This window comes from Tepidibacillus infernus, from assembly GCF_048898065.1.
GTDB classification, from domain to species: Bacteria; Bacillota; Bacilli; order Tepidibacillales; family Tepidibacillaceae; genus Tepidibacillus_B; species Tepidibacillus_B infernus.
Window position 1 is genome coordinate 978,973 of record NZ_JBLWFI010000001.1, and the last position, 57,671, is coordinate 1,036,643.

Sequence of the window (57,671 nt, forward strand, 5' to 3'; positions counted from 1 at the left end):
TCAATAACAAAAATTGGTAATTAGGTGAGGGCTATTTGGTATACCCTTTTTTAAGGGATTTTTACTTCTATCCCAAAATAATTTCCAATTCTTTATTTTTTTGTGCTTGACATATTACCGCTGGGCTCAACTAAGTAGAAAAAATATCCACTCTATTTTAACACAAAACCCATAATATTGAAGCAAACAGAAAAAACCTGAGTATAAAGGATACCCAGGTTTAGAAAATTTATTTTTCTTCTTCATTTAATAATTGTTTAAGTTGATTGGTTAGTTCTATAAAGGTTTCTTTATCACCTTTGATTAAAGCCACATCGATTGCCGCGTATAATTGCTCCTTATTAAACTGACGAACCGCCTTATCCAAGACCATCTCCGCCATAAGATCCAGCAAAGAATCCTTCACAAGGTTTTGTCTTTCCATCGGATTTCCCTCCAATACCGCGGCATATTCCGGGGAGTTTTCCCGGTCTTTAAAAAATAAACCGATATATATTTCTTCCTCTGGATTAGAACGAATATCTAAGAATGCTGCCTCTACATCAGGAGTGACACGATTTTTTTTGTAAAACTTAAAAGGTGTTAATGTAACACACTCAGATGAAATAAATAAAGATTTGGGTAGGTCATGAATGTCTTCAACGAAATGTACTTTTTCTAATATTTTATCATTTGAAGCGATATAAGTAAGTAGCCAAGCTGCTTCTTTTTTTGCTAATGTGTACGAACTTAAAAACCATTTAATAAAATCTTTTTTGTCATTCACTGTGATCATCATAGTGCCTACCTCCTATCATATAAATATGTTTGTGTTTTTATATTATATTCGAAAAATAGCAAGATTTCCTTTCCTTTTTTTAAAAAAGTGTCAGAAAAGTTTTGGAACTTAATATACGATCTCCTTTGCCTCAAAACTCTCAAAGTCATTAATCCAGTGATGTCCTTCTTCCGTAACACGTAAAAATGGAATCCCATCATCATTTCCTAATTGAATGAGACCAAGATGTAGCATCATTTTGATGATTCGTTCTTGAAAAATCTGTTCTTTTTTTTCATAATAATGGTCTTTCAACCAAAAGAGAGTTAACTCTTGTAAATGATCTAAACGTACCCATTGTTGATATGACATCAGATCGATAAAACGAACGATCAAAGGCAAAAAGGGAATGGGATGTTTATATAAACGAACCCAAAATTGATATAGTTTCTTGCTTTCCTTCATTCGTTGATGTGATCGTTCAACCCATTGGATTCCTAATGTGGTTAAGCCTAAAAAACCTTTTTCTCCTTCATCAATCCATTTTTGATAATATGCATAATCATACAGCAACGAGAAACGGTCTGGATATTCATCATACCTTCTACCATATCCAAAACGAAATGCTTGTCGTTTTAAAGGCTCCTCAGGTATGATAAAGGACTGAAAAATGGCATATTGCTGTCTTTTGTAGATGTTCCCTTCATTTGTTAGATAGATATCCTCTTTGCGTATTGTATTTAGAAAGGTGAGTAAATCAGAAAATAAAAGATCTATCTCATCACGGTAAAAGGGGATTTCCTCTTTCACAAGCACTTGTTTTTGTAATTTTCGAATAAGTGATTGTAATATTTTCTTTTTTAGGTCTTCGGGTACTAAATAGATCAGTAAATGTTTCTTCCCTACTCCTTGAAAGATCCAACCTTTTTTCAATGCTGTTAATACAATTTCTCTTGGTTTTTCATTTGATTGTTGAAGTTCAATTGCTTGTTTTCCTTTTGCTAATAAATCTTCAATTGTGTACTTGGTTCGTGAGTCTAAATATAATAATTGAACAAAAGTGCGTTCTATATCAGTTAGTTGATCGATCATTTCCTCCAATGTGTTATTTTGAAAAAGAGTATAAATAATGGATTGAATCATCTCTGTTTTCGAATGGCGGTCACATTGACATTGATAATGGTCAACAATTTTATTGATATGCTGTATATCTGCATAGATTAACATTTCATTAAGATTCAATGTGATCATCTCCATGGCCTGTATTTTTACTATTATTGCCATGATTTAACAATAAATATTCCATTTAATAGCAAAAAAAAAAGACCAAAATCTACTCTTGGTCTTTTAATAATTGTAAGAGTTGTTCCTTAATCATGTTCAGTTGTACCTGTGTAGGATCTATTGCTAAAGATTGTTCCATCATTGATAATGCCTTATTATACTGCTTTGTTTCTGCATAACAAGCAGCTAATTGTGTCAATATTTTTGGGTCAGGCTCTATTTCGATCTGTTTTTCATAACACTCAATCGCTTTTTCTATCTCACCATTTTTAAAATACAAATCACCTAAATCATGACAAATTTCTTCATCTGAAAATTCATGATATATCATTTCATATTGCTGGATTGCCTCTTTAAAATCTCCATATGCTTTAATTATTTTGGCATACATCAAATGTAAATTTAGATCATCCGGATCAATTTCCAACGCTTTATATAGAATTTCTTTTGCTTTTTCCCATTCTTCCTGGTGTAAATAAATTTTCCCTATTCTTTTTAAAGCAGGTAAAAAGTATTCATCGATACTTAATATCTTCTCTAATTTCTGAAGTGCCTGTTCATGTTCATGTTCCCTTTCATAAGCATCAGCCAAAGAGGTCAAAACCTCTAAATTTTCTGGTTGTAATTCTGCGACCCTTTTTAAAGCTTTAATCCCTTCAGAAATTTGACCGATCTGAACAAGTAACATTCCTTTTAGGTATAAAGCCTCCTCTTGATCAGGATACCTTTTAAGAACCTCTTCGTAGTGGTGTAATGCTTCATCAAAATGTCCAATACTATATTCAGCTTCACCTAATGCTAAAAAATATAAAGGTTCTTCTCCATCTAGTTCAGTTGCCTGTCTAAAGCCTTCAATTGCAGACTCAAAATCACCTAATTCAAAAGCGTATAACCCTTTCTGATAATAATAAAAGGGAATCTCCTTATTTTCTTCAATTGCTTTGTTAATATATCGATAAGCCACTTCTGGTAACCCTTCATCAAAATAAAGTTGGGATAAAAAAACATAATCATCATCTGTGGGATCAAGACTAATAATTTGATGCATTAATTCTAGTGCCTGGTCATAATCCCCTTCTTTATAAAAGATTTCAGCTTGTAATCTATTTAATTCAATTGGCTGAATCTGATCTTTAATCTGTTGAAGCATATCCTTGGCATCCTCAACATGCCCTAAAAATAAATGAATCTTTATGATATCTATTTTTTCTTCTGAATTTAGCTTATGTACATCAATACTTTTTAAAAGAGTTAATCCTTCTTCAATATTTCCACTTTTAAATTGCTGAACCATATCTGCAATGCGCTCGGAAAAAGACTGCGGCATAAAATTGCACTCCTTAATATTGCTTAATATTGGATTGTTACACTCATCATATATAAAAAACCACACTTCTTCAAGTGTGGTTAGAGTTCTTTTCTTCATTTGAGATCCAATTCATCAATAAAGTGATCATCGATAAACCCAAAATAATGATTACAAGAAAAAGTTGCAATTTTGTTTGATCATTTTCATGTGGATGATAAAGCTTTGGTTCACCTATACTTGCTACCATTCCTTCTTGGATTTCAGAAAAACCTAGGTTAGTAAAGGATTTAGCGAAGTCGGTTGATTTTATAATCGATATAAATGAATCATTCGGTGCAGATGGGGTATACGTATTAGGGCTAGGTTTTAAAAATAGAAAACTAAGAACAACCCCAATAAGGAAAACAATAGCAATCAAAGAACCAATGTTTATCGTGCTCTTATGATTGGTAATAGGCTGCTCATGAACCGGGACAGCCCATCTATTTTCATTGATAATCCTTTCCATCACTTTCCTTGATAGATCACTTTTTTCAATTGGTTGGATCCTATCCATGTTATCTTTTCATCCCTTCATATCAGACCATTGATGTTCATTATGTACGTAAGTCTCTAATTGGGATTTAATACTTCCCCTTGCTCTAAATAATAATGATTTTACCGAGCTTACAGTCGAATTTAAAATATGAGCAATTTCTTTATAATCCATTTGCTCATATTCTCTTAGAATGAGAGCTGATCTTTGCTTTTCAGGTAAACAGTTGATCGCTTCTCTTACTTTTTGTACGCTTTCATTCCTTAATAACTCTTGTTCTGGTAATAAATTAAGTGAAACTTGAAAAGTTTGTACTGTTTCATCCAAAAACAACTCTGAATGTTTAGATTTTCTAATTTCACTTAATGTGGTATTTCTAGCAATCGTATATAACCAAGTAGAAAAAGTTGCCTCTTCATCTCTAAATGTATCTAAACTCTTAAATGCTTTGTAGAAGGTTTCTTGGCATATATCCTCTGCATAGGCCTCCATTCGATACGTTCGAAGTAATTGCAGGATAAAAGCTTGTATTTTCTTTTCATATCTTTGAATCAAGATGGAATACAGCTCAATTTGACCATCTTTTATCTCCCGGATTACCTGAGAATCTGTCATCCCAAGAATCCCCCCTTTAAAGTTTCCACTCTCATACTATATGTTTATCTCTTATTTTTAGAATAGCTTTAAATAAATTGATTCGTCAATAGATTTCTTCATATATTCACTTAATTGTTGATATTTGGCGCAAATGTTCAAAAAACTGGGGATAAGAAATATTAACGGCTTCTGCCTGCTGAATAATAATAGGCTCCTTTGCAATCAACCCAGCTATAGCCATTGCCATTCCGATCCGATGATCACCATGGGTAGATACCTGACCCCCTTGTATCCTTTGCTTACCCTCGATAACAAACCCATCTGTTAACTCTTCTACTTTGACACCTACTTGGCGCAATTCATTGACAATGGTGGAAATTCGATCACTTTCTTTAACCCTTAACTCTTCTGCATTCGTTACTTTTGTTATCCCTTCTGCTTGTGTTGCAACAACCGCAAATAAAGGTAATTCATCAATAATTTTTGGAATCCAATCCCCCGAGATGGTTATTCCCTGTAGATTACTAGATTTAACAAGAATATCACCTACAGATTCATTTCCTTCATAGTGTAAATTTAATATTTCTATTTGGCCATTCATTTGTTGCATTGCTTGTAGAAAACCAATTCTTGTCGGGTTTAATCCGATATTCTTTATTCTTAATAAACTATTTGGAACTAAAAGAGCGGCAGCTATAAAAAAAGCTGCAGAAGAAAAATCACCGGGTATATTTACTTCTTGGCCTTCTAATCTTGGACTTGGCCAAATGGTCACTTCTTGGTTTGTTTTTTCTAATTTTGCTCCAAACTGAAGCAACATATTTTCACTGTGATCTCTAGATTGAAATGGCTCGATCACTGTTGTTTTCTGATCTGCAAATAATCCAGCAAATAGAATTGCTGATTTTACTTGAGCGCTGGCTACTGGTGAATGGTAGGCGATTCCTTTTAATTTACCGCCTCTAATAGATAGGGGTGCATATTTCCCCTCTTCCCGACCATCTATTTTGGCTCCCATTAAAGAAAGGGGTTCCTTGATCCGTTTCATCGGACGTTTTAAGATAGAGTCATCTCCAATAAGTACACTATGAAAGGGTTGCCCAGCTAAGATACCAGCAGTTAAGCGTATTGTTGTCCCAGAATTTCCTACATCAAGAACATATTTTGGTTCTTGTAATTGATTAAGACCCTTTCCCTTAATAATATATGAAGTCTCAGCAACTCTATCAATTTCCACACCTAATTGTCGAAATACCCTTATTGTGCTTAAACAATCTTCTCCATTTAAAAAACCATGAATATGGGTATTCCCAAGGGAAAGGGCACCAAGCATCACAGCTCGATGAGAAATCGACTTATCTCCAGGTACCTCAATAGACCCTTTAATCGATGTAATGGGATGAATAATCTGATTCATAAACTCCCCTGCCTATACAAATATTTTATTAAGCAAATTGTTTTAAAGTATCCACTACTTTTTCCATTTGTTCTTTTGTGCCAATGGTCACACGTATCCAACCTGGAAAGCCAAGTTTGGACCCAGCCCTAATGATAATTCCTTCTTCTAAAAGTTTCTGAAAAACTAGCTGATCATCTGTGTTCACATTTACAAGAACAAAATTGGTTTCTGATGGAAAATAAGAAAAACCAAGTTGTTGAAGTTCATCTAAAAAATATTGTTTATTTTTCTCGTTCTGTTCTTTGCAATATTGAATAAATTCCTGATCCAAAATGGCCTCTTCAGCACTTACTTGAGCAAAACGATTGGCATTAAAAGGTTCCTTAATTCTTAATAGATCTTGAATCACTTTTAGATTTGAAATACCATAACCAATCCGAAGTGAAGCCAAACCATATATTTTGGAAAAGGTACGTAATATCATCAAATTTGGGTATTTAGATAGAAGTTGTAAAGAATCAGGGTATGTTTGATCAGTTACATATTCAGCATATGCTTCATCTAGGATGACTAATTTATCTTTTGGTACAAAGTCGAGAAAAGAAATAAGTTCTTGCTCTGATATGATCGTTCCCGTAGGATTATTTGGGTTACAGATCCAAATTAAAGCTGTCTTTTCGGAGATTACCTCAGCCATTTTCTCTAAATCATGTTTTCCTTCTACTAAAGGGATTTCGATCACTTTTGCCCCTTCCATTAAAGCATTCGTTTTGTACATAGGAAATGTAGGGGTAGCCATGATCACCTCAGTATTTGAATTAAGATAAGCCCTTGAAAGATATTGTATGATTTCATCAGAGCCATTTCCTAAAATAATCTGTTCTGGAGCAATATGATATAAATCAGCAATTCGTTCTTTTAAATTTCTACCTGCACCATCAGGATAAATCGTGATCATCTCTAGTTCTTTCAAGATCCGTTCTCGAATCCGTTTTGAGGCACCAAAAGGATTTTCATTTGATGCTAATTTCATAACATTTGTAAGACCTAATTCTTCTTGTACGTCTTCGATCGGTTTACCAGGTTGGTAGATCGGGATCTCCTTTAATTCAGGATTTAAAATCATTTCTTTCACCTCATTTCAATGTTTAATTTTATCACTTTACTATATTAAAATCTATAAATAATTGATCTTCCTTTTCTTCTATCTTTTTAATTCATTTAATGTCTCAAATATAAACTTTGGATCAATATTTTGTTCAATTTTTACCTGGCCGATGGCAATAGGCAATACCATTCGAATTTGGCCATTTTTAAATTTTTTGTCTCTCAACATAATATTCATCATTTGGTTTGTATCATATTCTTTTGGAATAGAAGTTTTACATTTAAATTTTTGAAGAAGATGTTGATAAAATGCCTCTTCTTCTTTACTTAACCATCCAAGTTTTGCAGCTAATTTGGCCGCAAAAAACATCCCAATTGCTACTGCTTCCCCATGCAGATATTGATAATTTGAAAGTGTTTCTATCACATGTCCTAATGTATGGCCAAAATTTAAGATTGCTCTAATCCCTTGTTCTTTTTCATCTTCCATTACAATATCAGCTTTAATTTTAATTCCTTGTTTAAGAGCATAGCTTACTGCCTCTTGATCAAGATGTAGGAGAGAATCTGCGTTTTTCTCCAACCAATCCACAAATTGCCGATCTGCAATCAATCCATGCTTCAATACTTCCACTAAACCAGAGCGGACTTCTCTCGTTGGTAAGGTAGTCAAAAAAGAAGTATCATATAAAACGAATTGTGGTTGATAGAAAGAACCGATTAAATTTTTTCCTAAAGCATGATTTATACCTACTTTGCCACCAACACTACTGTCGTGTGCCAGTATGGTAGTTGGACATTGAACATAACGAATTCCTCGCATGTAAATAGAGGCAACAAATCCAGCTAAATCACCAATGACTCCTCCGCCTAAAGCCAAAATGACAGAAGAACGATCTAACCCATGTTGTATAGCATAAGTGATGATCTTTTCAACTTCTCCGATGGCCTTTGAAACATCCCCTGCAGGAACCACATAAGAGATGGCATCAAATTTGTTTAATTGGTCAACCACAACTTGCAAATAAAGAGGGGCAACATTTTCATCAGAAATAATTAATATTTTCGTTTTTTGACTGATTCCAGTTTGTATTAGTAATTTAGGCAACTGGTTTATGATTTTCGAACCAATGAGGACTGGATAAGCATGGTTAGTTGTTTCGATTCTAATCGTCTTCATATCAATACTTCCTTATCTGTTCTTTGTAAATTTGGTATTGATGCGTAATTTCTTCATAAGAATCTCCTGAAAATTTTTCAAAAAAGGCATTTGCCAATTCCCAAGCGATCACATGCTCGGCAACAATACTAGCTGCAGGAACGGCACAAGCATCTGAGCGCTCTATGCTTGCTGCGAAGGCTTCTTTTGTGTCGATATCAACACTTTGTAATGGCTTATATAACGTAGGAATTGGCTTCATAACGCCTCTTACAATTAAAGGTTCACCCGTAGTCATACCACCTTCAATCCCTCCAGCCCGATTCGTTGAACGATAAAAACCCTTCTCTTCTGACCATAAAATTTCATCATGAACCATAGAACCAGGTAGATTTGCTACTTTAAAACCCATTCCTATTTCTACACCTTTAAACGCTTGAATACTTAAAATGGATTGAGCTATCTTACCATCAAGCTTCAGATCCCAATGAACATGACTTCCTAATCCAATCGGTAGTCCTAAAGCAACGACTTCTACAATACCCCCGATTGAGTCCCCTATCTCTTTTGCTTCATCTATTTTCTTTATCATTAAATTACTTTCTATTTCTTCTGCGCATCTTACTTCCGATTGTTCGATCTGTTTCTGAAGTTGTTCTAACGAACGATCTACTGATAGTTGAATAAATGTTTTAGATTGAATACCACCAATATTAACAACATGACTCATAAGAATAATACCATACGGTTTAAGTAATTGTTTCACTAATGCTCCTACTGCCACTCTAATCGCTGTTTCCCTTGCGCTTGATCTTTCTAATATATTTCTTAAATCTCTATGGTTATATTTTAAACCACCGTTTAAATCGGCATGTCCAGGTCTAGGCTTAGAAACTCTTCTCGCTGATTCATCATCCACTTGATCAACACTCATGATTTTCTTCCAATGAGAATAATCTTTATTTTCTATGACTAAAGTGATTGGGGCACCAGTTGTTTTCCCAAATCGAATCCCACTTTTGATTTGGACTTGATCATTTTCTATTTCCATTCTTCTGCCCCGACCATATCCTCCTTGTCTTTTCTTTAGAATATCATTGATTTCCTCTATCGAAATAGAGAAACCACTAGGTACTCCTTCGATAATTGCAGTTAACTGAGGTCCATGAGACTCACCAGCAGTTAAAAATCTCATTACATCTTCCCCCTGTTCAAGAAAATAATCTACCTTCTTTTTTCAATCCAGCTTAAGTTTTCTTTAAAATATATCATATCTCATTGATATTTTAAAACAGTAAAACAAAAAAAATCTGGATTAGGTGCACTAATCCAGATTCGTCAGCTTTAATGAATATATCTCATAGCGTCGTATTCTAGTTGATTTGTACTTTTTTCTAAAATAGTTGGATCGATCCCTAAAATTTTTGTACATTCGTCCTTTGATAATAAACCTCGATAATAAGCTTCTATAATTGTATCCTTATCCATCTTCTGATACCCTCCAACAAAATTCTACTTAGTATCAGTATAGGATAATCAACCATTTTCTATACACATTACTTTTTTTCATTCATGACTACTCTTTGCACTAACTTATTATTTCGATAATACACATATTCGCCAGAAGAAATAGAAACAAAAGTGGTGATGACTATCATTTCCCAAGTTGTTAAGTAGTTAAAGAAGCTTTCAATCACAGTCAATGACAAATACTCACCTAAAGCAACACCACTAAGCATCAGAAAAATATAAGCGAAATGCTCTGATCTATTGTCAGATAACAATCTACTCTTAAATAGATAACGAATTCCTTGTCTATAGAATAGATAACTTAATCCAATCGTTATAATAAAATACAGCATCTTTGATTCTCCCTAATTCAGTTTCAATCTTCTATTAGTGTAACAAAGTTTACCTTATCTTTCTATAGAAAAATGTATCTATCGTTTCTAATTGGTATTGTGCTGGATTGAAGATTTGTTCAGTACTTCCAACAAAGAGAACTCCTCCTGGTTTTAAAGCTTGACTAAACTTTTGGTACAGGTGATTTTTCGCTTCTTCAGTAAAATAGATCATCACATTTCTACAGATAATCAGATCAAAGTTCTTGTCAAAAGGATCTGATAATAGGTTATGCTTGCGAAATTTTATTTTATTTTTTATTTCTGGTATCACGTGCAATACTTGATTTTGTTTTACAAAATATTTGTTTAGCATCTCTTTAGGCACTTCCTGTATAGACCTTTCCGTATAAATCGCTTCTGCTGCTTTTTTTAAAGCACCTTCATCCAAATCAGTCGCCAATAGTTCTACTTGAAGATGAGGAAAATGATTCGCGAGAATCATCATCAGTGTATACGGTTCTTCCCCGGTAGAACAGGCTGCACTCCAGCATTTTATTTTTCTTTGATCTGGCAATTGGTGGATCACTTTGTCTGTAAGTACCTTCCATCTGCTATAGTTACGAAAAAATTCGGTTACATTGATCGTCATTCGATCTAACATTTCAGCAAAAAGTTGTTGATCTTTCTCAAGTGCATGAAAATAGTCTACAAAATTAGCGTATCCTCGCTTCATTCTTAATGAATTAAGCCTTCTTTTCATTTGTGCTTCTTTATATAAAGATAAATCAATACCCGTTTTTTTCTTTATTTTTTGTATAAATTGATAATAATCTTGATCTAACGCTGTCATTCTACTTCTCCTCGAATGTTCAATAATCTAATCTCTGTTTAATGATATTCTCCATTAAATAGATAAAATCCTCCATCAAGTATAAAAACATAAAAGACTACTGACTTTACAACAGTAGTCTTTCAAGTAAAAAAATTGTCCAAATGCTGGGTTTTTAACTCTATATCCAGCGATTGATATCCTTATTATATGTAAGTAGTTCTTCCTCATTGAAAAATAATTGAATTTCACGTTGAGCGCTTTCTAGAGAGTCAGAACCATGAATGACATTCATACTAACATTAACTCCATAATCGCCTCTAATCGTTCCAGAAGCAGCTTCTGCAGGGTTTGTCTTCCCCATCATATTTCTCGCTACTTGTACGACATTTTTCCCTTCCCAAACCATCGCAAAAACTGGACCAGATGTTATAAAATCAACTAATTCGGGAAAGAAAGGCTTTTCTTTATGCTCTTGATAGTGTTTTTCTGCTAGTTCTGAATCGATCATCATCAATTTAGCACCTATAAGCTGAAATCCTTTCTCCTCAAATTTTGCTACGATTTTACCAATTAAAGATCTTTGCACACCATCTGGTTTAACCATTAGAAAAGTTCTTTCCATATTGATACCCCCATAAAATGTAGTAAGATGCCAACGAAATTTTAACAAATTTTTCATACTATTTCAACTATGAGAAAAATTCATTCATCAAATGATAAAAAAAACCAAAGTCGATATAACTTTGGTTTGAAAGACTAATAAGTGCGATCTCCGATAAAATCACTAATTTCTAATAAAGTTTTTCTTTCTTTAATATTAGGTAGTTCCATTAAAGCTTTTTTGGCTTTTTGAATATATGTTTGTGCTAACTCTTTTGAATAGTCAATTCCTTCAGACTTGCGAACAATGTCTACCATTTCATCCATCTGTTCTTGAAGGTGATCACTCTTTACCATCCGTTGTAGTTTTTCCTTATCCTTGGAGTAATGCAATGCATACAATGCAGGTATTGTAATATTACCTTGACGAAGGTCACTTCCAGCAGGTTTTCCAAGTTGTTCTGTTGTTCCTGTAAAATCTAAAATATCATCTACAATTTGAAAAGCCATCCCTACATTATAACCATATTGATATAGCCTTCTTACCGTTTTGAGATCTGCATTACTGGCTAGACCCCCTAATTTACAGGAAATCGCAATAAGAAGCGCAGTTTTACGTTTTATCCTTCTTAAATATTGTTTTAATGATTGGTTCCAGTTATTAAAATCTTTAATTTGTTCAATTTCTCCTTCACACATACGAACAATTGCATTTGAAAGAGTTTGGTGAATCTCAGGGTTTTCAAATTCAGTAATTAACATTAAAGCTTCGGCAAAAATATAATCACCAGTATACATCGCAATTTTATTATCCCATTGCGCTTTTACGGTTAATTTACCACGCCTTTTATCTGCATCGTCAATCACATCATCGTGGACAAGGGTGGCCATATGTATTAATTCAAGAGCAGCAGCCACTTTTTTCAGCTTATCAAAATCATATTGCCCAAAATGGCCAGATAACAACACAAAAACAGGACGAATTCTCTTTCCCCCAGCTTTTAATAAATGATTAGCAGATTGATTTAATATTCCTTGATCTGTTGTAATCGCACGAGATAATTCTTTTTCTATTTCATTTATATCTTTTTTCATTCTGTAGTAAATATCTACAAGCTTCATTCATTTCACCTTGTTTTTTAATGATAAAGAAAGGTAACTTTCTTTTCTGTTTTTTTCTATCTATTCTTATCTATCTATTTTCTTTTTTATGCCCAATATGAAGAGCAGCAATTCCGCCTGTAAGTGGATAGACTTCGACCTTTTCCATCCCTACTTTTTCAAAAATAGCAGCAAGCTCTTGTTGATCAGGAAAATTGGTTAATGATTCAGGTAACCATGCATATTGTTCATATCGATTTGCAAATAATTTACCTAACCATGGGAGTATTTTATAAAAGTAAAAAAAGTAAATTTTACGAAATATTGGCCAGTTTGGTTTAGATAATTCAAGAGAAACTACTTTACCTCCTGGCTTAATTACTCTAAGCATTTCAGATAAAACGGTTTCAATGTCTGGAACATTTCTTAAGGCAAAACCAATGGTTGCATGGTCAAATGTATCATCAGGAAAAGGTAATTTCATTGCATTCCCATTAATTAATTCAATCTGCTTGTCCAAACCTTGTTCCTGGACTTTCTTTTTTCCAATTTTTAACATATTTTTACTGAAATCAAGACCAACGATTCTCCCAGTTTTTGAAGCCTTTGCTAATGCAATCGTCCAATCAGCTGTACCGCAAGCTACGTCTAGCGCTTTATCACCTTGTTGGACTTTCATCTTCTTCATGGTGAAATTCCGCCATGCTTTATGCCGACGGAAACTAAGCAAAGTATTCATTAAGTCATATTTACTTGCAATATTTTCAAAGACGGAATGAACAAATTCCTCTTTCTTTTTTCCTCGTATAAGAACCTGTTTTTCCACTTAAAGTCCCCCTCCATTTTCTTAGAAGTTTCTAACTTCTTTCAACCATATTTATCGGCTGTTGAAGTAGATGAGAGAATTGGTCTAGAAGCAATAGTAACTCTCCTTTTACCATTCCATTCTCTATACTTTGAATCCTTTCTTCAATGTTTCTATATAGTCCTTGTAACATTTCTTCTATTTTTTCTGGGATTAAATGCTTTTGAAAAAATGGTTTATTTGCAAAATGATTCACAAATAGGTGGGGAAAATCGATTAGGGAAAAGAGTAACACAAAATCTTCAATGATTCGTTTCCATAAAATCTTATGCTCTGAAGAATTTAGTTCGTCTACAAATTGAATGTATAGATCACTCTCTTTTACTTTTATCAATTCTACTAGTTGGGTCATTGATTGGAAACCTTCCCCATTATTTTGCGTATATAATTTCATTTTTGCAATATTGATATTTCGAATTCCTTTTGCTAATTTTTTTACCCCGTCTATTAAATTATTTTTAGAAAGTAAGGAATAATATTGGCTACTGTAGTAATCGCCTGCCAAGATAGAAAGTTGTCTTCTTCTGACTTCTTTGTCATTATATTCCTTTTGATTCGTGATTGTTTCATGTATATCAAGTCCCAATTGGACTAGCCCTGTTGTTACACAATAAGATCTCCGTTTATATTGAGGAACAGAGGCAAAATAGAAAAATAAATTTAGTAATTCAAGACGAAAAATAGAGATTTTAGGTAATGTTACATATTTTTCAATAAACAAATTTTGAGAAAGTTGATTGATCTCAGCCACAATTTCTTCTATTTCTCTACGGAAAGTACTATGCGTCATTGTCATTTGATATCCCCCAGATTTTAAACTACATAAATTCACTTCCGAACACAAGTATAACATAATTATCTGATAGGTAACAGGAATTATCAATACCACTTTTTCTCTATCGGATCGCATTTCCATAATTCAAACCAAAATATTGGTCTAAGAAATCTTTATTCGACATTGATGATCCTAATTTCATTGTTCGATTATTCATAATATCTTCTTTTTTTGCTGAAGTTGCAACAAATATTTTTTCTGAGTCCTTTAGAAACACTCGTAAGAATATTTCATTAACATTATTTTTTTCAACAAATCCTTTTTGAATCAATGTAAATAAATCTAGATAAACAACTTCCGGATCAAGTACTTCATCAGAAGTTAATGTAAGATCGACGGACAATGTATTATGGTCCCAGATTACTTTTTTGATCGGTAAGTGAAGGGGAATTGAGCTAATAAAATCAACAAGATTATCATTTGAAAGCACCATGTTTTTTTGTATTTTAAAGACTGGTAAATCATAATTGATTTGAGCTATTTTGGCATTGGGGATTAAAGAAATCATAAATGCAATGATCACAGATAATGTTAAAGCTGCCACCATTCCTTTGGAAACATGTTTATATGCATGCATTGAAATACACCTCCAATACATTGTACAAAAAAAACAAGCCGGCTATTCCAGCTTGTTCGAAAAAATCATTTTTTTAATCCTCAGTTGAAATGATGCCATAAGGGGTAAAGATTTCTGCTTTCCCTCGCACTTTGACCGCAGAAGTATGTTCAGTAAATTGTGCGATCATGACTTCTCCTCGATCTAATTTCTCAAGATGGTGAAATTTGGTATCTTGCCCGCGAGTAAGCCCGATCACATTCACTCCATTTTCCTTCGCTTTAATCACAAAAAAGGAATTGTCTTGATTATTCATTTTGATCCCCACTTTTATCCAGACTATGTATATTTAATGTAAAACCACTCCATTCAATGTTCCCATTGAAGAAGTGGTTATGTATATGGAAAGAATGGTCGGAACGACAGGATTTGAACCTGCGACCTCACCCACCCCAAGGGTGCGCGCTACCGAGCTGCGCCACGTCCCGACTAAAATAGCAACATATTTTATTATATCTAATTAATTATATTTTTCAAGCCCAATTTTTATTCATCAGTTCCTTCAAGTCATTATGAACGAATTAATTGTAGAATTTCATTTCGTAATTGCGGATCTTCTTTATAAATTCCTCTAGCAGTAATTGTGACGGTTTTAGAGCCAGGCTTTTTTACTCCTCGCATCGTCATACACATATGTTCTGCTTCTATCATGACTAAAACTCCAAAAGGTTCTAATTTTTCCATGATCGCATCCGCAATCGTATCAGTCATTCTTTCTTGTAACTGAGGTCTTTTAGCAACAGCTTCAACAGCTCTAGCCAATTTACTTAAGCCAGTCACTCTTCCATCTCTTGGTATATATGCTACATGCGCAATACCAAAAAAAGGAACTAAATGATGTTCACAAGTAGAATAAAAAGGGATATCTTTGACTAATACAACTTCCTCGTGTTTTTCACTAAAAATCACATCAAAATAATCTTTTGGATCCTGTTCTAAACCAACGAAAATCTCCTCGTACATACGTGCCACTCTTGCTGGTGTTTCTAATAACCCTTCTCTTTCAGGGTCTTCACCAATGGACTTTAAAATAACTTTAACCGCTTCTTCTATTTGTTTATGATTAACGCCCATTTATCTTGCCTCCTTCTAACTCCAAAAGCAAAATTAATGTTAGCATAATTAAATATTAAAAGCAAAAAAGAAGAGTTACACAAGTGTAACTCTTCTTTACTGTATGTAACACATTATTACTTAAGTGCATCCTTCAATGCTTTACCTGGTTTGAAAGCAGGTACCTTGCTAGCGGCAATTTCAATTTCTTCCCCAGTTTGTGGGTTGCGCCCTTTACGAGCAGCACGCTCACGAACTTCAAAATTACCAAAACCAATGATTTGAACTTTGTCGTTTGTAGCAAGAGCATCAGAAATAGAAGCAAATACAGCGTCTACAGCTTTGGTAGCATCCTTTTTCGTTAACTCTGTCATTTCAGCAACTTTTGCGATTAATTCCGTTTTATTCAATGTATTCACCTCCTCCCAAGGTAAAAATCTTGTTATATCCTTGTGTTACCGTTTCTTAGAAATTTATACATGTTTCAACAAGGATTTTCCAAAATTTTTATAGACAAGCATATAGTAATATACAAACGCTGTAATTTCAAGGATTTTCTTTAGAAAGACATAAAAAAAGCACTACTATGAGTGCTTTTTGGTATTATATTCCATTTATTTGCTATAAAATAATAGCTATGAGTCCTCCTGACCCTTCATTTATAATTCTCTCTAATGTTTCTTTTAATTTATACCTCGCATTATCTGGCATCATGGAGAGTTTCGCTTGGATCCCGTCACGAACAATACTTGCTAATGATCTACCAAAGATATCGGACTCCCACATTTTTAATGGGTCATCTTCAAAATCCTGCATTAAATACCGTAATAATTCTTCACTTTGTTTTTCTGTTCCGATAATCGGTGCAAACTCGGACTCAACATCTACTTTAATCATATGAATAGATGGTGCAGTTGCTTTTAAGCGCACACCAAACCTTGAACCCTGTCTGATCAATTCTGGTTCGTCCAAAGTCATATCTTCTATAACAGGATTAGCGATACCATAACCTGTTTGTTGCACCATGGTTAAAGCTTCTGCCACTTTGTCATATTCTTTTTTCGCATGGGTAAATTCAACCATAAGTTGGAGTAAATGATCTTTTCCTTTGATTTCTACTCCAACGATCTCCATTAAAATTTGATCATAAAGCTCATCTGGAGCAAATAAATCAATTTCTGCTACCCCTTGGCCCATATTCATGTCAGCTAATATAGCATCAGCAATAAATTCATAGTTTTTAAATTGGTCTACGACAACGCGCACATCACGTAATCTACGAATATCTTTGACCGTTTCTTGAACAGACTCTTCAAAGTTCTTTCTGAGCCAATGTTCTTTATTTAAAACCATGACCCAGCTAGGTAGATTTACATTGACCTCATGCACTGGGAATTCGAATAAGACTTCACGTAATACACCAACAATATCTTCCTCTTGCATATTGGCTACACTCATTGCAAGAACAGGAATATCATATTTTTCTGCTAATTCACTTCTTAGGGAATCTACCCGTTCCGAATATGGTTCAGTGGTATTGATCACCATGACAAAGGGTTTGCCTACCTCTTTTAATTCTTCAACTACTCTTTCCTCAGCGGATACATAGGATTCCCTTGGAATTTCTGTAATCGAACCATCGGTCGTCATCACTACACCTAATGTGGAGTGATCTTGGATTACTTTTCTTGTTCCAATTTCAGCTGCTTCTTGGAAAGGAACTGGGTCTTCGAACCATGGTGTATTTACCATTCTTGGACCATTTTCGTCCTCATATCCCTTAGCGCCTTCAACAGTATAACCAACACAATCGACTAGGCGAATGTTGATGTCTAATCCTTCATCCACATGGACTTCAACCGCTTGGTTTGGTACAAATTTTGGTTCAGTTGTCATGATTGTACGTCCTGCAGCACTTTGTGGTAATTCATCCGTTGCTCTTAGTTTGTCGTTTTCATTTTGAATATTAGGAATAACTAATGATTCCATGAATTTCTTAATAAATGTTGACTTTCCTGTTCGGACGGCCCCAACAACACCTATGTATATGTCTCCACCTGTCCGTTCTGCAATATCTTTAAAGATATCAAACTTTTCCACAGTATCCCTCCTCGATTAAAATCAACACTTGTATCTCCATATCCCTTATGATATTAACCATCCCTCCCCATACAGTCATAAATCGACTCGTACCATAAAATTGGACAGTATAAATATATGAGACTTTATTGCCAATATGACGTAAAATAAAAACTTTCATCAGTTTGCTAATAAAAAATTTTCCTTAGCAAATTCTTAATCAAATACTAAAATCTATGATGTTAAACATAAAAAAAGAACGATTTTTTATCGTTCTTTTAATCATCCCAGAAACTCTCATTCTTTTGTTTGGCCAATTGCTTTCGAATGGCTGCCTTTAAAGGTTCTTCAGGAACTTCGACTTTTAATCTCTTTAGTACTTTTGTTTGACAACCTAATCTTGTTCCGGCTTTTATTAAATTTTTCCCTAATTTTTGTAACTCGCTTTTGGTGGGCTGAGATACTGCAGAGTTGTCATCTATTTTTACTTTACAGGTCAAACAAGCTCCTCTTCCACCACACTTATGCCCTAGATGAACCCCCGACTTTAAAGCTGCTTGTAATATCGTTGTACCTGGTTTCACTTCAAATTTTTTTTGATCTGGGAGAAATAGTATAGTTTCCGACAATGTTGATGTTCACCCTCTCATGATCTTTTAAAAACTTCTGATAATGCAACTTCTTCCATCTCATGTGTTCTTACACGCCCCATAAGATCTTCGACAGCTATTTTGGGGCTTTTGTTTTCAAAAAGTACCTTAAATAATTCATTTGTAATCGGCATTTGAATTTGATATTTTTGTGATAAGTAAAAGGCAGCTTTCGTTGTTTTGACACCTTCTACCACCATTCCCATTTGCTCAAGTATAGCATCTAAGTTTTGACCCTTTCCAAGCATATATCCAGCTCGCCAATTGCGGCTATGTTGACTTGTACAGGTGACTACCAAATCACCTACGCCTGCTAAACCTGAAAATGTTAATGGATTTGCTCCTAATTCTATACCTAATCGTGCAATTTCCGCAAGTCCTCTGGTTAGTAAAGCAGCTTTTGCGTTGTCCCCAAATTCTAGACCATCGGATAGGCCAGCGCCTAAGGCAATAATATTTTTTAGTGCTCCAGCAATTTCAACGCCAATAATATCTGGATTAGTGTATACACGAAAATTTGAATTGATGAATAAATCCTGTACCTCTTCAGCAACAGAAATGTTACGACCAGCTACTACAACTGTCGTCGGCAAAAGACGACTTACCTCTTCAGCATGGCTTGGACCTGATAAAACAAGGATCTGATCTGATGGTAAACCAGGAAGTTCTTCATGTATCACTTCACTCATTCGTTGATATGTCCCTTGATCTAACCCTTTTGTTGCATGAATGAGAATTGTTTGATCGGAAATATATGGTTTAACCATTTTTGCAGTATCACGCATAGCATGAGAAGGTACGACGAGAACAATATATTTTTTGCCTTTAAGTGCTTCTTTAACATCTGCATGGGCTAGGATCGTATCTGGAAGTTTGATTTCTGGTAAGTATTTATGATTCGTATGATTGTAGTTGATCTCGTCTTTATGTTTATCGGTTCTAGCTAATAAATCAACGGCAAAACCATTGTTTGCAAGTACGATGGAAAGTGCCGTTCCCCAACTACCGGCCCCGATCACAGCGATCGACATATTCGCCATTTTTGTTATTCCTCCTCTTTTTTAATCCTCTTCATTCTTTTTCCTAACCAGGATTCGAATCGGTGTACCTTCAAAGTGAAAAGAATCTCTGATTTTGTTTTCCAAATACCTTTCATAAGAGAAGTGCATAAGTTCAGGATCGTTAACGAAAAGGACAAAAGTTGGTGGTTTTACCGCAACTTGTGTAGCGTATTTGATTTTCAATCTTTTACCTTTGTCTGATGGAGGTGGATTGATAGCTACTGCATCAGAAATAATATCGTTTAAGACAGGTGTTTGGACTCTCATTGCATGTGATTCAGCCACTTCATTAACCATAGGCAAAATTTGATTCACCCTTTGTTTTGTTTTAGCTGAAACAAAAACAATTGGAGCATAAGACATAAATAGGAAGTGATCTCGAATCTTTTGTGCAAATTGATGCATCGTCTTATCATCTTTCTCTACAATATCCCATTTGTTTACTACAAATATGGAGGCTTTACCAGCTTCATGTGCATAGCCAGCTATTCTTTTGTCTTGTTCAATAATACCAGTATGACCGTCAATCACTACTAATACAACATCCGCATTTTCAATTGCTTTTAGAGCACGTAATACACTGTATTTTTCGGTTGTTTCATAGACCTTTCCTTTTTTTCTCATTCCCGCTGTATCCACTAAAACATAATCTTGTTCATCTGTTGAGAACAATGTATCGACTGCATCCCGAGTCGTTCCAGCTACATTACTTACGATAACTCGTTCTTCTCCTAATATGGCGTTCACTAATGAGGATTTACCTACATTAGGACGCCCGATTAGAGCTACACGAATCACATCATCATCATAGTTTTCCTCTTCTTCATCTGGAAAATGGGACACAACCTCATCTAATAGATCACCAAGACCTGTTCCATGTGCTCCCGAAATAGGATATGGATCGCCAAACCCTAAAGCATAAAAATCATAGATTTCTTGCTGCATTTTAATGTTATCGATTTTGTTTACTGCGACAACAACTGGTTTTTTGGATCGATGTAAAATATTTGCAATCTCCTTATCTTGTTCTGTTAAACCTACCTTTCCATCAACCATAAAGATGATCACATCTGCCTCATCGATCGCAAGCTCTGCTTGTTGTCGAATCTGCATGAGAATTTCATCCTCAACATCAATTTCGATACCACCTGTATCAATGAGATGAAAAGAGTGGGTCAACCATTCACCGGTGCTATAAATTCGATCACGAGTAACACCTGGTTTATCTTCAACAATAGCAATTCGTTCTCCAGCTAAACGGTTAAATATCGTTGACTTTCCAACATTTGGTCTACCTACGATTGCAATGACAGGTTTAGACATTAAACTTCAACCTTTCCATACAAATTACCCAATTAGATTTTAAATGCGTCTATACTATTATAAACAAATTATTCCTTCAATCAATAGGATAAACTAATGTCTTACAATGATTAGAGAGCCATTTTCTAAATCATGAGCTATTCCATCAAGGATTTTCTCTAGCAAAAAGGCGGTTCTCTGTAATTCCTTTTCATTATTAGCAATAAAGATAGGAACACCACCACTTAACACTTTATCTTTATGTAGAGTGACAACAGCTAGGATATATTGTTCAATTGTTGTTCCCATTTTTCTCCTCCTATTCGTTTACTTCTGATTCAGAAGGTAATCTTACAGCATTTTCTAATACGGGTGTCTGTTTAACCACCTCAATTGCCTTTTGAATATCCTTGATCTGAGGTAAGAAAAATACGCCCAATCTTCCATCATTTAAATCACGTTTAGCCAATGGAACCAAGGCTGGTTCGCCTGAATCACGATATACACCCATTATTGTGGCTAAATTATGGAGTATCGCTTGTCTTTGCCCTAAATTTGCAATCGTAACGATACTGTTTTGATCTTTAGGCTTTAAGATAATGCCAACCCCATGTTCAAGAATTCGGTCTTGATTGTCTTTTAAGCCAATATTCATAATATAAATATCATCTACATATAGATGAGGCCCATTGACAATTACTTTTCCTTCTACAACCTCAGCAAGTTCTTTTATGCTACTACCTGACATGTATTTTTTGCTAACAAATAAAGTTATGATTCCCGCGAGAATGCCCCATTTCCAATCCATTAATACTGAAATTAAGGAAACAAAAAAGGAGGTAAATATAACTAAGTAATTTCTTCCTTCAAACACCATTGCAATGCCTTCAATATATGTGACTCCACGTGGAACCAATTCCAAACTATCTAATGTTGTTAACGTTTGTCTTTCCATATTCCGAACATCACGGAATTGTTGGGCTGCCAATCCTAAAAAGGTTATTGCCGTATAATTTTCTTTTAATAATGAAGGTACCGCTACTGCTCCTAAGCCTGCTGCTATAAAACCTAGTGAAAGATGAATGATTCTGCCATGGGTATGTGTTGGATATTGACGATAATCGGTCTTAAGCATTAACAATCGATTTAGAAAACCTATAATCACACCTAATATGACAGCAATCATATTATTATTTAGCATATTTAAATCACCTGATTCGTAAGTATTTAATCAGTTATTTATCCTTGACCCAATTTTTGACCAAGATCATTAAATGTTGAAAGAAATAGAGCTGTATCAAAGAGAGCCATAAAATATCCCGTTGTAAAGCATTCCCAAGTATAATCTGAGGAAAATGAGTTCTATGGTGAAAGGAATAAAATATTTCTCCTGAAAGTACCCCACCTATTAGTAATGCAAGACGTACTATTAATTTATTAGATACAAAGAGTACAATCATAACTAAAAAAAATGTGATTTCTATTTTCTCATTCCAAAGAATGAGAATCGGATCTAGGCGAATTAATTCTTTGAACAAGAAATAGATTGCACCTAATAATGTGGTAGCAGCAAATAAATAAGTTTTATCTGCTTTATCCCCTTTTATCCAAAAATAAAAATAAAAAACCATTGGTACGATAAAACCTCCCATATTCACTTTCCACTGATAATTAAAAGGAAGTTCAATCATTGAGAGAATATAAATCGCCAAGAAGATGAAGATAACTTTTCTTTTTCCTATCTCTGATACAATGGATAGGAACCATCCTGTTGAAACTAAGATGATCATAATTAATAGAATAAGATTTGTTAATACACCATCATTCATCCTCTTTACCTCCTTTTGTCACTATTATGTAGTATTTCTTTTTTTGGCATAAAAAAACCCATTACTAACATAATGGGTTAAAGAAACTCTCTTCTTGCAAGTTCATTTATTGGAATACCTCTTAGTTCACACCAATTTTTTGTTTCCCCTAAAATAACCATTGGTTTTTTTTGCAAATCTAACAATTCTACTGCGCCTAAGCTTGTCATGATCAATTTTATTTCGTGGTGAAGTTGATTTACATATCCTAATGTTTGTTTAAATCCTTCATTTACTAACTTTCTTAAAATCATTCCAGACATTCCTACAGCATTAGCACCTAAACCTATTGCCTTTGCAATATGTAAACTATTCTGGATACCTCCTGTAGCTATGATTTCTGTCTTGTTTACCGTTGTAGCTTCAAGAATACTTGTAGCTGTGTGTATTCCCCAATCATTGAAGAAGGGATATGGGTCTAACCGCCTCTTATTTTCAATCAAGGCAAAGTTTGTTCCTCCCCTTCCACCCACATCAATAATCTTTATCCCTCGTTTCACTAGTTGAAAAACTACCTCTTTGGACATTCCAAATCCTACCTCTTTAACAATGAAAGGGATTTTTACAGACTCTTTAATTGCCTGTAATCGATCCAATATTCCTGTAAAGTCTCGATCACCTTCAGGCATGGTAAGTTCTTGTATTACATTTATATGTATTTGGATTCCATCTGCTTCGATCATTTCAATCGCTTCGTTAGCTTGTTCCGGCGTTGCATCTGCACCAAGATTGGCAAAAATGATCCCTTTTGGATTGTTACCACGTACAATCTGATAGGTAGAACGATACTCTTTGTTTTTAATAGCAGACATCTGCGAACCAACCGCCATTACCAAATTCAGCTCATTCGCTAGTGCGGCTAATTGTTGATTTATTTTAACCGTTTCATAAGCTCCACCCGTCATCGCGTTAATAATAATCGGCGAACTCAATTGAAGTCCGCCGATAGAAGTAGCAATCGAGGTTTGGGATAGAGCAACTTCTGGTAAAGCTTGATGGACAAAATGAACATTTTCAAAGCCTTGAACACCCGTTTGACCAGTCTCAATAGCATATTTTAAATGTTCAAGCTTTCTAGAAGCTCGACTCATGTCGTTTCCTCACTTTATTTTAATTTTTTTAATTTGTCACCTAGAATATCTGCTAAAGTGAAACCAGTATTATGTTGTTCCTGAATGAGGTGATTTTCCTTTACTTCTTTTTCTACCTCTTGTTCTTCTGCTTCACGAATACTTAAACTAATGCGTTCAGAGGAAGGATCAACATCCAATACTTTCACTTTTACTTCTTGACCGATTTTAAGAACTTCACTTGGTTGGCCAATATGCTGATGCGAAATTTGAGAGATATGAACCAAGCCTTCTACATTAGGTTGAATTTCTACAAAAGCACCAAAGCTAACTAGCCTTTTTACAATCCCCGTATAGATTTCACCAATTTTTAAATTCTCGATTGCTAGATGAATAGGATTTTGCATAGTTTCTTTGATGCTTAGACTAATCCGTTTTGTCTCTGGATCAACTCGTAGTACTTTAACATTGACTTTATCTCCTTCTTTTAATACATCAACAGGTTTGCCAATTCGATTCCATGAAATTTCAGATACATGAACTAAACCATCAACCCCACCTAAATCGATAAACGCGCCAAAGTCAGTAAGTCTTTGAACAGTACCTAATAAAATGTCCCCTACTTTAATTTGTGCAACTAGTTCTTTTTGTTTCTTATTGAATTCCTCATCTAAAACAGCTCGTTGAGATAAAATCACTTTATTTTTATCTTGGTCAATTTCAACAACCTTAACACGTAAAGTTTTTCCTTTATAATCAGCAAAATCTTCAACAAAATGTCTTTCTACCATTGAAGCTGGTACAAACCCGCGTACTCCAACATCAACAACCAAACCACCTTTAACAACATCTGCTACCTTAACTTCAAAAACTTCACCTGTGCTAAGCTTATGTTGTAATGTATCCCAAGCTTTTTCACGGTCGATCACCTTTTTGGAAAGGAGTACCTGTTCCTTTCCATCGTTGACACGAAGGACTTTGCATTCTACTTGATCGCCAACTTTCAAAACATCGGTTATTTTTTCAATATGTACATTTGCAATTTCGCCTATAGGAAGAATGCCATCATATTTGTAGCCTATATTGACTAATGCTTCCTTTTCTTCAATTTTTGCTATGGTTCCTTTTACAATATCTCCTTCTTTTAAAGACATTACGTTTGTCATTTCTGAATTCATTTCCTCAACCATAATTACAATTCCCTCCTTAAAGTAACAAAACACTTCAAAAAACTTATAATCATACCCTAACGATAAAGCCGACCTTTATCAGGTGGAATACGATTGGGCATAAAAACTATTTCAACTTGGTAAAGAGATAGAAAATCGTTAAGAAAATAATAAATAAAATAATTGCTCCAAGCCAAAGCAATCGGTCTATTGAAAGGACATTCATTTCATAAAGGATAAAAAGTATCATGATCATTGTTAAATTTATTATGAAGCTATTTAAAACATTCCATACAATCTTTTTAATCTCTTCAAGTTGATAACCTTTTAATATACAACGTTTTGCAATGATTCGACTAAGGTTTAATATGAAGATCATTAAACTTAAATAAATCATACTGTAATAAAAAAAATTCATTTATTTTATTTCCTCTAGTTGTTTCTTAATTTGAGCCATCATAAAAGTCATCGTTTCTGTTAAATCCTCAGATGAAACCTTCTCTTTTTTAAAAGAATCTAACTGAATAGGATTACCTATATTCACGATAATCGGCTGAAACCACTTATAACTTGAATCGATCCCAATCGGAATCACTTTTACATCTGACTTTAAAGCAAATAAGGCAGCACCAGGTAACCCAGGCTTTAATTCTTTATCTTTGCTACGCGTCCCTTCAGGGAAAATGCCTAGAACTTCTTGCTCCTTAAGGAGGTCTAATGCTGTTTTAATCGCCTTACGATCACTTCCTCCTCTATTGATAGGAAATTGACCCACTTTTTTTAAAAAGGAACCCAAAATAGGGATGTCGAACAATTCCTTTTTTGCCATAAAATGAACTTTCCTATTTACTGAACAAGCGATCACTACTGGATCAAAATTACTAATGTGGTTTGAAATCAAGATAAGAGGACCCTCTTTTGGAATATTTTTAACTCCATACACTTTTAGTTTGTAAAAAGTTTTCAAGTATCCTTTGATTAATACTCTAGCAAAAGTATAGAGTGACATTTTAGTTCTCTCCTCTCATTCTTTCTCTAGCTAGACTTAAAATTACATTTACCACCTGTTCAATGGAAAGTTGAGAAGTATCAATCAAAATAGCGTCTTTTGCTTGCTTTAAAGGTGCAACGGTCCTTTCTTGGTCTTTTTTATCCCGCAATTCAATTTCCTCGACGATCTGCTCCAACTTTATTTCGTAACCGTTTTTTGTCATTTCTAAGTACCTTCTATGGGCTCGTTCTTCAATTGAGGCTGTCAAAAATATTTTTAACTCTGCATTTGGTAATACATTGGTTCCAATATCTCTTCCATCCATGACAACAGAACCTTCTTTTGCTAATCTACGTTGAAGTTCAACCATTGTTTCCCTCACTTTAGCATGAGAAGCAACCAATGAGACCTGTTTAGTAATCTCTGGTGTTCTAATTGCCTCTGTTACATCTGTTGTCCCAATTTTTACCCTTTGTATGTGTTGATCAATTTCAAATTGAATAGGGTTACGAAGAAGACATTGGTTTAATTGATCTTCATCATGAAGGTCTATATTTTCATTTATCGCTTTTAAGGTCAGTGCCCTATACATCGCTCCAGTATCAATATATAAAAATCCCAATTCATTAGCAACCTTTTTTGCAACGGTACTTTTTCCCGCTCCTGCAGGTCCATCAATGGCAATACTTATTTTTTTCATTCTAATCCTCCAAAATATGTAGGGTCACAACTTTCTATATCATAAAAAAAACAGGCCGGTGCCTGTTGAACAATATGTTCATAAAAATCTTATCATATTCTTCCAATATAATCAATTGTATGATGGAATTTAGAAGCTGATCCTTCCATTTTTTCCACTGGAATAAATTCTTTGCGAAACGATTCAAAGGACAAAAGAAATTGAATACCAATGAGGAGAATAAGCACTAAGATAAATATTTTTTTGATCGTCTTTTCTACATAATCAGAAAATAAGATAAACTTTTCCTCATAAGGACGGTAACGGGTTTTTATCATCATCATCCCTCCGTTAACTATCCTTAACAAAGGATAGACAAGATATACTCTTCTTTTATAAACCTTTTTCCCTTAGTTCTACTTGTCTTTCATAACAAAACCGGATGATTTTTGACCTCATTGTTTCATTGATTGTTGTAAATGAAATAGAAACCCAAGTTACGTTTGTTTTTTGATTGGGAATTTCTGATCTTATAATTTCTCCTATATAAGAGATATGCTCAATCGTTCCATTTTTAAACGGCAACACAATCCAACCTTCGATCATTTCTCCAGTCATTACTTTTTTTGGGAAAGGTAATACAACTTGCATGCCCCCACCACTGAGATCCAACGTTTGAACTACTGTCCAATCCTGTTTATCTAATGGCTTAAATGCTGTTTCCACATGAACTGGAACTCTTAGAAAGTTTCTCCTTTGCACTCGATGAATCTTAGATACCACTGGCTTAGTTAATATCAATAGAGGGATCTGTTCTTGTTTTCTCCCCACAACAATAGTATCAAAAGAGAATTGCCCATGGACATTAGACATATACCATACTTTTACTTTTTGGCCAACCGGTATCAATTCGAGTTTACCAGTTTCTTCATTGATTGGCACCTCAATACTTATTTCATTTTCAGAAATTTCAGCAATTCTTGATTTTAAAGAAAATTGATGTTCATGACCAATATTTATTTTTACGACTTGATTAATACTAGGTAACAAAGACCTCTCCCCTTATATGTTGTAAAAACAGGAGGCATTTTAATCCTCCTGTTCATAATCGTCTTTCTTTTAACTTACTATATCTTCCTCTACTTTTTCAACTACTTCTTCTTCACCATTTTGCGCATTGATATAAATTCTGTAGGTAACTTTGTCAAAATCCCCTGTTACTTCATAGGTGAGTACTTCTTTTCCATCACTGTTTTCAATCAATGCAGGACGGATAGAGAAAATTTTCAAATGAGGGTTTACTTTTGTTTGGACTGTTTCTTTTGTAATAGTTGGTGATGGAATTACTCTCTTTTTATGATTAAAGGTATAACCTGTGGATTCAAAACCGATAATCTCCCCATTATCTAAAGCGACCTTGACACTTAGCATATCAGGATAAACAACCACACCATTTTGTTTGTAAGCATATGTAAAAATTAAGCTATTATCGTACTGATCAATCGTAGTTGGTACCATTGAGGTATAACCACGTTTTTGTAAAAAAGCATTTGCTTTTTCTGTCGCTTGTTCTAATGAGATTTTTTTGCCATCGATCTCCCGATTTATGATCATCCAGACTACGTGGCCACCCACTTTAGTAACGTCCAAATTAACTATATTCTTTCCTTTTATTTGTACGCTAAAGGCTTCAAAATTAGATCCTTTTCCCGTTTTATCCACTTTTATTTGATCTGAAACAGGTACTTTCATAAATTCGGCAGCCTTTTTCTTTGCTTCTTCAGCAGTAATCAAACGTCCTTTTAAGTTTTTTCCTTTCTCTTTATTTTTCTTTTCTAAACTCATCATTTCTGGACCCCAATCTAATTCGGGGAATTCCTGTACTTTTTTGTCGATTGTTTTAAATCCATCAATGATCGTGTTGTCCATCTTTTTGTCTTCTTCTGCCAAAGCAATTTCAACATCCATCCATCGTAATTGTTTATCGATGACTTCTGTTTGCACATGATTTAGTTCGTTTCGTATTTCTTTAGATCTCTCGTACAAGGTTTTTAATGTCTTATATTCCTGATCAGTTAAAGGTTCTTTTCCCAAATCTCTTATTGCAATACGATAGGAGAAATCCCCGATTTTTGCTAAGAATTCTTCTGTTTTACTAAATGGCATCAATGTTAATGGCAACTGACCTACATCAGATTGAGCAGAATAGGCTAACCTCCAAACATTCGCTAATGAAGGGGATAACTGTCTACGGGAATTAACGGCTAATGTTTTACCTAATTCATCATGTAAGGCATCAATATGAAAATTTAGATCATGAAATGCCCGTTGATACTGATTTTCTGCTTTAATCAAAATTGAGTTTTTCTCTTGATTTTCTTGATAACCCCAAAAACCTGCTCCAATTACAGCAATGACTAATACAGGGATTAAAATACCTGTAATACCCTTATACATTTCATTTTCACTCCTTCATCGACAAAAAATATGTTTGCCAATTTTTTTTACTTGTGGCCTTGACCAAATCCATTTTGAAGTGGCTGTTTGTGGGTTAAAGTAATATTCACATCCATCTGTTGGATCCCAACCACTTAAAGCATCCTTTACAGCCTTCTCCGCTTGTTTATTAGGAGTTAAATAGATTTGTCCATCTGCAACAGCAGTAAAAGCTCCTGGTTCAAAAATAACACCGGAAACAGTGTCTGGAAAAGAGGAGCTTTTAACGCGGTTTAAGATAACTGCCGCAACAGCAACTTGACCAACATATGGTTCTCCTCTTGATTCGCCATAAACAGCATTCGCCATCAATTTCATATCATTAGCAGATAATGTGGTTCGCTGTGCTTTTACATCATTCTCATCAGGGGCTATTATTGGATTAAAAATAAAAGTGAGGATGAAAAATAATAAACTGAACAATAGGCAATAACGAACAACTTTTTTCATCATGAGATCCGCCTCCTATTTCTAGTTTGAGTTTAAATGCTCCATACTATGCAATAAGGTAACAACCTGAAGAATAAAGAAAGACCCTTTCCTTTTTTGGAAAGAGTCTTAAATGCTGATCCATTCTTCCTCTTAAAAAAAACTTTTCACCACATTGGTTACAACGAATGATTACCTTAACTCGTGTCAAATCATTCACCCCCTAGTTCCATTTTAACCACTTTTTTCAGTAATTTACTTCAGGGGGTTCACTTTCGTGAAAAGGTGATAATTTTGTTGCTATTTTTATTTTCTTTAACCCATACCACCACAAAAAAGTTAAAAATGGTAGCATCAGATATACCCAATCCATCATCTTTTGTTCTAAAATAAAATTGTAGGTTGCATGAGCAATCATTGGAATGATCCATGATAAGAACAGAAATATCTTTTTATAATGGATGCATGAAAATTTAGCTTTTCCCAAAAAATATCCCATCATAATGGCAAAAAGTGCATGGCCTGAAACAGGTAATAGACCTCTTAATAAAATCATAGCTGGTTGACTAGAATGAAAAAACAAATACCCTAAGTTCTCAAGCGTTGCAAATCCAATTGAGACAGCAACAGAATAGACCACCCCATCATAAGGTTCATTAAATTCAACATGTTTAAAAATTAAAAAATAAAGAATAAACCATTTTAAAAATTCCTCAACCACCGCTGTACTCAAAATGGGCAAATTCCAGTGGGCTAGTCCTTCTTGAATCATTCTCTCAAAAACATAAGCTGGAAAAACTAAAATTGTACCTATTATAAACATTTTGATGATCAAATGTAAAGGTTCTAATTCATATTTATCCTTTAAATATATGAAACTAAGTAAAGCAATCCCTGGTGCAAATGCACCGCTAATCAGTGTAATCATAAAAAACTCCTTTGATTCATTCTGATGTTATCGTATCATGTAATTAAATGTAACTTCAATAGTAACGGAGGGTAAATAATGTCAAAAGTGGTCATTATCACAACTGGCGGTACAATAGCAATGAGTGAGGACCTTAAAACAAAAACAGTAAAACCACTTGATCAAAATACACTCGATTTTTTTCTTCCGTTTTTAGAAGAATATGTGAATGTAGAAATGGAGCATTTTATGAATATTCCTAGTCCACACATGACACCAGAGAAAATGTATCAATTGGCTCTTCACACTAAAAAATATCTAGAGGATGACGAGGTACTGGGAGTTGTCATCACTCATGGGACTGATACACTTGAGGAGACGGCTTATTTTCTTGACCTTTTGCTAACAAGTGATAAGCCAGTCGTTTTAACTGGTGCAATGAGAAGTAGCAATGAATTAGGGGCAGATGGGCCAGTTAATTTAGTAGGTGCGGTTCGTGTTGTAGCAGATCCCTCTTCGACTGGAAAAGGTGTTCTTGTTGTATTTAATGATGAAATTCACGCAGCTCGTTATGTAACCAAAACACACACCAGCAACGTTGCAACATTTCAGTCCCCAGAAAATGGACCGATTGGAACAGTGACAAAAAAGGGAATTCGTTTTTCACATGCCCCTTTACTAAGAGATAATTATGAACTCTCTCCTCCAAATACAAAGATTGGATTGGTTAAAGCTGCAGCAGGAATGGACGATTTACTCATTAACACATTGATTGAACATGGGTATGAAGGAATCGTTATTGAAGGACTTGGACAGGGGAATTTACCTCCAGAAATGCTAGGGGGAATTAAAAAGGGGATCGAGAAAGGAATCCCAATCGTATTGGTTTCAAGATGTTTTAATGGTTTTGTAGATGCTGTTTATGGGTACGAAGGCGGAGGAAAACAATTAAAAGATTTAGGTTTAATCTTTTCTAATGGGTTAAACGGTCAAAAGGCTAGAATTAAATTAATGATAACAATCAACCTTTTTAAAAAGGATCCATCTATCAATTTACAACAATATTTTGATGTATAAAGCTCTCTAAGAATTTTTTTAGAGAGCTTTTATCTAACCTATAAAATCATCTATTATACCCAACCACGAAATCTAGAAGCTTCAGCCATTTTACGAACGCCAACCATATATGCGGCTAATCTCATATCTACTTTTCTAGAAACGGATGTATTATAAACATTGTTAAAGGATCTAACCATCACTTCTTCAAGCTTTTGCCAAACTTCTTCTTCTGTCCAATAATATCCTTGGTTGTTCTGTACCCATTCAAAGTAAGATACGGTTACTCCACCAGCACTTGCAAGAACATCTGGTACTAATAGGATATCTTTTTCAGTTAAAATTTTTGTTGCTTCAATCGTTGTTGGTCCATTTGCAGCTTCAACAACTATTTTCGCTTTGATTTTATTAGCGTTTGCTGCTGTAATCTGATTCTCAATCGCAGCAGGGACTAAAATATCACATTCTAATTCTAACAATTCTTTATTTGTGATTGTGTTTTTAAAAAGCTTTGTTACTGTACCAAAAGAATCTCTTCGATCAAGAAGATAATCAATATCTAATCCATCTTCATTATGTAAAGCACCATAAGCATCTGAAATTCCAATGACTTTAGCACCAGCATCATACATAAATTTTGCTAAGTAACTACCGGCATTCCCAAAACCTTGAATCACCACTTTTGCGTCTTCAAGCTGGATTCCTTTTTTCCGAGCAGCCTCACGAATCATTAGAGCAACACCTTTTGCAGTAGCAGATTCACGCCCATGGGAACCACCTAATACTAACGGCTTACCTGTAATAAATCCTGGAGAATCGAACTCTCGAATTCGACTATATTCATCCATCATCCATGCCATAATTTGTGAATTTGTAAATACATCTGGTGCAGGAATATCTTTAGTTGGACCAACAACTTGACTTATTGCACGAACATATCCTCGGCTTAAACGCTCTAACTCTCTAAAAGACATTTCACGGGGATCACATATAATTCCACCTTTACCTCCCCCATATGGCAAATCAACGATACCGGCTTTAAGGCTCATCCAAATAGAAAGCGCTTTCACTTCATCCTCAGTTACATCAGGATGAAAACGAACACCACCTTTTGTTGGTCCAACTGCATCATTGTGTTGTGCACGATAGCCAGTAAACACTTTAACCTCCCCGTTGTCCATTCGAATAGGAATGCGCACGGTTAACATACGTAATGGTTCTTTTAATAAGTCATACATGTTTTCTGGATAACCCAATTTTTCTAAAGCTTCTTTAATAACGATTTGGGTTGAAACAAGCAAATTTAAATTTTCCTGTTCTTGATCCATGATTTTACCACCTCGGAAAAACAAATATTAGAAATCATCATTAGAAATCATCTTGTCAGGTTAAGTATACACCCTTGTTTTTAGATTGAGAAGACATTTTATTCTAATCTGCATCTTTTAAAATTTCTGAAAATAATCCTATTGTTTTATTAAAGCTAAACTGTATTTTTCCAATTGAGCCATTACGATTCTTTTTTAATTCAAAAGTGACTAGTGAATTTTCTTCATTGTTATTTCCTTCTAAATGGATGTAACTATCAATAGAAGCCACTAATTCCGGGGGGAAATTTTCTTCTTTTCCTGTTGCTGCAAGTAAAATAGGTACTCCCCATTGTCTAGACCAATGGTGTAAATTATAGGTTACTTGCAGCTGCTGTTCATGGGCTGGCATTGAAATCCCTTGTTTTAAATGGATCCTTTGAAGGTGGTCAAAGATTATAACAGGCTTTTTATGTAGCTGAAGTAAAATTTTGTTTAGAATGATCGCAATATCTTCTAAAGATGTATGAATATTTGCATCTAAGGTCCAAATGTTTTTAGCAAGGGTTGAATAGGTTTGATTTGCTAATTGAATGTCTTGCACGGGAACTTGGCCTGAAAAAATTTGTTGGGTAGAACAACCAGTAAACCTCGACATGCTTCTAACCCATAATTCAAAAGAGGTCATATCCCAAGAAATATAAAGCACAGGTACATTTGTTGCCACTTGGTCTGTTAATTGTTTTAAGAAGGTTGTTTTTCCTACAGAAACAGCACCACCAACCAAATACAAGCCTTCTTGTAGTCCCCCTACTAATAATTCATCTAAGGCCTTAAATCCAGTTTTAATTCCACTTAGTTTTTTATTGTATCGTTTGATATATTCTTCTTGAAATAGAACTAGATTTGAACTATCTGGAGCAATTGGTGATATCAAGCTTTCTTTCAATGTTTTATTAATTATATTTATAAATTCATCCGAAGGATTTTTCATTCGAATAAAGAAATCATTTACATCTTTGAACCCTTTTGGCAGATGAATAATATACAACTCTTTTATAACTGATTCTAACCATTTTGCCACTCTGATCGTTTCTCTTCTACCAATTTCATCATTACCAAAACAAATAAAAACTCGCTTATTCTCCATTTTAGTTAGTAATTGATCATTTAATTGGCTGTTTATCATACAAATACTAGGTAATTTTGCTTGCTCTAAAGACAACACATCAAAAATAGAATTACACAGAATCACATCATCTACCTGTTTTAGAGCCATTTCATTAAAAAATACATCCTCGACACCAATTAAAGATTTAAATTTTGGCTCTCTACCATCGATACTTCTCCCAATTAAATCGACGACATCCTGTTCCATCGTCTGCAAAGGAAAAATTATCCGATTGTGAAAATATCCGTTAAAACCTTTGTCATTGGGCTGAAATCCTATCATATCTTTTTCAAAACCAATTAAAAATTTCTCTATTATTTCTGATTGAATTCCTCTATCCTTTAAATAATCAAGCGCATCCTGAGTTAATTGGCCACGATAATATTGGACCATTTGAAGTAATTCTTTAGATGAGATGTTTCTTTGCATAATTTGATCAAACGTCATGGTTCTCTCCCTCCCCTTTTTCTCTCCTATTAAGTCTATTTTAGATTTATTTCTATCATGAGTACAATAAAAAAACTGCCCGTTTGGCAGTTTTTTTAAAATTTATAATTTTTTAATTTAAGAAGTGCGAAGTTTATCCAATTCGGTGATTAATTTTTCATTTAATACCTTAATATACGTTCCTTTCATACCTAATGAACGGGATTCGATCACACCTGCACTTTCTAACTTTCTTAGAGCGTTTACGATGACTGAACGAGTGATTCCAACACGGTCAGCAATTTTACTTGCGACTAACAAACCTTCTTTTCCATCTAGCTCTTCAAAAATATGCTCTATCGCTTCAAGTTCACTATATGAAAGTGAGCCGATGGCCATCTGTACCACTGCTTTACTTCTTACTTCTTCTTCCATCGCTTCAGAACGTTCTCTAAGAATTTCCATTCCAACGACAGTGGCACCATATTCAGCTAAGATTAAGTCTTCGTCTCCAAATTGCTCACTTAGTCTTCCAAGAATAAGTGTTCCAATTCGGTCACCGCCACCGATGATTGGTACGAGGGTAGTATAACTATCCTTAAAAATATCCTTCATTTCAGCTGGAAAAGAAGATAGTGGGCTATCAATTCCAATGTTAGTGACAGTCTCATCCTGTTTCATCAATAAAGCATTATATTCTTCTGGAAATTGCCTTTGTTTAAGCATTTCAGAAATACGTTCATTTTCAATTTCTTGTGCAATAGCCAAACCTAGTAATTTACCTTTTCGGCTCACCACAAAAATATTTGCTTCAATCACATCACTTAGGATCTCAGCCATTTCATTAAAATTAACAGCATGACCAGCAGCTTTTTGTAATAATCGATTAATTCTTCTAGTTTTTGATAAAAGATCCATTGTATAATCCTCCTACAATATATACTGAGATAAATCTCGATTCTCTACAATCGTTGAAAGTTTTTCCCTCACATATTCTGGGGTAATGATGACTTTTTCTAAATGAATGTCTGGAGCCTCAAAGGATAGGTCCTCTAGCAGCTTCTCTAAGATTGTATGTAAGCGTCTAGCCCCTATATTATCTGTGGTTTGGTTCACCTCTGCTGCTAATTTGGCTATTTCATAAATCGCCTCATTTGAAAATTCAATTTCAATCCCCTCAGTTTGAAGTAAGGAAACATATTGCTTAGTTAGGGCATTTTTGGGTTCTTTCAGTATCTGAACAAAATCTTCAATACTCAAATCTTGTAATTCAACTCGAATTGGAAACCTCCCTTGTAATTCAGGAATTAGATCAGAGGGCTTTGACATATGAAATGCACCTGCTGCAATAAATAAGATATAGTCAGTTTTAATCGCACCATATTTGGTCATCACTGTTGACCCTTCAACAATGGGCAAGATATCTCTTTGAACTCCTTCTCTTGAAACATCAGGTCCTCTTTCTTTTCCAGCAATTTTATCAATTTCATCAATAAATATAATACCGGATTGTTCTGCTCTCTCAATCGATTCTTGAATAACTTCATCCATATCGATCAATTTCTGTGCTTCTTCTTGAACAATAAACTTTCTAGCTTCTTTAATTGGCAATTTTCGTCTTTTGGTTTTTTTAGGGATTAAATTTCCTAATACATCTTGCATATTTAAACCCATTTGTTCTACACCAGAACCAGAAAAAATATCAAGCATTGAGGGTGAATTGTCCTCTACTTCGATCTCAATCACTTCATCTTCTAGTTGACCATTTAGGAGCTGAAAACGAATTTTTCTTCTTCTCTCATTGATATGATCTTCTTCAACTACATCCTCATGTGTTGGTTCTTGGGTTTGACCTCCAAATAACATCTCAAGTGGGTTTTTCATGTTTCTATTCTTCTTTTTCATCGGTACTAAAATTTCAACAATGCGATCGTTTGCCAATTCTTCTGCTTTATTCTTAACCTTTTCTGTCTTTTCATTCTTAACCATTCTGATTGAAGTTTCGATCAAATCCCTAACCATCGATTCTACATCTCGACCAACATACCCTACCTCAGTAAATTTTGTGGCCTCAATTTTAATAAAAGGAGCCCCAACTAACTTAGCTAATCTTCTTGCAATCTCTGTTTTTCCTACCCCAGTTGGTCCAATCATCAGAATATTTTTTGGAACGATTTCGTCCCGAATCGCTGTATCCAAAAGACTTCTTCGGTAACGATTTCTAAGTGCAATCGCAACGGCACGTTTTGCCTGTTTTTGACCTACAATATATTTATCTAATTCAGAAACAATTTCTCGTGGGGTTAAGGATTTATGTCTTACCATCGTGATTCCCCCCTTTATAGTTCTTCTATAATAATCTGATCATTTGTATAAACACAAATCTCTGCCGCAATCTTAAGAGCAGATTCGGCAATTTCTTTTGCAGATAATTGAGTTGCATGTCTTTTTAATGCCCGACCTGCTGATAATGCATACATTCCACCTGAACCAATGGCCAAAATACCATCATCAGGCTCAATCACCTCACCATTTCCAGAGACTAAAAGCAAATAGTCTTTATTCATCACGATGATCATTGCTTCAAGGCGACGTAGTATCTTATCCATTTTCCATTCTTTGGCTAATTCTACTGCTGCTCTTTGCAAATTACCATGATATTCTTCAAGCTTACCTTCAAACTTTTCAAATAGTGTAAAAGCATCTGCAACTGATCCTGCAAATCCAGCAATTACTTCACCGCGATATAGTTTTCGTACTTTTTTGGCAGAATGCTTCATCACCATACTATTACCAAAAGTGACTTGACCATCACCAGCCATGGCTGAATGGCCATTATGTTGAATGGCAAAAATAGTGGTTGCGTGAAAGGGTTCTGACATCCTTTCATCCTCCTTTATATCCTTTTTAAGGAATATATATTCAGAAAATTTACATTTAAATATGATTTCATTACTATGCTCTTGGATGAGTATTTTTATAAATATTTTGCAATCTTTCCTTAGTCACGTGGGTATAAATCTGTGTTGTTGAAATATTCACATGACCCAATAATTCCTGAACTGAACGCAAGTCTGCTCCTGCATTTAACAAGTGTGTTGCAAACGTATGACGTAATGTATGAGGACTGACCTTCTTGGAAAATGATAAGCCTCGAACATACTTATCAATCATTCGGCGGACACTTCGATCTGTAAGGCGTTTCCCATTTTTATTTAAAAAGAGGGCTCGTTCTATTTCAATAGGTTTCAATTTTGGTCTAGCATCTTCTATATAATGATGTAAGGATTGGATTGCAAATCTACCTAAGGGAACATATCTTTCCTTAGCCCCTTTTCCAAATACTAATGCTGTTCCATTCACCAAATCGATTGAGTTTAAGTCTAGACTAACTAATTCACTTACCCGAATACCACTAGCATACAGGACTTCAATTATAGCTCTATCCCTAATACCCAAAGGCTTTGTAAGGTTAGGAGCATCAATCAGTTCCTGTATTTCTTCAGGGTACATAAAATGAGGCAACTTCTTTTCAATCTTTGGTGTTGATACCATTTTAAAAGGATTTGTTTTAAGATAATTCTCTCTCATTAAAAATCGAAAAAAAGTTCTTAAACTTGAAAGCTTTCTTGCTATTGATTTACGAGCATAATGTTTTTCATTTAGTAAGGCTAAATAATTTCTTACATCAAGATAAGTCACTTCTTGATAAGTATTTTTTCCTTTTGATGTCATAAATAAAGTGAAGGCCTGTATATCCTTTAAATAATTTTGTAATGTATGAGTAGATACATTTTTTTCAATTTGCAAATACCCTTGAAATTCTATTAAATATTGATCGATCTGATTCATTTTTTGTCCCCTCTTATGTAAAGGCAACATAATATTAACATAGTAATGTTAAAAATCACAAGCTAAATTGTGTACGTATTGTGAAAAATTCTGAATTGTCGTTAGTGCTCTTTGGGATAATTGTAAATTTCTTTCGTTTTTGTTTTTTATTTTCTGGTTTAAACTGGGTAATAGACCAAAATTAGCATTCATTGGTTGAAAGTGTTTGTGATCAGCAGTTGTAATATAGTGTGCCATACTACCTAATGCTGTTTCGTTTGGAAATATAACAGGCTCTTTTCCTTTAAATAGAAGTGCTGCATTAATTCCTGCTATCATGCCAGAGGCAGCAGATTCCACATAGCCTTCAACCCCCGTCATTTGACCCGCAAAAAATAATTGGTCCTTTTCTTTAAATTGATACGTTGGTTTTAATACTTTAGGAGAATTAATAAAAGTATTTCGATGCATAACCCCATAACGAACGATTTCTGCATTTTCAAGTCCCGGAATCATTTGGATGATTTTTTTTTGTTCCCCCCATTTTAGATGGGTTTGAAAACCAACAATATTATATAAAGTTCCCTCCGCATTATCCTGTCTTAATTGAATAACAGCGAAAGGTTGCTTTCCTGTTTTAGGATCTATCAATCCGACTGGTTTCATAGGTCCAAAGAGAAGGGTTTGCCTTCCTCTTTTTCCCATCACTTCTACAGGCATACACCCTTCAAAATAGATTTTCTTTTCAAAGCTTTTTCGTTCTGCAGTTTCTGCTTCAACTAATGCGTCATAAAATCGATTAAATTCCTCTTCAGTCATTGGACAATTGATATAGGCTGCTTCTCCTTTATCATATCTTGAAGCAATAAAGACCTTGTCAAAATCTATACTCTCTTTTTCAATGATCGGTGCCGCAGCATCATAAAAATAAAGATATTCTTCCCCTAACAGTTTAGAAATTTCTTTGGATAGGTTCTCAGAGGTTAAAGGGCCAGTCGCCACAATTGTAATTCCTTCAGGAATCTCTGTTACTTCTTCATGGATAACATCTATCAATGGATGATTTTTAATCGTTTGAGTAATTGTCTGCGAGAATAAGTTCCGATCAACTGCTAAGGCTCCTCCCGCTGGTACCGCATGTCTATCAGCTGTTTCTATGATAAGCGAATGAAATTTTCTCATTTCTTCTTTTAGAAGTCCAACAGCATTTGTCAAACTGTTTGAACGTAATGAGTTACTACATACTAACTCTGCAAATTGTGTGGTATGATGAGCAGGTGAGCTTTTCGTTGGACGCATTTCATATAATTTAACAGGTATTCCATATTTAGCAAGTTGCCATGCCGCTTCACTTCCAGCTAAACCTGCTCCGATCACATTCACATTATTCTGTTTCGTCATGTTGTGCCTCCATTATTGTACTTCTTCCTTATAATCACACTCAGTACACTGAATTTGTGTACCTTTTTTTGATCTTTTTTCCACCATTAAACCGCCACATTTGGGGCAAGGTCTGGTAATCGGTTTATCAAAAGAGATAAAATCACAATTTGGGTAATGGTTACACCCATAGAACACTTTCTTTTTCCCTTTTCTTTCGACAATTTCTCCACCACATTTTGGGCAATTAACATCAATGAGTTTTACAATCGGTTTAGTATTTCTACATTCTGGAAATCCTGAACATGCTAAGAATTTCCCAAATCTCCCCATTTTATAAACCATAGGGCGACCACATTTTTCACATATTTGATCAGAGATCTCATCTTTGATTTCTACTTCTTTCATCTCTTCTTCAGCATGTTTTAATCTTTTTTCAAAATCCCTATAAAAGTTTTCCAATACATCTACCCATTTTAAGTTTCCATCTTCAATTTTATCCAGCTGATCTTCCATATGTGCGGTAAATTCTACATCAAGAATTTCCGGGAAGAACTTTTTCATTAGAATAATAACGAGCTCACCTAGTTCAGTGGGGACAAATTTTTTATCTTCTAGTTTAACATAGCCTCTTTTTTGAATGGTTTCTAATGTTGGTGCATACGTGCTAGGTCTACCAATCCCTAGTTCTTCCATAGTCTTAACCAACCGAGCTTCTGTGTATCTAGGAGGTGGTTGGGTGAAATGTTGTTCTGGGTCTATATTTTTTAGCGTAAGTTCTTGTTTTTCTTCCAACGGAGGTAAAAAACGTTCTTCATCTTTATTTCCATCATCATTTCCTTCTACGTACAGTTTAATAAACCCGGGAAATTTAATTTTAGAACCTGTTGCTCTAAATAAAGCATTTCTTTCTCCAATATTAATATCAACCATCATTGTGTCTAAGATCGCTGGTGCCATTTGACTTGAAACAAAACGCTCCCAAATCAGGCGGTACAACCTTAATTGATCTCTTGATAAAAATGCTTTTAATGAATCTGGTGTTTTGAAGACAGATGTTGGCCGAATGGCTTCATGAGCATCTTGAGCGTTTTTCCCCTTTTTTGCTGTTCGCGGATTTTTAGGTAAATATTTTTCTCCATATGTTTTTTTGATATATTCCTTTGCTTCTTCTTGTGCAACTTGGGATACCCTTGTTGAGTCCGTTCGCATATAGGTAATTAGACCTACTGTTCCTTCCTTTCCTAATTCGATCCCTTCATATAATTGTTGTGCAATAGACATTGTTTTAGAGGCACGGAAATTTAATTTTCGTGCTGCCTCTTGCTGTAATGAACTAGTAATAAATGGAAGTGCCGGGTTTCGGGTTCTTTCACTTTTTTTCACTTCCGAAATAATGACGGGATAACCTTCAATGCTTTCTAGTAACTGTTTCACTTCTTCATTTGAATGTAACTCTGTTTTTTTGCCATCATATCCAAAGAATTTTGCTTCAAAGTTTTCCCCATGAGTTTCTAATAACAAAGTAACAGACCAATATTCCTCAGCCACAAATTCTTTAATTTCTTTTTCACGATCATAGATCAATTTTACTGCAACAGATTGAACACGCCCTGCACTTAATCCCTTTTTTACTTTTTTCCATAAGAGTGGACTTATTTTGTATCCCACTAATCGATCTAATATTCTTCTCGCCTGTTGTGCATCTACGAGATCCTTATTTACTTTTCGCGGATGTTTAAAAGCTTCTTTAATTGCATCTTTTGTAATTTCATTAAATACAACACGGCATTTTTTATTTTCGTCTATATTTAACGCTCTTGCCAAATGCCAAGCGATTGCTTCCCCTTCTCGGTCAGGGTCAGCAGCTAAGTATACATTTTTCACTTTTTTTATAGCATCTCTTAGGTTCTTTAAGACTTCACCTTTTCCTCTTATGGTTATATATTTGGGGGAGAATTGGTTTTCTATTTCAACACCTAATTGACTTTTTGGTAAATCAATGACATGACCCATGGATGCCTTTACAATATATTTCTTCCCTAAATATTTTCCGATGGTTTTTGCTTTAGCAGGTGATTCTACAATGACTAGAGAATCTGCCATATTTTTTTCCTCCCCTCTTACTCACCACATTTGCGTGTAACATTTCCTATTATTAAATAGTAAACTTCTTTTTGTCAAATTTTTCAGTATCAAAAGTTTAGTTTTTTCTCATATAAAAACCGCCGGGAAGTTGTTTAATTTTATCTTTTAATTGTAAAGAGAGTAGAATCTCATAAACTTCTGATAAAGTTAAAGATAATAAATCGATGATTTCATTGATATGTATTTGGGAGTGAATCATTGAATATATTTTTTCTTCTGATTCACTTAGTTGTACTTCAAGTTTTGAGTCTTTTCTAGAACTAAATTTTAAATAAGGGAACTCTTCAAGAATATCATTCACTTCTTGAATACATTTTGCTCCTTGTTTAATTAATGCATTTGTTCCAAAACTTTGCTTAGAAGTAATTGGGCCTGGAACAGCAAACACTTCTCTAGATTGTTCTAATGCATATTGAGCAGTAATTAAAGATCCACTTCTTAAAGAAGCTTCCACTACAATGGTTCCATAGGTCAAACCACTAATGATTCGATTTCTTTGTGGAAAAAAACCTGGATGTGGTTGTGTACCAGGAGGATATTCTGATACAATTAACCCTTTTTCTATGATCGCTTCGTAAATTTTTTTATTTTCTTTTGGATAAATCACATCTATACCATTTCCCAAAACTGCGATTGTTTTACCGTCAGACTTAAGTGCCCCTTCATGGGCAAAACGATCAATTCCTCTTGCCATTCCACTGGTAATCACCCAACCATATTCACTCAAATCTTTTGCTAATTGCTCGGCAACCATTCGACCATATGGAGTAGGATTTCTAGTTCCAACGATCGAGATAGATGGAGTTTGGAAAAGTCCTAGATCCCCTCTAGTAAATAAGACCCATGACGGTTGAGCAATTTCCTTTAACATTTCTGGGTACGCTTGGTCATGAAAAGTAATAACATCAATACCTAGTTTTCCCCATTCGTTTAATCGATCTAAAAAATCTAGAAGATCTCTTTCATTTAACTGATTCACAATCTTTTCAGCTACCTTAAAGTCTATTCCTGTTTTCATCGATAATTCTAATGGTTGAAAATCTAAAATTTCATTTAATGTGGTAAGATTAGCCAAAATTTTGTTTATTGTTCTAGAGCCTACTCCATTCAGACTATGAAGGTAGATCAATAATTCTCTATCATTTACCAAACCCACTATCCCCATTAAAATAACCCTTTCTATCCAAATATAATACGATATAATAAAGAGGCGTTTAAACGCCCCTAGGAATATTAGACTATTATTTTTTAGTAATACATTGTTGTAGTAGTCCTTTTTCTTCAAGAACTTGGATTAAAGTTGAACCAATATCAGAAGGGGTTGATGCGACTCGAACTCCTGCTTCTTCTAATTTAGCAACTTTTTCTTTCGCTGTACCTTTTCCTCCAGAAATAATGGCTCCTGCGTGCCCCATTCGTTTTCCAGGAGGAGCAGTTTGGCCACCGATAAAACCAACAACTGGTTTTTTCATATTCACTTTAATCCATTCTGCTGCTTCTTCTTCCGCTGTTCCACCAATTTCTCCAATCATAATCACAGCATACGTATATGGATCATCATTAAACATTTTTAAAACATCGATAAAATTCGTTCCATTGACTGGATCCCCACCAATACCTACAGCAGAAGATTGGCCAATTCCCTTTTGTGATAATTGATGAACAGCTTCATAAGTTAATGTTCCACTTCTCGAAACAATTCCAACATGGCCAGGAACATGAATATATCCAGGCATAATCCCAATTTTACACTCCCCAGGTGTTATCACACCGGGACAGTTAGGACCGACTAAACGTGTTTTTTTACCCTCCATGTAACGTTTTACTTTTACCATATCTAGCACAGGTATACCTTCTGTAATACATACAACTAGCTCTAATTCAGCATCAACAGCCTCCATAATTGCATCTGCTGCAAATGCAGGTGGAACATAGATAACTGAAGCGGTTGCTCTTGTTTTTTCAACAGCTTCTTTCACGGTATCAAATACTGGTAGTCCTAGGACTTCTGTACCACCTTTACCAGGTGTAACACCACCAACCATTTTAGTTCCATATTCTAAGGCTTGTTTGGTATGAAACATACCAGTTGCACCTGTTATACCTTGAGTAATTACTTTTGTATCTTTATTGATTAGTATACTCATCTTTTCCCCGCCTTCCTATTTAACTAATTCTACAATTTTCTTTGCACCGTCTGCCATTGAATCTGCTGCAACAATGTTTAAGCCGGAATCATTCAAAATTTGTTTTCCTAACTCAACATTTGTTCCCTCAAGGCGTACGACTAATGGGCGGTCAAGCTTTACTTCTTTAGCGGCAGTTACAATTCCATTCGCTATGATATCACATTTCATGATGCCACCAAAAATATTGACAAAGATTCCTTTGACTTTGGAATCAGAGAGTATGATTTTAAATGCTTCTTTTACATTCTCAGTAGTAGCACCACCACCTACATCAAGGAAATTCGCAGGTTCTCCACCATAATATTTGATAATATCCATCGTTGACATCGCTAATCCTGCACCATTAACCATACAACCAATGTTACCGTCTAACGCTATATAGTTTAAATCAAACTTAGAAGCTTCGATCTCTTTAGGATCTTCTTCATCTAAATCACGAAGTTCTTTTATTTCCGGGTGACGATACAAGGCATTCGAATCAAAATTAATTTTAGCATCTAATGCAACGACTTCACCTTCTTCAGTAACGACTAATGGATTGATCTCTGCGACAGAGGCATCCTTTTCAACAAATACTTGGTATAATCCCATCATAAACTTAACCGCTTTATTAACTAATGAACCAGGTATGTTGATCGCAAAAGCTAATTTGCGTGCTTGGAATGGCTGTAATCCAACGGCAGGGTCAATCACTTCTTTTATAATTTTTTCAGGGGTTTTTGCCGCAACTTCTTCGATTTCCATTCCCCCTTCTTCAGAGGCCATCATCACAACACGACTCGTTGCACGGTCAACAACGACACCAACATAATATTCTTTTTTAATTTTACTACCCTCTTCTATAAGTAAGCGCTTAACCTCTTTGCCCTGTGGGCCAGTTTGGTGTGTGACTAGGACTTTCCCAAGAATCTCTTTTGCATATTTGCGCACTTCATCTAAATTTTTTGCAATTTTTACACCACCTGCTTTTCCTCTACCTCCGGCATGAATTTGTGCTTTTACCACAACCACTTCTGTTCCTAATTCTTTCGCTGTTTTTACAGCTTCATCAACAGTAAAGGCAACTTTTCCTTTTGGAACAGCAACACCATGTTTCCTCAGTAATTCCTTCGCTTGATATTCGTGGATATTCATCCTATTCTCCATCCTCCTATAATCAGCTTCGATTTCCACATCTAGTTTTATTCTATAACTTTTAAATAAATCCTGCACAAAATTTTAATTAATTCAATTATTTAGACGATTTTCAACATGAAAAAACTACCACATATTAAGTAGTTGATTCATATTTATCAATGAGTTTGTCAATTAAGCTTGAACTTCATATACCATAACAGCAACATATTCTGTCATTCCTGTGGAGAGTGAATGACTCTGAAACTTAATATCAACAACATTTACTTCAGTTTGTTCCCTTAACCACATATTGATTAGCTCTTCTAAAATATCATTTTGATTTGCTTGTAGTATTTTTACTTGATACATATTCAATACTTCCTTTCTTTTTCTTCTATATTATATTTTACCGAATAAATAAGATTATGAAAGCTACACAAGTTTAAGAAGTGTTCAATCTCTCTTATCTAACACACGATAATTCAAAGCTTCAGCAAGATGAGCGATTTGAATCGTTTCGCTTTCCTCTAAATCAGCAATCGTTCTAGATATTTTTAAGATTCGATCTAAGGAACGGCCACTAAAACCAAATTGATCAAAAGAGCGTTGTAATAGAGATTCAGCTGCTGGTTCAAGCATACAATGTTCCTTAACCTGACTAGTTTTCATTTCACTATTAAATTGAATCTCCTGTTTTTGAAATCTTTTTTCCTGAATTTTTCTAGCCTTTTCAATTTTCTTTCGCATTTCTTTTGATGATTTTTCTTTCTTTTTATCTCGCAAGGTTTCTATATTCATCCAAGGTACTTCAATATGTATATCTATTCGATCTAGCAATGGACCAGATAATTTTGAGCGATATTTTTGTACTTCTATCGGGGTACATCGGCACTCATGGTTAGGAACATCTGTGCCATAATATCCACATTTGCAAGGGTTCATGGCCCCAACCAGCATCACTTGTGAAGGAAAGATATAGTTTGCTTTTGCACGACTAATTGTAACCTTTCCATCCTCTAATGGTTGTCTTAACGATTCAAGTATACTTCTTGGAAATTCAGGTAGCTCGTCAAGAAATAATATCCCACGGTGAGCTAAACTGATTTCACCAGGTTTAGGCGTTGTTCCACCACCAATCATCCCAGCTACTGAAATCGAATGGTGGGGTTGGCGAAACGGTCGCTTTTTTATCAGTGTTCCTCGCTCTTTTAGTTCACCAGCTACACTATATATTTTTGTCACTTCTAGTACTTCATCCCAGATCAATTCAGGTAATACAGAGGAAATACGTTTTGCAATCATACTTTTGCCAGAGCCAGGAGGTCCAATCATTAAAAGGTTGTGCATGCCAGCCACAGCCACTTCTATGGCTCGTTTTACTTGATAATGTCCCTTTACATCTGCAAAGTCTTCGACAAATTTTAACTGCTCATCCAATGTGATATGATCATTTATTCTTATGTTCCGATTTGTTTCATGTATTCTTTTTTCATTTGACAAAAAACTAATTACTTCATTTAGATGAGAAAAACCATAAACATCAATTTCTTGTACAAGATAAGCTTCTCTCAAATTTTCTTTAGGCACTATCAAAGTTTGAAAATGATTTTGTTTAGCTGCAATGGCCATTGGCAAGATACCATTAACCGGTTGGATGGAGCCATCCAATAAAAGTTCCCCAATAAAAAGAGTTTTTCCTAGTTCAATGGGTAGGGTACTTGCTGAGATTTGATCACTAGCTAAAAGTATTCCGATTGCCATTGGAAGATCAAATCCAGAACCTTCTTTTTTTAAGTCTGCAGGTGCTAAATTGACAGTAATTCTTTTCATTGGGAAAATATAGCCTATGTTCTTAATTGCTGCTCTTACGCGATCTTTTGATTCTCGAATGGAGGAATCAGGTAAACCAACGATTTGAAACTGAGGTAACCCGTTTGCCAAATCCACTTCTATTTCAACGGGATATCCATCAATTCCAACAATAGATGATCCCATTACTTTTGCATACATCGCAAACACTCCCTGACCTGTAATATCTGACTCTTATTAAATTTCTTTCAATTTCTCAAAATTCCTTTAATTTTTCATTAAAAAACGTCTAACCATATTGATTAGACGCTAATCTTCTTTACTTAGTCTATTTCTATAAACATTTGCTCAACTGGCTTTTTATTTTTAATCAGTTGATAACTTTCCATCCAATCTTGGACTTCATTCCATTGTTCTTTATTTTGCCATCCAAAGGGATGCCCTGAAATCTCCATCAACGGAAGCAAACGTTCCAAACTTTCAGTTTCCACTTGGGGATCTAATGGAGACTCCTTCTGCTGATGATCTAATAAGATTTGCAAACTATCCTCGGGATTTTTTTGAACTTCTTCCTGTCCTTTTTGCGCAGCTTTCCAAAATTTTTTCAAAAGATCTGGATTCCTTTTCCATTGCTCCTGACTTGTCACAAGTACTAATTCAGCATAATCTGGAACACCATAAGATGGAGGATAAAATTCTCGAACTTTAAACCCTTCTTTATTTAATAAAATTTCTTCATGGTTAAGATAACCGCCACTGATTGCATCAACCTTTTTCGTGCTTAATGCAGACATTAAATCCCAACCTACATCAACCATTTTAATCTTTTCAGGGTTCCCACCGCTATGTTTTATCATCGTTTTAACAAGAGCTTCATTCATTGGGATCGACGGATATCCAATCGTTTTCCCTTCCAAATCCTTGGGAGTTTTAATTTCACTATTTTCAGGTACTAATAAGACATTTAGTGGATGATTGACAACCGATGCAATGGATACGACGGGAATTCCTTTGTCATTGGCCGAAATCACCTCAGGTTGATAACTTAATGCGAGATCTACTTTTTCAGCAGCGACTAACCGCAGAGGATCATTTGTTTCAGCTGGCATAACAAACTCTACATCAATTCCTTCTTGATCAAAAAATCCTTTCTCTTTAGCCACATATAAAAACGAATGAACTGCATTCGGATACCAATCTAACATCACTTTTAATTTTGTTTTTTCAGTTTCATTATTATTTGGATTTGAACTACACCCAACAAAAGTAAAGATTAAAGCAAGAATAACGATTGGAACGATATATTTTATTTTTTTATTCATTATTTTCTTCCTTTCTACCTAAAATACTTTTTAAAAAATAAATTCTGAATAAGCTGTACAGTTCCATGAAGAAACAAGCCTAATAAAGCTAGCAAAATAACAGAAGCAAAAGCAGAATCAGCTTGTAAATTGGAGGTCATCCTTCTACTATAAAACCCTAACCCTTGATCGCTACCTAACCATTCTCCAAGTGTTGCCCCTATTACACTAAAAACTGCAGCCATTTTTACACCTGCTATGATAAATGGCATGGCAGAAGGAATTTCGACTTTCCAAAAAATTTGGCCTTTTGTCGCTCCATAAGATTGAAGAAGAGCAATGATTTCCCCATCTACCGATTTAAGGCCTTGAAATACATTCATAGTAACTGGAAAAAAACTAATTAAAAAAATAACAAAAACTTTTGCCCATATACCATAACCTAACCACATGATAATAATAGGAGAAAGTACAATAATCGGAATTGTCTGAGATATAATTATCCATGGATATATGGTTGTTTCTACATTTACAGAAATATGCATCATCCAAGCGATCACAAAACCTATTACAATTGAAATGATTAACCCGATCATACTTTCTAACAATGTTAAAGGTAGATGAGTAAATAATAAGATTTCTTTTTCTTCCCAGAAAGAATGAATAATATCTAAAGGTGTAGGTAAGATATACGACGGAATCGTAACAACTTTGGGAAGAAGTTGCCATATTATAATACCTAAAATAAAAAGGTAAATCGCTTTATTATAGGTTTTTATCCAATAAATCAATCTAAATCAACTCTCTTGGAATGACATCATTTGCTTTGCCATCATTTCATTTTTCATTAACAACGAAATCACTAAATAAGCTAGAATTGAACCGCTAATGGTACTAACAAGGAATGAAGGGACAAAAAAGAATACGGCTACAGATTTTCCTAAAAAGAAGTAGGCAATTGGAACGGAGGCTATTGCTCCAAGAAAACCAGTACCTATGACTTCACCGAATGCTGCCCAGAAAAGTTTTTTTGTTTTTCGATATAACCAACCTGCAATAAAAGCACCAATCATTCCACCAGGGAAGGCTAATATCGTACCTACTCCTAATATGTTTCGTAAAAAACCTATTAAAAAAGCTACGGTTTAAGACGACAGCAGAAATCACATTGATCGCATGTTGCATCGGGTATGCTTTGGCAATCCCAGCCGGGAACCAAATTAAAGTAGATGTGATCGTTCCAATCGCAACAAGCATCGCCATTAAAGTCAATTGTTTTACTCCCCACTTCATAATTTCGCCCCCCATCGTTCTACTAATTCTTTTGCGCTTTGATAAGGATTGTTGGAACGGGTGATTGCAGAAACCACAGCTATACTATTCGCTCCATTTTCTTTACACTCAGGAATATTCTCTTTTTGAATTCCACCAATTGCCACTATAGGTAGGGCTACTGAATGCCTGATCATCTTTAAGCCATCTATTCCAAGCCATTTCGCATCTTCTTTTGTTACCGTAGGGTAGATCGAGCCTACCCCGATATAATCAGCACCTTGTTTTTCTGCCTCTATTGCTTCTTTTACAGATCCTGCCGAAATACCAATTTTAAATGTAGGAGGCACTAATTTTTTTGCTTCTTCGATTGGAATGTCATCTTGGCCAAGATGAACACCATCAGCTTCTAGAATTTGAGCTAAGTCAAGACGATCATTAACAAAAAATAGTGCATGATATTCTAATGTCAATTTTCGAATTTCTTGTCCAAATTGGATAATTTCACGCATGTTACCCTTTTTTTCTCTTAACTGAATGGTTTTTACTCCTGCAGATAAAGCTTGTTTCACTACTTCTATTGGAGGATGAATCGTACAATCTTTGCGCCCTATCACTAAGTAAACTGCTAATTGATCAATCCAATTCATCATTTTTCACCCATTCAATCTTTGCCATCGTGTCTATATCTGAGATTGGTAATTGATATAGTTCATCCATTAAATAAGCAGCAAAGGTTCCTGGACCTTGAGTTTTGGCTGCAGCTTTTTCAGCAGCGATTTCATAATACGTCAATGCCGCAACTGATGCGATAAAGGCATCTTCTTCTACTGCGATCGTTGCCCCTATAATCGCAGTTGCTAAACAACCTGTCCCAGTAACGGTAGATAATAAAGGATGCCCATTCGCAATCACTGCTGTCCGTTCTCCATCAGTTACAATGTCTTTCTCACCCGTGATTACTGCAACAGTTTGGTATTTTTCTACTACTTTTTTAGCCACCTCAAAGCGGTCTCCACCTTCTCCAACAGAATCAACCCCTTTAATCTGCCATGGTATACCAGCCAATTGAGCCATCTCTGCAGCATTTCCTCTAATTACTGTTGGCTTAAAAGTATCCATCATCCGTTTCACTACTTCTGTACGGTACGTTGTTGCACCGACACCAACGGGATCTAGAATGATGGGGATCCCTACACGATTCGCCACTTTTCCTGCTTTTTCCATCGCTGTAACCATCTCTGGTGTAATCGTCCCCATGTTAATTACAAGCCCATTAGCAACTCTCACCATTTCCTCCACTTCCTCCACAGCATTTGCCATAATCGGGGAAGCTCCATAGGCAATGGTTCCATTTGCTGTAAAGTTTGTGACAACTAAATTGGTTAAATGATGAATCAGTGGTTTTTTCTCTTTTACCTTTAAAACTACTTGTTTCACTTGATTTAGTTCCATGCTTCCAACCCCTTTTCCTCTAAATATTTCCAATGGTTGGTTGGACCATGACCTGATCCAATATTTAATTCATCAGCGCCAATGATGGCCATTTGAATGAATTCTTTCGCGTTTTTAATCGCCTTTTGTAATTCTTTTCCTTTAGCCAATTCTGCTGCAATGGCGGAAGAGTAAGTACAACCAGTTCCATGAGTATTTTTTGTATTGATTCTTTTTCCAGGAAAAGTAATCCAATATTTACCATCATATAATATATCAACTGCTTCCTCTACTAAATGACCCCCTTTGACTAATACAGCTTGAGGGCCTAATTCTATTAATATTTCTGCCGCTTTTTTCATATCCTCTACTGTTTTTATCGTTAGTTTGGTTAATACTTCTGCCTCAGGAATATTAGGGGTAATTACCGTGGCAAGTGAAAACAATTCTTTTTTGATCTCCTCTTTTGCATCATCAGCTAATAAAGGACTTCCTCCTTTTGCAACCATCACTGGATCTAATACGATAGGGATATCTTTGTATTGTTTAAGTTGTTCTGTAACTACTTTGACAATTTCTTTAGAAGACAACATTCCAATTTTAATAGCGTCTGTTCCTATATCGGATAGAACCGCTTCGATTTGTTGATCTATGACGTTAGTTGGAATATCATGAATCGCAAAAACACCTTGAGTATTTTGTGCAGTTACGGATGTAATCACACTTGTTCCATAAACCCCTAGCAAAGTAAACGTTTTTAAATCCGCTTGAATTCCAGCTCCTCCTCCGCTGTCAGAACCAGCAATGGTTAGCGCCCGACTTCGTTTCATGATTTAGCCTCCTTTTTTAAAATCAATAATAGTGACCCTGTTATTTTGAACTTTTCTTTACAAAAAAAGCCCCTGCTTTAGCAGAGGCAAAATTTAAAAAGCTATGTAACATTCCTAAAATTCCCTCCGCAGGCATTACCCTGATCAGGTTTAAGGGTCAGGTGCTATTAAGCCCTTTCTCAGCCCCTTTATAGGAGCTCCCCCTCAAATATTTAATTATTCTTATTATAGTCCTATAAATGGAAAACAACAAGATAAAAAGTTTATTCATTTTTGCTGTCGAAAAAAATAGAAATACAATTCTTTTTGCGATGTCCTGGGAAATGAATAGATTCTATTGAATTACATTTTTATGATGTCGTAATTGATATACCCCTTCGTGTTGATCTATGGTTACCACATCAAAGCGGATCGGGATTTCCCACCATTGTTTATACCGTAAAAAAGCATTTGCCATTTTCACCATTTGTTGTTGCTTCTTTTCATTGATTGACTCTATACTAGTGCCATATTTATGACTTCTTTTTGTTCTCACTTCAATAAAGACGAGTGTCTCACGATCCTTCATCACGAGATCAATCTCTCCAAGTCGATTTTGCCAATTCCCCGTAATGAACTGATATCCTTGCTTTATTAAATATTCTTTTGCCTTTTGCTCTCCCCATTTTCCTAAGTTTTTACGTTGATCAACCATTTTTAATATTTCCTGCCTTTTGTTCTGCTTGGTATACGAAAGCAAAAATTTCCGCAATCATGGGGTAAAGGGACGGGGGGATTTGTTCATGTATCTCTAGCTGATAAAGGATTGATGTCAGGGCTTGATCTTCAACTATTTTTACATCATGTTTTTGCGCTTGTTCAATGATCTGGTCAGCGATATGTCCCGAACCCTTAGCAATGACGTGAGGGGCATTGAAATGGGAAGGCTCGTATTTTAAAGCAATGGCTTTTTTTATTTGTTTTTTCATATTTTGATATCCACTCCCTTATGAGTAAAGGATGAGAAAGGATAGTCGACCTTAGCTTCTCCTTTTGTAAATGGTTGAACGGTTATTCCAGAAGTTTGATAACCTTGTTCTTTGATAAAAGCTAAAAAGTTAGGTTCTAATTCTCTAACCAGTTCCTTAATCAAGGGATAATCATTTTGAATTTGAACAAAGATTTGTTTTTGTAAAATATGCAGATGAACCACTAATTCACCTAGATGATTTAGGCCAAAAAGAAATGCAAAATGAACATCCTCAGGATTGATTGCTCTTCCTTCTTCTTTTTTCGAATGCACTTGGATAAAAACAGGATTGGTTGAAAAGGGCACAAAGCTAGGAAATTGAAGTATAAACTGCGAAAATATTCCTTGGTCTGGTGTAATCAGCAATTGTTGACCTAATATGTGGTCTACTATTTTTTCAAGTCGAGACACCAATTCTTCTGGTAAATGATTCTTGTGACTTAAAAGCTGGGTAATGACCTCTTTAAGTGTATTCTCATTTTCATTGATTAAAAAGTCTGTCCGATCCGTCATATTCAGTTGAAATTGTTCAATATATTTAACCATCCGATCTAAAAAATGTTCTGGTTGAAATGGTATTTGCTGTTGAATTTGATTTTGATTTTGATGGATTAATGTTTGTGCATTACTAAGGAATTCATCTATCCGTTGATGTAGATTTTGGATTTTTGTGGTTATTTCTTTTGAAATAGGAACGTTTTTATGTTGGTTGGACGAAAGCCATGTTTCTGCTAAACGTCTTAAATCAAGTAATTTGGTGACAAAACCTTCTCCAAACAAAAATTCATGGGCTGAACGTATATAATTTGCTGTTACGGGTAGATCCTTGGAAATCAACCATTTTACAGCTTGTAATACATCCGTATCTTCATTTTGTTTCATCATTTTAAGTATCTTAGAAATCTCATCAAAAATTCCTTTTTCAATAGGAAGCTGATTATCTAACAGTTTTAGAAGAAGCCCACGATTCTCAGGTGAATTTTTGATATTTAACAATTGTAATAACTCTTCTGAAGAAGTGATGGGTTTGCTAGAAGGTGTCGGATCTGTCAATACTTTTAATTTTATTTCGTTTCCTATTGACATCACTCGAAAAAAGGCTTGTTGACCTTTGGTTAATTGTACTTCCATTCTAGCAAGCATTTTTGTCCCCTGAATCTGAACAATCGCTTGTGTTTCATTTAATATGTTTATCACTTGCCCACGTAAAATTTGCCCAACCTTCAACTGAAAAAGTTGACCTTTCCCTCGTTCAATCATTTGGTAAATATGTTCTAATCGTGGAATCATAGGAATCATATTTCTCTAACCTTCCATTTTTGTAAAATCCATTTCAAACTCAAATAATGTTTCTTGAAGAAGATTTCCTAAAAATGATTGTCTATGTAATGGACTTGGCCCATGAAGTCGAATCATTTCCCTATGTAATTTGGTTGCATATCCTTTATGTTGCTTTATCCCATAAAGAGGGTAAAGTTGATCCCATTCTTCACACATTCGATCTCTTGTTACTTTTGCAATAATTGAAGCTGCAGCGATGGACTGACTAACCGTATCACCTTTGATAATCGACCTTTGTGGAATCGTAAGATCTACCTTTTCTGCATCAATTAACAAAACCTGTGGGGAGATATTCATGATTAATACCGCCTGCTTCATCGCAAGACGTGCTGCTTGTTTAATGTTAATTTGATCAATTGTCTTAGCATCCACCTTCCCCACGCCGATTGCTATGGCTTGTTTCGTAATTTGATCAAAAAGTTCCTCTCGCTTTTTTGGTGTTAATTTTTTAGAATCATCGATCCCTTTAATTTCAAGATTTGGTGGCAATATGACACTAGCAGCCACTACATCACCAAATAAACATCCTCTACCAACCTCATCGATCCCAGCAATAAGCTGGATTCCTTGAGACCATAAGACTTTCTCATGTTCTAACATGGTTTCTCCTTCCGCTACATTTGCTCATAAATGTAAAAACGTGCAATAGCACGTTTTTATTGTAACATAGATTAATCAAGTTGATAGGGTTTTTCTAAGCAAAAAGGGCCTAATTTACCAGATCTTAATTCACGAACAATGATTTCTGATGCTTTATCAAAGTCAATCTGTCCACCTGAAACAAGGCAACCTCTTTTACGACCGATTTGCTCAATGATTTCCACAGGATCTGTTGCTATCTCCGTTAATTTGTAACGTTCTTTTAATCGCTCTGGATAATGTTCCTTAAAAAATTTGACAATAAAGATAGCAATATCATCAAAATGAAGAATTTGATCTTTGATTGCTCCAGTTGCAGCCAAACGGTATCCTACCTCTTGATCTTCAAATTTAGGCCACAAAATTCCAGGTGTATCAAGTAATTCAAGGGATTGTCCTACTTTGATCCATTGCTGCCCTTTGGTTACACCGGGACGATCACCGGTCACAGCAATACTTTTACCAGCTAATCGATTAATTAAAGAAGATTTTCCTACATTTGGAATTCCAAGAATCATCGCCCTTAATGCCCGTGGTTTAACCCCTTTTTTCATTAAAGCTTCTCTTTTTTCAACCATTAACGCTTCAGCTTCTTTTATGATGTTTTGAAGCCCTTTTCCACTTATTGAGTTAATAGGAATTGCCGTTAATCCTTGATCATGGAAATACTGAATCCATTCCTTTACTATAGATTGATCAGCTAAGTCACTCTTGTTTAACAGAACAAGTCTTGGTTTCTGATTAACGATTTCATCAATCATGGGGTTGCGACTGGAAAGAGGAATTCTCGCATCTAATAATTCAATCACAATATCAATTAGACTTAGCTTTTCTGTAATTTGTCTCCTGGCTTTAGCCATATGACCAGGAAACCATTGAATTATCATGTAATTACTCACCTACTTTATTTACTCGTCAACCATTTTATTTCGGATATAGGCCAAAATGCAAATGCAGCTTTTCCCACGACTTGATCAAACTTAATGGTACCAATCATTCGACTATCTTTACTATTTCGGCGATTATCCCCCATTACAAACAGGTGGCCTTCTTCTACCTTAACTGGCCCAAAATCGTCTGTAAGTGTTAATCCTTGAACTGCTAATTGCTTTCTTTCTTCATTTAAATAGGGCTCTTCTACTTTTTGTCCATTAATGTATAGTTGATCATTTTTCACCTCTACTACTTCCCCAGGTAAAGCAATAACCCGCTTGATATAATCTTGTTCTTCACTATAACGAAACACGATAATATCACCACGCTTTGGTTGTCCAAAACGATATTGAAGCTCATTCACAATTAATCGTTCTCCATTTTCCAAAGTCGGCATCATCGAAGTGCCATCAACAATAAAAGGGGCAAATAGAAATGTTCGAATAAGATAAGCAAGGATGATAGCAATCGCAATCGCTTTTGCCCATTCTTTTAATTCTTTATTTATCGAGCTGCTCATTGAAAGTTCCTCCCTAAAGAAAATCTAATTCCATAACTTTCTGACTTGACTCAGTGGCCAAATAGCAAGATCCGCCCTCCCTATTACCTTGTTAAGAGAAATAGGGCCTATTATTCGGCTATCAGTGCTATTTCCTCGATTATCTCCTACCACAAAGATCATCCCATCAGGTACTGTAACAGGAGGAAAGTCTTCAGTAATGATTTTACCCGAATAACGATCTAAATATGGCTCTTGTGTGGGTTGATCGTTGATATATAATTGTTGATTTCTAAATTCTACTTTATCCCCTGGTTCGCCGATCACCCTTTTAATATAGTCTTCCTTTTCAGAGGCATGGAAGATAACGATATCGCCCCGTTTTGGAGCATGTATTTTGTATATGATTTTATTCATGATTAATCTCTCATTGTTTTGCAAAGTTGGTTCCATTGAAGGTCCACTCACAACAACAACTGCAAACAAGAAAGTATGTATCAGAAATGCCAAAATGACGGCGATGGTTAATGACTTTGCCCATTCAAATAGTTCTTTTAGTATCTTTGTTTCCATACAGGTTTCCCCTTATTCTCTCTCATGATAAATGCTGAAAATGGCAAAGAAAGGGGCTTGTATATGACAAGATCCCCTTTCTTTAATGAATTACATTTTTTCTTTAATACGAGCTGCTTTACCACGTAAGTTACGTAGGTAATATAGCTTAGCACGACGTACCTTACCACGACGTACTACTTCGATTTTGTCAATCTTTGGTGAATGAACTGGGAATGTACGCTCAACACCTACACCGTAAGAAATTTTACGAACTGTATAAGTTTCACTGATTCCAGTACCACGGCGCTTAATAACAACACCCTCAAACACCTGAATCCGCTCGCGTTGACCCTCGATAACTTTTACGTGTACACGAACAGTGTCACCAGGGCGAAACTCAGGAATATCTGTACGTAATTGTTCTCTTGCTATTTCCTGAACTAAATTCATTGTTGATTCCCTCCTTCCAAACAGACGTTCATCAACTGCATATGTACACAGCCAGAGGACCGTCGTAATCAACAAAAAATATTGTATCATAATCTATTTATAAAGACAACCTAAAGTTAGTCTTTAGTTTTCATGATTTAATTCCCGTTTGATGGTTTTAATTAGGGCTTGGTCTTTTGCATCAAACTGATGAGCTTGAATCAGATCAGGTCGACGCTGTAAAGTACGCTTTATCGATTCCTTTTTTCTCCACTCTTCAATTTTTTGATGATGTCCAGATAATAATACTTCTGGAACCTTCCATGTTCTAAATTCTTCAGGTCTTGTGTATTGAGGGTATTCTAATAATCCAGAACTAAACGAATCGGTTTCTGCTGATTC

68 protein-coding genes, 1 tRNA gene and 1 riboswitch (1 of these 70 running past the window's edge) are annotated in these 57,671 nt (G+C 35.1%); of the genes, 1 reads left to right on the forward strand and 68 read right to left on the reverse strand.

All coding sequences use genetic code 11. The features are described from left to right. Window positions 1-229: 229 nt before the first annotated feature. The 39 genes from TEPIDINF_RS04965 to prsW form a co-directional block, all read right to left on the reverse strand. On the reverse strand, window positions 230-778 hold the full coding sequence (locus tag TEPIDINF_RS04965; RefSeq protein ID WP_069798144.1) for a ReoY family proteolytic degradation factor: 549 nt from the start codon (window positions 776-778) through the stop codon (window positions 230-232). 108 nt (window positions 779-886) lie between these two features. Further along, window positions 887-1,999: a hypothetical protein gene (locus tag TEPIDINF_RS04970; RefSeq protein WP_068724361.1), complete on the reverse strand. Its 1,113-nt coding sequence runs from the start codon at window positions 1,997-1,999 to the stop codon at window positions 887-889. Between the two features lie 91 nt (window positions 2,000-2,090). After that, window positions 2,091-3,368: a tetratricopeptide repeat protein gene (locus TEPIDINF_RS04975; protein ID WP_421691464.1), complete on the reverse strand. Its 1,278-nt coding sequence runs from the start codon at window positions 3,366-3,368 to the stop codon at window positions 2,091-2,093. Between the two features lie 70 nt (window positions 3,369-3,438). Next, window positions 3,439-3,906 (reverse strand): hypothetical protein, encoded by a 468-nt coding sequence (locus TEPIDINF_RS04980; protein ID WP_068724365.1) that lies wholly within the window; start codon window positions 3,904-3,906, stop codon window positions 3,439-3,441. 9 nt (window positions 3,907-3,915) lie between these two features. Beyond that, the gene (locus TEPIDINF_RS04985; protein WP_068724368.1) at window positions 3,916-4,500 is read right to left on the reverse strand and encodes an RNA polymerase sigma factor; all 585 of its coding nucleotides are present in this window, start codon (window positions 4,498-4,500) and stop codon (window positions 3,916-3,918) included. 106 nt (window positions 4,501-4,606) lie between these two features. Continuing rightward, window positions 4,607-5,899, reverse strand: a complete 1,293-nt coding sequence (gene aroA, locus TEPIDINF_RS04990; RefSeq protein WP_068724370.1) for a 3-phosphoshikimate 1-carboxyvinyltransferase — start codon at window positions 5,897-5,899, stop codon at window positions 4,607-4,609. Window positions 5,900-5,927: 28 nt separating this feature from the next. After that, window positions 5,928-7,007: a histidinol-phosphate transaminase gene (gene hisC / locus TEPIDINF_RS04995; protein ID WP_068724372.1), complete on the reverse strand. Its 1,080-nt coding sequence runs from the start codon at window positions 7,005-7,007 to the stop codon at window positions 5,928-5,930. 78 nt (window positions 7,008-7,085) lie between these two features. Next, entirely contained in the window at window positions 7,086-8,168 is a 1,083-nt protein-coding gene (gene aroB, locus TEPIDINF_RS05000; protein ID WP_068724374.1) for a 3-dehydroquinate synthase, read from the reverse strand. A 1-nt stretch (window position 8,169) separates the two neighbouring features. Continuing rightward, on the reverse strand, window positions 8,170-9,342 hold the full coding sequence (gene aroC, locus TEPIDINF_RS05005; RefSeq protein ID WP_068724376.1) for a chorismate synthase: 1,173 nt from the start codon (window positions 9,340-9,342) through the stop codon (window positions 8,170-8,172). A gap of 149 nt (window positions 9,343-9,491) precedes the next feature. After that, on the reverse strand, window positions 9,492-9,635 hold the full coding sequence (locus tag TEPIDINF_RS05010) for a hypothetical protein (RefSeq protein WP_161937293.1): 144 nt from the start codon (window positions 9,633-9,635) through the stop codon (window positions 9,492-9,494). A 68-nt stretch (window positions 9,636-9,703) separates the two neighbouring features. Next, window positions 9,704-10,009 carry a hypothetical protein gene (locus tag TEPIDINF_RS05015; protein ID WP_068724379.1) on the reverse strand — a complete coding sequence of 102 codons (306 nt, stop codon included), beginning with the start codon at window positions 10,007-10,009 and terminating at the stop codon, window positions 9,704-9,706. Window positions 10,010-10,058: 49 nt separating this feature from the next. After that, on the reverse strand, window positions 10,059-10,841 hold the full coding sequence (locus tag TEPIDINF_RS05020) for a CheR family methyltransferase (RefSeq protein ID WP_068724381.1): 783 nt from the start codon (window positions 10,839-10,841) through the stop codon (window positions 10,059-10,061). A 160-nt stretch (window positions 10,842-11,001) separates the two neighbouring features. Beyond that, on the reverse strand, window positions 11,002-11,445 hold the full coding sequence (ndk, locus tag TEPIDINF_RS05025; protein WP_068724382.1) for a nucleoside-diphosphate kinase: 444 nt from the start codon (window positions 11,443-11,445) through the stop codon (window positions 11,002-11,004). A 134-nt stretch (window positions 11,446-11,579) separates the two neighbouring features. Beyond that, complete coding sequence (gene hepT, locus TEPIDINF_RS05030) at window positions 11,580-12,545, reverse strand: heptaprenyl diphosphate synthase component II (RefSeq protein ID WP_069798120.1); 966 nt, start codon at window positions 12,543-12,545, stop codon at window positions 11,580-11,582. A gap of 70 nt (window positions 12,546-12,615) precedes the next feature. Then, window positions 12,616-13,350, reverse strand: a complete 735-nt coding sequence (locus TEPIDINF_RS05035; protein ID WP_304650437.1) for a demethylmenaquinone methyltransferase — start codon at window positions 13,348-13,350, stop codon at window positions 12,616-12,618. 31 nt (window positions 13,351-13,381) lie between these two features. After that, on the reverse strand, window positions 13,382-14,185 hold the full coding sequence (locus tag TEPIDINF_RS05040) for a heptaprenyl diphosphate synthase component 1 (protein ID WP_069798118.1): 804 nt from the start codon (window positions 14,183-14,185) through the stop codon (window positions 13,382-13,384). Between the two features lie 100 nt (window positions 14,186-14,285). Beyond that, window positions 14,286-14,801 (reverse strand): hypothetical protein, encoded by a 516-nt coding sequence (locus TEPIDINF_RS05045; RefSeq protein WP_421691465.1) that lies wholly within the window; start codon window positions 14,799-14,801, stop codon window positions 14,286-14,288. 73 nt (window positions 14,802-14,874) lie between these two features. Then, window positions 14,875-15,096 carry a trp RNA-binding attenuation protein MtrB gene (gene mtrB, locus TEPIDINF_RS05050; protein WP_068724391.1) on the reverse strand — a complete coding sequence of 74 codons (222 nt, stop codon included), beginning with the start codon at window positions 15,094-15,096 and terminating at the stop codon, window positions 14,875-14,877. 95 nt (window positions 15,097-15,191) lie between these two features. After that, a tRNA-Pro gene (locus tag TEPIDINF_RS05055) sits at window positions 15,192-15,268 on the reverse strand. An 82-nt stretch (window positions 15,269-15,350) separates the two neighbouring features. Further along, window positions 15,351-15,914 (reverse strand): GTP cyclohydrolase I FolE, encoded by a 564-nt coding sequence (gene folE / locus TEPIDINF_RS05060; protein ID WP_068724393.1) that lies wholly within the window; start codon window positions 15,912-15,914, stop codon window positions 15,351-15,353. A 116-nt stretch (window positions 15,915-16,030) separates the two neighbouring features. After that, window positions 16,031-16,303, reverse strand: a complete 273-nt coding sequence (locus tag TEPIDINF_RS05065; protein WP_068724395.1) for an HU family DNA-binding protein — start codon at window positions 16,301-16,303, stop codon at window positions 16,031-16,033. A gap of 211 nt (window positions 16,304-16,514) precedes the next feature. Then, a complete protein-coding gene (spoIVA, locus tag TEPIDINF_RS05070; protein WP_068724397.1) occupies window positions 16,515-17,993 on the reverse strand; it encodes a stage IV sporulation protein A in 1,479 nt (492 codons plus the stop codon). 257 nt (window positions 17,994-18,250) lie between these two features. Beyond that, window positions 18,251-18,601, reverse strand: coding sequence for a 2Fe-2S iron-sulfur cluster-binding protein (locus tag TEPIDINF_RS05075; RefSeq protein ID WP_421691466.1), 351 nt, complete (start codon window positions 18,599-18,601; stop codon window positions 18,251-18,253). Between the two features lie 17 nt (window positions 18,602-18,618). Beyond that, window positions 18,619-19,662: an NAD(P)H-dependent glycerol-3-phosphate dehydrogenase gene (locus tag TEPIDINF_RS05080; RefSeq protein ID WP_421691467.1), complete on the reverse strand. Its 1,044-nt coding sequence runs from the start codon at window positions 19,660-19,662 to the stop codon at window positions 18,619-18,621. A gap of 21 nt (window positions 19,663-19,683) precedes the next feature. After that, on the reverse strand, window positions 19,684-21,006 hold the full coding sequence (gene der / locus TEPIDINF_RS05085; protein WP_069798108.1) for a ribosome biogenesis GTPase Der: 1,323 nt from the start codon (window positions 21,004-21,006) through the stop codon (window positions 19,684-19,686). A gap of 93 nt (window positions 21,007-21,099) precedes the next feature. Further along, entirely contained in the window at window positions 21,100-21,294 is a 195-nt protein-coding gene (locus TEPIDINF_RS05090; protein ID WP_068724405.1) for a capping complex subunit for YIEGIA, read from the reverse strand. Window positions 21,295-21,304: 10 nt separating this feature from the next. Further along, complete coding sequence (locus TEPIDINF_RS05095) at window positions 21,305-22,186, reverse strand: YIEGIA family protein (RefSeq protein WP_069798106.1); 882 nt, start codon at window positions 22,184-22,186, stop codon at window positions 21,305-21,307. A 34-nt stretch (window positions 22,187-22,220) separates the two neighbouring features. Further along, window positions 22,221-22,814 carry a YphA family membrane protein gene (locus TEPIDINF_RS05100; protein WP_421691468.1) on the reverse strand — a complete coding sequence of 198 codons (594 nt, stop codon included), beginning with the start codon at window positions 22,812-22,814 and terminating at the stop codon, window positions 22,221-22,223. 77 nt (window positions 22,815-22,891) lie between these two features. Further along, on the reverse strand, window positions 22,892-23,944 hold the full coding sequence (gene fni, locus TEPIDINF_RS05105; protein WP_421691469.1) for a type 2 isopentenyl-diphosphate Delta-isomerase: 1,053 nt from the start codon (window positions 23,942-23,944) through the stop codon (window positions 22,892-22,894). Window positions 23,945-23,958: 14 nt separating this feature from the next. Beyond that, window positions 23,959-25,113 (reverse strand): 30S ribosomal protein S1, encoded by a 1,155-nt coding sequence (gene rpsA, locus TEPIDINF_RS05110; RefSeq protein WP_421691470.1) that lies wholly within the window; start codon window positions 25,111-25,113, stop codon window positions 23,959-23,961. A 106-nt stretch (window positions 25,114-25,219) separates the two neighbouring features. Then, window positions 25,220-25,510, reverse strand: coding sequence for a hypothetical protein (locus tag TEPIDINF_RS05115; RefSeq protein WP_068724416.1), 291 nt, complete (start codon window positions 25,508-25,510; stop codon window positions 25,220-25,222). Next, window positions 25,511-26,101, reverse strand: a complete 591-nt coding sequence (locus TEPIDINF_RS05120; RefSeq protein WP_068724418.1) for a lysophospholipid acyltransferase family protein — start codon at window positions 26,099-26,101, stop codon at window positions 25,511-25,513. It lies immediately after the preceding gene. Window position 26,102: 1 nt separating this feature from the next. After that, window positions 26,103-26,783, reverse strand: a complete 681-nt coding sequence (gene cmk / locus TEPIDINF_RS05125; RefSeq protein WP_069798097.1) for a (d)CMP kinase — start codon at window positions 26,781-26,783, stop codon at window positions 26,103-26,105. Between the two features lie 92 nt (window positions 26,784-26,875). Then, window positions 26,876-27,106 carry a hypothetical protein gene (locus TEPIDINF_RS05130; protein WP_421691471.1) on the reverse strand — a complete coding sequence of 77 codons (231 nt, stop codon included), beginning with the start codon at window positions 27,104-27,106 and terminating at the stop codon, window positions 26,876-26,878. A gap of 49 nt (window positions 27,107-27,155) precedes the next feature. Next, window positions 27,156-27,812 (reverse strand): flagellar brake protein, encoded by a 657-nt coding sequence (locus TEPIDINF_RS05135; protein WP_421691472.1) that lies wholly within the window; start codon window positions 27,810-27,812, stop codon window positions 27,156-27,158. Between the two features lie 69 nt (window positions 27,813-27,881). Continuing rightward, on the reverse strand, window positions 27,882-29,219 hold the full coding sequence (gene ypeB, locus TEPIDINF_RS05140; RefSeq protein ID WP_069798093.1) for a germination protein YpeB: 1,338 nt from the start codon (window positions 29,217-29,219) through the stop codon (window positions 27,882-27,884). A 15-nt stretch (window positions 29,220-29,234) separates the two neighbouring features. After that, window positions 29,235-29,711, reverse strand: coding sequence for a cell wall hydrolase (locus tag TEPIDINF_RS05145; protein WP_421691473.1), 477 nt, complete (start codon window positions 29,709-29,711; stop codon window positions 29,235-29,237). A 43-nt stretch (window positions 29,712-29,754) separates the two neighbouring features. Beyond that, window positions 29,755-29,898 carry a hypothetical protein gene (locus TEPIDINF_RS05150; protein ID WP_181482251.1) on the reverse strand — a complete coding sequence of 48 codons (144 nt, stop codon included), beginning with the start codon at window positions 29,896-29,898 and terminating at the stop codon, window positions 29,755-29,757. A 36-nt stretch (window positions 29,899-29,934) separates the two neighbouring features. Beyond that, window positions 29,935-30,615, reverse strand: coding sequence for a glutamic-type intramembrane protease PrsW (gene prsW, locus TEPIDINF_RS05155; protein ID WP_069798091.1), 681 nt, complete (start codon window positions 30,613-30,615; stop codon window positions 29,935-29,937). Window positions 30,616-30,693: 78 nt separating this feature from the next. Between prsW and TEPIDINF_RS05160 the strand changes: the two genes are divergently transcribed. Further along, window positions 30,694-31,671 (forward strand): asparaginase, encoded by a 978-nt coding sequence (locus TEPIDINF_RS05160; RefSeq protein ID WP_421691474.1) that lies wholly within the window; start codon window positions 30,694-30,696, stop codon window positions 31,669-31,671. Window positions 31,672-31,724: 53 nt separating this feature from the next. Here TEPIDINF_RS05160 and TEPIDINF_RS05165 read toward each other — a convergent pair whose 3' ends face one another. From TEPIDINF_RS05165 to trmD, 29 genes are all read right to left on the reverse strand, one after another. After that, window positions 31,725-32,978: a Glu/Leu/Phe/Val family dehydrogenase gene (locus TEPIDINF_RS05165; RefSeq protein ID WP_069798087.1), complete on the reverse strand. Its 1,254-nt coding sequence runs from the start codon at window positions 32,976-32,978 to the stop codon at window positions 31,725-31,727. Between the two features lie 103 nt (window positions 32,979-33,081). Further along, window positions 33,082-34,575, reverse strand: a complete 1,494-nt coding sequence (locus TEPIDINF_RS05170; RefSeq protein WP_421691475.1) for a DnaB-like helicase C-terminal domain-containing protein — start codon at window positions 34,573-34,575, stop codon at window positions 33,082-33,084. Window positions 34,576-34,692: 117 nt separating this feature from the next. Further along, window positions 34,693-35,472 carry a GTP-sensing pleiotropic transcriptional regulator CodY gene (codY, locus tag TEPIDINF_RS05175; RefSeq protein WP_068724437.1) on the reverse strand — a complete coding sequence of 260 codons (780 nt, stop codon included), beginning with the start codon at window positions 35,470-35,472 and terminating at the stop codon, window positions 34,693-34,695. Window positions 35,473-35,484: 12 nt separating this feature from the next. Then, window positions 35,485-36,879 carry an ATP-dependent protease ATPase subunit HslU gene (hslU, locus tag TEPIDINF_RS05180; RefSeq protein WP_421691476.1) on the reverse strand — a complete coding sequence of 465 codons (1,395 nt, stop codon included), beginning with the start codon at window positions 36,877-36,879 and terminating at the stop codon, window positions 35,485-35,487. A gap of 14 nt (window positions 36,880-36,893) precedes the next feature. Continuing rightward, entirely contained in the window at window positions 36,894-37,436 is a 543-nt protein-coding gene (gene hslV, locus TEPIDINF_RS05185) for an ATP-dependent protease subunit HslV (protein ID WP_421691477.1), read from the reverse strand. A gap of 73 nt (window positions 37,437-37,509) precedes the next feature. Continuing rightward, window positions 37,510-38,406, reverse strand: coding sequence for a tyrosine recombinase XerC (gene xerC / locus TEPIDINF_RS05190; protein WP_421691478.1), 897 nt, complete (start codon window positions 38,404-38,406; stop codon window positions 37,510-37,512). 48 nt (window positions 38,407-38,454) lie between these two features. Then, window positions 38,455-39,786: an FADH(2)-oxidizing methylenetetrahydrofolate--tRNA-(uracil(54)-C(5))-methyltransferase TrmFO gene (gene trmFO, locus TEPIDINF_RS05195; protein WP_421691479.1), complete on the reverse strand. Its 1,332-nt coding sequence runs from the start codon at window positions 39,784-39,786 to the stop codon at window positions 38,455-38,457. 12 nt (window positions 39,787-39,798) lie between these two features. Beyond that, window positions 39,799-41,871 (reverse strand): type I DNA topoisomerase, encoded by a 2,073-nt coding sequence (gene topA / locus TEPIDINF_RS05200; RefSeq protein ID WP_069798075.1) that lies wholly within the window; start codon window positions 41,869-41,871, stop codon window positions 39,799-39,801. Between the two features lie 97 nt (window positions 41,872-41,968). Continuing rightward, entirely contained in the window at window positions 41,969-43,063 is a 1,095-nt protein-coding gene (dprA, locus tag TEPIDINF_RS05205; protein WP_421691480.1) for a DNA-processing protein DprA, read from the reverse strand. A gap of 91 nt (window positions 43,064-43,154) precedes the next feature. Beyond that, window positions 43,155-44,060: a succinate--CoA ligase subunit alpha gene (sucD, locus tag TEPIDINF_RS05210; RefSeq protein ID WP_068724448.1), complete on the reverse strand. Its 906-nt coding sequence runs from the start codon at window positions 44,058-44,060 to the stop codon at window positions 43,155-43,157. A 15-nt stretch (window positions 44,061-44,075) separates the two neighbouring features. Further along, entirely contained in the window at window positions 44,076-45,236 is a 1,161-nt protein-coding gene (gene sucC / locus TEPIDINF_RS05215; protein WP_068724450.1) for an ADP-forming succinate--CoA ligase subunit beta, read from the reverse strand. Between the two features lie 174 nt (window positions 45,237-45,410). Further along, entirely contained in the window at window positions 45,411-45,593 is a 183-nt protein-coding gene (locus tag TEPIDINF_RS05220; protein ID WP_153012014.1) for a hypothetical protein, read from the reverse strand. Between the two features lie 78 nt (window positions 45,594-45,671). Continuing rightward, on the reverse strand, window positions 45,672-47,228 hold the full coding sequence (locus TEPIDINF_RS05225) for a YifB family Mg chelatase-like AAA ATPase (protein ID WP_421691481.1): 1,557 nt from the start codon (window positions 47,226-47,228) through the stop codon (window positions 45,672-45,674). A gap of 122 nt (window positions 47,229-47,350) precedes the next feature. After that, complete coding sequence (locus TEPIDINF_RS05230; protein WP_068724454.1) at window positions 47,351-48,349, reverse strand: ABC transporter substrate-binding protein; 999 nt, start codon at window positions 48,347-48,349, stop codon at window positions 47,351-47,353. A 14-nt stretch (window positions 48,350-48,363) separates the two neighbouring features. After that, window positions 48,364-49,119 carry an ABC transporter permease gene (locus TEPIDINF_RS05235; RefSeq protein WP_082732398.1) on the reverse strand — a complete coding sequence of 252 codons (756 nt, stop codon included), beginning with the start codon at window positions 49,117-49,119 and terminating at the stop codon, window positions 48,364-48,366. 6 nt (window positions 49,120-49,125) lie between these two features. Beyond that, the gene (thiW, locus tag TEPIDINF_RS05240; RefSeq protein ID WP_421692143.1) at window positions 49,126-49,440 is read right to left on the reverse strand and encodes an energy coupling factor transporter S component ThiW; all 315 of its coding nucleotides are present in this window, start codon (window positions 49,438-49,440) and stop codon (window positions 49,126-49,128) included. Next, window positions 49,331-49,636, reverse strand: a complete 306-nt coding sequence (locus TEPIDINF_RS05245) for an energy coupling factor transporter S component ThiW (RefSeq protein WP_421691482.1) — start codon at window positions 49,634-49,636, stop codon at window positions 49,331-49,333. The genes thiW and TEPIDINF_RS05245 overlap by 110 nt, the downstream gene beginning before the upstream one ends. Further along, complete coding sequence (gene thiE / locus TEPIDINF_RS05250) at window positions 49,618-50,253, reverse strand: thiamine phosphate synthase (protein WP_084818726.1); 636 nt, start codon at window positions 50,251-50,253, stop codon at window positions 49,618-49,620. The genes TEPIDINF_RS05245 and thiE overlap by 19 nt, the downstream gene beginning before the upstream one ends. Then, a complete protein-coding gene (gene thiM / locus TEPIDINF_RS05255; RefSeq protein ID WP_421691483.1) occupies window positions 50,237-51,055 on the reverse strand; it encodes a hydroxyethylthiazole kinase in 819 nt (272 codons plus the stop codon). Before thiM ends, thiE begins: the two co-directional genes overlap by 17 nt. Then, the gene (thiD, locus tag TEPIDINF_RS05260) at window positions 51,046-51,864 is read right to left on the reverse strand and encodes a bifunctional hydroxymethylpyrimidine kinase/phosphomethylpyrimidine kinase (protein ID WP_069798059.1); all 819 of its coding nucleotides are present in this window, start codon (window positions 51,862-51,864) and stop codon (window positions 51,046-51,048) included. The genes thiM and thiD overlap by 10 nt, the downstream gene beginning before the upstream one ends. Window positions 51,865-51,967: 103 nt before the next feature. Then, window positions 51,968-52,078, reverse strand: a riboswitch (TPP riboswitch). A gap of 120 nt (window positions 52,079-52,198) precedes the next feature. Next, complete coding sequence (locus TEPIDINF_RS05265; RefSeq protein ID WP_069798057.1) at window positions 52,199-52,558, reverse strand: YraN family protein; 360 nt, start codon at window positions 52,556-52,558, stop codon at window positions 52,199-52,201. Further along, window positions 52,551-52,832 carry an EscU/YscU/HrcU family type III secretion system export apparatus switch protein gene (locus tag TEPIDINF_RS05270; protein ID WP_069798055.1) on the reverse strand — a complete coding sequence of 94 codons (282 nt, stop codon included), beginning with the start codon at window positions 52,830-52,832 and terminating at the stop codon, window positions 52,551-52,553. Before TEPIDINF_RS05270 ends, TEPIDINF_RS05265 begins: the two co-directional genes overlap by 8 nt. After that, complete coding sequence (locus TEPIDINF_RS05275) at window positions 52,829-54,172, reverse strand: hypothetical protein (RefSeq protein WP_421691484.1); 1,344 nt, start codon at window positions 54,170-54,172, stop codon at window positions 52,829-52,831. The genes TEPIDINF_RS05270 and TEPIDINF_RS05275 overlap by 4 nt, the downstream gene beginning before the upstream one ends. 6 nt (window positions 54,173-54,178) lie before the next feature. After that, the gene (locus TEPIDINF_RS05280; RefSeq protein ID WP_068724472.1) at window positions 54,179-54,814 is read right to left on the reverse strand and encodes a ribonuclease HII; all 636 of its coding nucleotides are present in this window, start codon (window positions 54,812-54,814) and stop codon (window positions 54,179-54,181) included. Window positions 54,815-54,885: 71 nt separating this feature from the next. Further along, the gene (gene ylqF / locus TEPIDINF_RS05285) at window positions 54,886-55,740 is read right to left on the reverse strand and encodes a ribosome biogenesis GTPase YlqF (RefSeq protein WP_421691485.1); all 855 of its coding nucleotides are present in this window, start codon (window positions 55,738-55,740) and stop codon (window positions 54,886-54,888) included. A 17-nt stretch (window positions 55,741-55,757) separates the two neighbouring features. After that, complete coding sequence (gene lepB / locus TEPIDINF_RS05290; protein ID WP_068724476.1) at window positions 55,758-56,306, reverse strand: signal peptidase I; 549 nt, start codon at window positions 56,304-56,306, stop codon at window positions 55,758-55,760. A 24-nt stretch (window positions 56,307-56,330) separates the two neighbouring features. Further along, on the reverse strand, window positions 56,331-56,858 hold the full coding sequence (gene lepB / locus TEPIDINF_RS05295; RefSeq protein ID WP_421691486.1) for a signal peptidase I: 528 nt from the start codon (window positions 56,856-56,858) through the stop codon (window positions 56,331-56,333). Window positions 56,859-56,948: 90 nt separating this feature from the next. Next, window positions 56,949-57,290 carry a 50S ribosomal protein L19 gene (gene rplS / locus TEPIDINF_RS05300; protein ID WP_068724479.1) on the reverse strand — a complete coding sequence of 114 codons (342 nt, stop codon included), beginning with the start codon at window positions 57,288-57,290 and terminating at the stop codon, window positions 56,949-56,951. 123 nt (window positions 57,291-57,413) lie between these two features. Next, window positions 57,414-57,671 carry the 3' portion of a tRNA (guanosine(37)-N1)-methyltransferase TrmD gene (trmD, locus tag TEPIDINF_RS05305; protein ID WP_069798047.1) on the reverse strand. Its footprint extends 483 nt past the window's final position, so only the last 258 of its 741 coding nucleotides appear in the window; its start codon lies off the right edge, out of view; it ends in the stop codon at window positions 57,414-57,416.

Coding starts and splice junctions, on each gene's coding strand:
- TEPIDINF_RS04965 (WP_069798144.1), bottom strand. CDS start 778: ATGATGATCACAGTGAATGACAAAAAAGATTTTATTAAATGGTTTTTA.
- TEPIDINF_RS04975 (WP_421691464.1), bottom strand. CDS start 3,368: ATGCCGCAGTCTTTTTCCGAGCGCATTGCAGATATGGTTCAGCAATTT.
- TEPIDINF_RS04980 (WP_068724365.1), bottom strand. CDS start 3,906: ATGGATAGGATCCAACCAATTGAAAAAAGTGATCTATCAAGGAAAGTG.
- TEPIDINF_RS04985 (WP_068724368.1), bottom strand. CDS start 4,500: ATGACAGATTCTCAGGTAATCCGGGAGATAAAAGATGGTCAAATTGAG.
- aroA (WP_068724370.1), bottom strand. CDS start 5,899: ATGAATCAGATTATTCATCCCATTACATCGATTAAAGGGTCTATTGAG.
- hisC (WP_068724372.1), bottom strand. CDS start 7,007: ATGATTTTAAATCCTGAATTAAAGGAGATCCCGATCTACCAACCTGGT.
- aroB (WP_068724374.1), bottom strand. CDS start 8,168: ATGAAGACGATTAGAATCGAAACAACTAACCATGCTTATCCAGTCCTC.
- aroC (WP_068724376.1), bottom strand. CDS start 9,342: ATGAGATTTTTAACTGCTGGTGAGTCTCATGGACCTCAGTTAACTGCA.
- TEPIDINF_RS05010 (WP_161937293.1), bottom strand. CDS start 9,635: ATGGATAAGGATACAATTATAGAAGCTTATTATCGAGGTTTATTATCA.
- TEPIDINF_RS05015 (WP_068724379.1), bottom strand. CDS start 10,009: ATGCTGTATTTTATTATAACGATTGGATTAAGTTATCTATTCTATAGA.
- TEPIDINF_RS05020 (WP_068724381.1), bottom strand. CDS start 10,841: ATGACAGCGTTAGATCAAGATTATTATCAATTTATACAAAAAATAAAG.
- ndk (WP_068724382.1), bottom strand. CDS start 11,445: ATGGAAAGAACTTTTCTAATGGTTAAACCAGATGGTGTGCAAAGATCT.
- hepT (WP_069798120.1), bottom strand. CDS start 12,545: ATGAAGCTTGTAGATATTTACTACAGAATGAAAAAAGATATAAATGAA.
- TEPIDINF_RS05040 (WP_069798118.1), bottom strand. CDS start 14,185: ATGACAATGACGCATAGTACTTTCCGTAGAGAAATAGAAGAAATTGTG.
- TEPIDINF_RS05045 (WP_421691465.1), bottom strand. CDS start 14,801: ATGCATGCATATAAACATGTTTCCAAAGGAATGGTGGCAGCTTTAACA.
- mtrB (WP_068724391.1), bottom strand. CDS start 15,096: ATGAATAATCAAGACAATTCCTTTTTTGTGATTAAAGCGAAGGAAAAT.
- folE (WP_068724393.1), bottom strand. CDS start 15,914: ATGGGCGTTAATCATAAACAAATAGAAGAAGCGGTTAAAGTTATTTTA.
- TEPIDINF_RS05080 (WP_421691467.1), bottom strand. CDS start 19,662: ATGGCGAATATGTCGATCGCTGTGATCGGGGCCGGTAGTTGGGGAACG.
- der (WP_069798108.1), bottom strand. CDS start 21,006: ATGTCTAAACCTGTCATTGCAATCGTAGGTAGACCAAATGTTGGAAAG.
- TEPIDINF_RS05090 (WP_068724405.1), bottom strand. CDS start 21,294: ATGGGAACAACAATTGAACAATATATCCTAGCTGTTGTCACTCTACAT.
- TEPIDINF_RS05095 (WP_069798106.1), bottom strand. CDS start 22,186: ATGCTAAATAATAATATGATTGCTGTCATATTAGGTGTGATTATAGGT.
- TEPIDINF_RS05100 (WP_421691468.1), bottom strand. CDS start 22,814: ATGAATGATGGTGTATTAACAAATCTTATTCTATTAATTATGATCATC.
- fni (WP_421691469.1), bottom strand. CDS start 23,944: ATGAGTCGAGCTTCTAGAAAGCTTGAACATTTAAAATATGCTATTGAG.
- rpsA (WP_421691470.1), bottom strand. CDS start 25,113: ATGGTTGAGGAAATGAATTCAGAAATGACAAACGTAATGTCTTTAAAA.
- TEPIDINF_RS05115 (WP_068724416.1), bottom strand. CDS start 25,510: ATGAATTTTTTTTATTACAGTATGATTTATTTAAGTTTAATGATCTTC.
- TEPIDINF_RS05120 (WP_068724418.1), bottom strand. CDS start 26,101: ATGTCACTCTATACTTTTGCTAGAGTATTAATCAAAGGATACTTGAAA.
- cmk (WP_069798097.1), bottom strand. CDS start 26,783: ATGAAAAAAATAAGTATTGCCATTGATGGACCTGCAGGAGCGGGAAAA.
- TEPIDINF_RS05130 (WP_421691471.1), bottom strand. CDS start 27,106: ATGATGATGATAAAAACCCGTTACCGTCCTTATGAGGAAAAGTTTATC.
- ypeB (WP_069798093.1), bottom strand. CDS start 29,219: ATGTATAAGGGTATTACAGGTATTTTAATCCCTGTATTAGTCATTGCT.
- TEPIDINF_RS05145 (WP_421691473.1), bottom strand. CDS start 29,711: ATGATGAAAAAAGTTGTTCGTTATTGCCTATTGTTCAGTTTATTATTT.
- prsW (WP_069798091.1), bottom strand. CDS start 30,615: ATGATTACACTGATTAGCGGTGCATTTGCACCAGGGATTGCTTTACTT.
- TEPIDINF_RS05160 (WP_421691474.1), top strand. CDS start 30,694: ATGTCAAAAGTGGTCATTATCACAACTGGCGGTACAATAGCAATGAGT.
- TEPIDINF_RS05165 (WP_069798087.1), bottom strand. CDS start 32,978: ATGGATCAAGAACAGGAAAATTTAAATTTGCTTGTTTCAACCCAAATC.
- TEPIDINF_RS05170 (WP_421691475.1), bottom strand. CDS start 34,575: ATGACGTTTGATCAAATTATGCAAAGAAACATCTCATCTAAAGAATTA.
- codY (WP_068724437.1), bottom strand. CDS start 35,472: ATGGATCTTTTATCAAAAACTAGAAGAATTAATCGATTATTACAAAAA.
- hslU (WP_421691476.1), bottom strand. CDS start 36,879: ATGGTAAGACATAAATCCTTAACCCCACGAGAAATTGTTTCTGAATTA.
- hslV (WP_421691477.1), bottom strand. CDS start 37,436: ATGTCAGAACCCTTTCACGCAACCACTATTTTTGCCATTCAACATAAT.
- xerC (WP_421691478.1), bottom strand. CDS start 38,406: ATGAATCAGATCGATCAATATTTAATAGAATTTCAAGGGTATTTGCAA.
- trmFO (WP_421691479.1), bottom strand. CDS start 39,786: ATGACGAAACAGAATAATGTGAATGTGATCGGAGCAGGTTTAGCTGGA.
- topA (WP_069798075.1), bottom strand. CDS start 41,871: ATGGCAGATTCTCTAGTCATTGTAGAATCACCTGCTAAAGCAAAAACC.
- sucD (WP_068724448.1), bottom strand. CDS start 44,060: ATGAGTATACTAATCAATAAAGATACAAAAGTAATTACTCAAGGTATA.
- sucC (WP_068724450.1), bottom strand. CDS start 45,236: ATGAATATCCACGAATATCAAGCGAAGGAATTACTGAGGAAACATGGT.
- TEPIDINF_RS05225 (WP_421691481.1), bottom strand. CDS start 47,228: ATGTATGCAAAAGTAATGGGATCATCTATTGTTGGAATTGATGGATAT.
- TEPIDINF_RS05230 (WP_068724454.1), bottom strand. CDS start 48,349: ATGAATAAAAAAATAAAATATATCGTTCCAATCGTTATTCTTGCTTTA.
- TEPIDINF_RS05245 (WP_421691482.1), bottom strand. CDS start 49,636: ATGGGGGGCGAAATTATGAAGTGGGGAGTAAAACAATTGACTTTAATG.
- thiE (WP_084818726.1), bottom strand. CDS start 50,253: ATGATGAATTGGATTGATCAATTAGCAGTTTACTTAGTGATAGGGCGC.
- thiM (WP_421691483.1), bottom strand. CDS start 51,055: ATGGAACTAAATCAAGTGAAACAAGTAGTTTTAAAGGTAAAAGAGAAA.
- thiD (WP_069798059.1), bottom strand. CDS start 51,864: ATGAAACGAAGTCGGGCGCTAACCATTGCTGGTTCTGACAGCGGAGGA.
- TEPIDINF_RS05265 (WP_069798057.1), bottom strand. CDS start 52,558: ATGGTTGATCAACGTAAAAACTTAGGAAAATGGGGAGAGCAAAAGGCA.
- TEPIDINF_RS05270 (WP_069798055.1), bottom strand. CDS start 52,832: ATGAAAAAACAAATAAAAAAAGCCATTGCTTTAAAATACGAGCCTTCC.
- TEPIDINF_RS05275 (WP_421691484.1), bottom strand. CDS start 54,172: ATGATTCCTATGATTCCACGATTAGAACATATTTACCAAATGATTGAA.
- TEPIDINF_RS05280 (WP_068724472.1), bottom strand. CDS start 54,814: ATGTTAGAACATGAGAAAGTCTTATGGTCTCAAGGAATCCAGCTTATT.
- ylqF (WP_421691485.1), bottom strand. CDS start 55,740: ATGATAATTCAATGGTTTCCTGGTCATATGGCTAAAGCCAGGAGACAA.
- lepB (WP_068724476.1), bottom strand. CDS start 56,306: ATGAGCAGCTCGATAAATAAAGAATTAAAAGAATGGGCAAAAGCGATT.
- lepB (WP_421691486.1), bottom strand. CDS start 56,858: ATGGAAACAAAGATACTAAAAGAACTATTTGAATGGGCAAAGTCATTA.
- rplS (WP_068724479.1), bottom strand. CDS start 57,290: ATGAATTTAGTTCAGGAAATAGCAAGAGAACAATTACGTACAGATATT.